Origin of the sequence: Streptomyces sp. NPDC001941 (assembly GCF_040296945.1) — a bacterium.
Taxonomy (GTDB): Bacteria; Actinomycetota; Actinomycetes; order Streptomycetales; family Streptomycetaceae; genus Streptomyces.
In genome coordinates this window covers 1-55,381 of sequence record NZ_JBEOYE010000059.1, presented here as the reverse complement: position 1 = coordinate 55,381, position 55,381 = coordinate 1, and the positions used below count along the sequence as shown (strand labels likewise).

58 protein-coding genes and 1 rRNA gene (1 of these 59 cut by a window edge) are annotated in these 55,381 nt (G+C 72.7%); 30 read left to right on the top strand and 29 right to left on the bottom strand.

Annotated features, from left to right (window positions below; genetic code table 11):
* Positions 1-1,104: the 3' portion of an MDR family MFS transporter gene (locus tag ABT160_RS31500; protein WP_351651335.1), read on the top strand. Its footprint begins 168 nt before the window's first position; 1,104 of the gene's 1,272 nt are visible here — the last part of the coding sequence; its start codon lies beyond the left edge, outside the window; the stop codon is at positions 1,102-1,104.
* An 18-nt stretch (positions 1,105-1,122) separates the two neighbouring features.
* Here ABT160_RS31500 and ABT160_RS31495 read toward each other — a convergent pair whose 3' ends face one another.
* Together ABT160_RS31495 and mshA are read right to left on the bottom strand one after the other, a co-directional pair.
* A complete protein-coding gene (locus ABT160_RS31495; protein ID WP_351651334.1) occupies positions 1,123-1,614 on the bottom strand; it encodes a type III secretion system chaperone family protein in 492 nt (163 codons plus the stop codon).
* Positions 1,607-2,950: a D-inositol-3-phosphate glycosyltransferase gene (mshA, locus tag ABT160_RS31490; RefSeq protein WP_351651333.1), complete on the bottom strand. Its 1,344-nt coding sequence runs from the start codon at positions 2,948-2,950 to the stop codon at positions 1,607-1,609. The genes ABT160_RS31495 and mshA overlap by 8 nt, the downstream gene beginning before the upstream one ends.
* Before the next feature lie 156 nt (positions 2,951-3,106).
* On the opposite strand from mshA, the gene ABT160_RS31485 reads away from it, so the two are divergent.
* From ABT160_RS31485 to ABT160_RS31475, 3 genes are all read left to right on the top strand, one after another.
* Entirely contained in the window at positions 3,107-3,910 is an 804-nt protein-coding gene (locus ABT160_RS31485) for a class I SAM-dependent methyltransferase (protein ID WP_351651332.1), read from the top strand.
* Between the two features lie 206 nt (positions 3,911-4,116).
* Positions 4,117-5,163, top strand: a complete 1,047-nt coding sequence (locus ABT160_RS31480) for a C40 family peptidase (RefSeq protein WP_351651331.1) — start codon at positions 4,117-4,119, stop codon at positions 5,161-5,163.
* Positions 5,164-5,371: 208 nt separating this feature from the next.
* Complete coding sequence (locus tag ABT160_RS31475) at positions 5,372-6,595, top strand: PP2C family protein-serine/threonine phosphatase (protein WP_351651330.1); 1,224 nt, start codon at positions 5,372-5,374, stop codon at positions 6,593-6,595.
* A 39-nt stretch (positions 6,596-6,634) separates the two neighbouring features.
* On the opposite strand, the gene ABT160_RS31470 is transcribed toward ABT160_RS31475, so the two are convergent.
* The 6 genes from ABT160_RS31470 to ABT160_RS31445 all read right to left on the bottom strand — a co-directional run bounded on the left by ABT160_RS31470 (position 6,635) and on the right by ABT160_RS31445 (position 11,532).
* Entirely contained in the window at positions 6,635-6,976 is a 342-nt protein-coding gene (locus tag ABT160_RS31470; protein ID WP_351651329.1) for a DUF2516 family protein, read from the bottom strand.
* Between the two features lie 105 nt (positions 6,977-7,081).
* A complete protein-coding gene (locus ABT160_RS31465; RefSeq protein WP_351651328.1) occupies positions 7,082-7,669 on the bottom strand; it encodes a hypothetical protein in 588 nt (195 codons plus the stop codon).
* Between the two features lie 25 nt (positions 7,670-7,694).
* The gene (locus ABT160_RS31460) at positions 7,695-8,129 is read right to left on the bottom strand and encodes a helix-turn-helix domain-containing protein (protein ID WP_351651327.1); all 435 of its coding nucleotides are present in this window, start codon (positions 8,127-8,129) and stop codon (positions 7,695-7,697) included.
* Between the two features lie 128 nt (positions 8,130-8,257).
* Entirely contained in the window at positions 8,258-10,228 is a 1,971-nt protein-coding gene (locus tag ABT160_RS31455; RefSeq protein ID WP_351651326.1) for a HelD family protein, read from the bottom strand.
* Between the two features lie 74 nt (positions 10,229-10,302).
* On the bottom strand, positions 10,303-10,914 hold the full coding sequence (locus tag ABT160_RS31450; RefSeq protein WP_351651325.1) for a TetR family transcriptional regulator: 612 nt from the start codon (positions 10,912-10,914) through the stop codon (positions 10,303-10,305).
* Positions 10,915-10,944: 30 nt separating this feature from the next.
* Positions 10,945-11,532, bottom strand: coding sequence for an RsiG family protein (locus ABT160_RS31445; RefSeq protein ID WP_351651324.1), 588 nt, complete (start codon positions 11,530-11,532; stop codon positions 10,945-10,947).
* Between the two features lie 115 nt (positions 11,533-11,647).
* Between ABT160_RS31445 and dtd the strand changes: the two genes are divergently transcribed.
* The gene (dtd, locus tag ABT160_RS31440) at positions 11,648-12,073 is read left to right on the top strand and encodes a D-aminoacyl-tRNA deacylase (protein WP_351651323.1); all 426 of its coding nucleotides are present in this window, start codon (positions 11,648-11,650) and stop codon (positions 12,071-12,073) included.
* 43 nt (positions 12,074-12,116) lie between these two features.
* Here dtd and ygfZ read toward each other — a convergent pair whose 3' ends face one another.
* The 3 genes from ygfZ to ABT160_RS31425 are packed head-to-tail and all read right to left on the bottom strand — an operon-like array spanning position 12,117 to position 14,146.
* A complete protein-coding gene (gene ygfZ / locus ABT160_RS31435; RefSeq protein WP_351651322.1) occupies positions 12,117-13,082 on the bottom strand; it encodes a CAF17-like 4Fe-4S cluster assembly/insertion protein YgfZ in 966 nt (321 codons plus the stop codon).
* A gap of 10 nt (positions 13,083-13,092) precedes the next feature.
* Entirely contained in the window at positions 13,093-13,530 is a 438-nt protein-coding gene (locus tag ABT160_RS31430; RefSeq protein WP_351651321.1) for a Fur family transcriptional regulator, read from the bottom strand.
* A 43-nt stretch (positions 13,531-13,573) separates the two neighbouring features.
* A complete protein-coding gene (locus tag ABT160_RS31425; RefSeq protein WP_351651320.1) occupies positions 13,574-14,146 on the bottom strand; it encodes a heme-binding beta-barrel domain-containing protein in 573 nt (190 codons plus the stop codon).
* Positions 14,147-14,393: 247 nt separating this feature from the next.
* Here ABT160_RS31425 and ABT160_RS31420 point away from each other — a divergent pair, with 247 nt between their 5' ends.
* Positions 14,394-14,756: a DsrE family protein gene (locus ABT160_RS31420; RefSeq protein WP_351651342.1), complete on the top strand. Its 363-nt coding sequence runs from the start codon at positions 14,394-14,396 to the stop codon at positions 14,754-14,756.
* Here ABT160_RS31420 and ABT160_RS31415 read toward each other — a convergent pair.
* The 8 genes from ABT160_RS31415 to ABT160_RS31380 all read right to left on the bottom strand — a co-directional run bounded on the left by ABT160_RS31415 (position 14,750) and on the right by ABT160_RS31380 (position 19,912).
* A complete protein-coding gene (locus tag ABT160_RS31415; protein ID WP_351651319.1) occupies positions 14,750-15,004 on the bottom strand; it encodes a DUF3099 domain-containing protein in 255 nt (84 codons plus the stop codon). The genes ABT160_RS31420 and ABT160_RS31415 overlap by 7 nt on opposite strands.
* Positions 15,005-15,096: 92 nt before the next feature.
* Positions 15,097-15,384, bottom strand: coding sequence for a DUF1416 domain-containing protein (locus ABT160_RS31410; RefSeq protein ID WP_004986406.1), 288 nt, complete (start codon positions 15,382-15,384; stop codon positions 15,097-15,099).
* A 32-nt stretch (positions 15,385-15,416) separates the two neighbouring features.
* On the bottom strand, positions 15,417-16,262 hold the full coding sequence (locus ABT160_RS31405; protein ID WP_351651318.1) for a sulfurtransferase: 846 nt from the start codon (positions 16,260-16,262) through the stop codon (positions 15,417-15,419).
* 146 nt (positions 16,263-16,408) lie between these two features.
* Positions 16,409-16,489 (bottom strand): putative leader peptide, encoded by an 81-nt coding sequence (locus ABT160_RS31400; RefSeq protein WP_350203226.1) that lies wholly within the window; start codon positions 16,487-16,489, stop codon positions 16,409-16,411.
* 236 nt (positions 16,490-16,725) lie between these two features.
* Positions 16,726-17,415, bottom strand: a complete 690-nt coding sequence (locus ABT160_RS31395; protein ID WP_351651317.1) for an LmeA family phospholipid-binding protein — start codon at positions 17,413-17,415, stop codon at positions 16,726-16,728.
* Between the two features lie 165 nt (positions 17,416-17,580).
* Positions 17,581-18,795, bottom strand: coding sequence for a hypothetical protein (locus ABT160_RS31390; protein WP_351651316.1), 1,215 nt, complete (start codon positions 18,793-18,795; stop codon positions 17,581-17,583).
* A gap of 10 nt (positions 18,796-18,805) precedes the next feature.
* Positions 18,806-19,060: a MoaD/ThiS family protein gene (locus tag ABT160_RS31385; protein ID WP_351651315.1), complete on the bottom strand. Its 255-nt coding sequence runs from the start codon at positions 19,058-19,060 to the stop codon at positions 18,806-18,808.
* 45 nt (positions 19,061-19,105) lie between these two features.
* A complete protein-coding gene (locus ABT160_RS31380; protein ID WP_351651314.1) occupies positions 19,106-19,912 on the bottom strand; it encodes an alpha/beta hydrolase in 807 nt (268 codons plus the stop codon).
* Between the two features lie 235 nt (positions 19,913-20,147).
* Here ABT160_RS31380 and ABT160_RS31375 point away from each other — a divergent pair, with 235 nt between their 5' ends.
* The 5 genes from ABT160_RS31375 to ABT160_RS31355 all read left to right on the top strand — a co-directional run bounded on the left by ABT160_RS31375 (position 20,148) and on the right by ABT160_RS31355 (position 25,413).
* Complete coding sequence (locus ABT160_RS31375) at positions 20,148-20,918, top strand: response regulator transcription factor (protein WP_351651313.1); 771 nt, start codon at positions 20,148-20,150, stop codon at positions 20,916-20,918.
* 24 nt (positions 20,919-20,942) lie between these two features.
* Positions 20,943-21,965, top strand: coding sequence for a LacI family DNA-binding transcriptional regulator (locus ABT160_RS31370; protein WP_351651312.1), 1,023 nt, complete (start codon positions 20,943-20,945; stop codon positions 21,963-21,965).
* Positions 21,966-22,065: 100 nt separating this feature from the next.
* Positions 22,066-23,232 carry a S1C family serine protease gene (locus ABT160_RS31365; protein WP_351651311.1) on the top strand — a complete coding sequence of 389 codons (1,167 nt, stop codon included), beginning with the start codon at positions 22,066-22,068 and terminating at the stop codon, positions 23,230-23,232.
* Positions 23,233-23,278: 46 nt separating this feature from the next.
* Complete coding sequence (locus ABT160_RS31360; RefSeq protein ID WP_351651310.1) at positions 23,279-23,992, top strand: response regulator transcription factor; 714 nt, start codon at positions 23,279-23,281, stop codon at positions 23,990-23,992.
* Positions 23,989-25,413: a sensor histidine kinase gene (locus ABT160_RS31355; protein ID WP_351651309.1), complete on the top strand. Its 1,425-nt coding sequence runs from the start codon at positions 23,989-23,991 to the stop codon at positions 25,411-25,413. The genes ABT160_RS31360 and ABT160_RS31355 overlap by 4 nt, the downstream gene beginning before the upstream one ends.
* On the opposite strand, the gene ABT160_RS31350 is transcribed toward ABT160_RS31355, so the two are convergent.
* Together ABT160_RS31350 and ABT160_RS31345 are read right to left on the bottom strand one after the other, a co-directional pair.
* Complete coding sequence (locus ABT160_RS31350) at positions 25,378-26,235, bottom strand: phosphatidylinositol-specific phospholipase C (RefSeq protein WP_351651308.1); 858 nt, start codon at positions 26,233-26,235, stop codon at positions 25,378-25,380. The two genes, ABT160_RS31355 and ABT160_RS31350, sit on opposite strands and share 36 nt — an antisense overlap.
* A 134-nt stretch (positions 26,236-26,369) precedes the next feature.
* Positions 26,370-28,193, bottom strand: coding sequence for a bifunctional metallophosphatase/5'-nucleotidase (locus ABT160_RS31345; protein ID WP_351651307.1), 1,824 nt, complete (start codon positions 28,191-28,193; stop codon positions 26,370-26,372).
* A 212-nt stretch (positions 28,194-28,405) separates the two neighbouring features.
* Here ABT160_RS31345 and mshD point away from each other — a divergent pair, with 212 nt between their 5' ends.
* From mshD to pstB, 8 genes are all read left to right on the top strand, one after another.
* Positions 28,406-29,326, top strand: a complete 921-nt coding sequence (mshD, locus tag ABT160_RS31340; RefSeq protein WP_351651306.1) for a mycothiol synthase — start codon at positions 28,406-28,408, stop codon at positions 29,324-29,326.
* A 194-nt stretch (positions 29,327-29,520) separates the two neighbouring features.
* Complete coding sequence (locus ABT160_RS31335) at positions 29,521-31,746, top strand: RNA degradosome polyphosphate kinase (protein ID WP_351651305.1); 2,226 nt, start codon at positions 29,521-29,523, stop codon at positions 31,744-31,746.
* Positions 31,733-32,665, top strand: coding sequence for a CHAD domain-containing protein (locus ABT160_RS31330; RefSeq protein WP_351651304.1), 933 nt, complete (start codon positions 31,733-31,735; stop codon positions 32,663-32,665). The genes ABT160_RS31335 and ABT160_RS31330 overlap by 14 nt, the downstream gene beginning before the upstream one ends.
* Complete coding sequence (locus ABT160_RS31325; RefSeq protein ID WP_351651303.1) at positions 32,662-33,072, top strand: NUDIX hydrolase; 411 nt, start codon at positions 32,662-32,664, stop codon at positions 33,070-33,072. The genes ABT160_RS31330 and ABT160_RS31325 overlap by 4 nt, the downstream gene beginning before the upstream one ends.
* Positions 33,073-33,361: 289 nt before the next feature.
* On the top strand, positions 33,362-34,495 hold the full coding sequence (gene pstS / locus ABT160_RS31320; protein WP_351651302.1) for a phosphate ABC transporter substrate-binding protein PstS: 1,134 nt from the start codon (positions 33,362-33,364) through the stop codon (positions 34,493-34,495).
* A 111-nt stretch (positions 34,496-34,606) separates the two neighbouring features.
* Complete coding sequence (pstC, locus tag ABT160_RS31315) at positions 34,607-35,590, top strand: phosphate ABC transporter permease subunit PstC (RefSeq protein WP_351651301.1); 984 nt, start codon at positions 34,607-34,609, stop codon at positions 35,588-35,590.
* Positions 35,590-36,663 (top strand): phosphate ABC transporter permease PstA, encoded by a 1,074-nt coding sequence (pstA, locus tag ABT160_RS31310; RefSeq protein ID WP_351651300.1) that lies wholly within the window; start codon positions 35,590-35,592, stop codon positions 36,661-36,663. Before pstC ends, pstA begins: the two co-directional genes overlap by 1 nt.
* 24 nt (positions 36,664-36,687) lie before the next feature.
* Positions 36,688-37,464: a phosphate ABC transporter ATP-binding protein PstB gene (gene pstB, locus ABT160_RS31305; RefSeq protein ID WP_351651299.1), complete on the top strand. Its 777-nt coding sequence runs from the start codon at positions 36,688-36,690 to the stop codon at positions 37,462-37,464.
* A gap of 130 nt (positions 37,465-37,594) precedes the next feature.
* On the opposite strand, the gene ABT160_RS31300 is transcribed toward pstB, so the two are convergent.
* Positions 37,595-38,593 carry an inorganic phosphate transporter gene (locus tag ABT160_RS31300; protein WP_351651298.1) on the bottom strand — a complete coding sequence of 333 codons (999 nt, stop codon included), beginning with the start codon at positions 38,591-38,593 and terminating at the stop codon, positions 37,595-37,597.
* A 4-nt stretch (positions 38,594-38,597) separates the two neighbouring features.
* Positions 38,598-39,218 (bottom strand): DUF47 domain-containing protein, encoded by a 621-nt coding sequence (locus tag ABT160_RS31295; protein ID WP_351651297.1) that lies wholly within the window; start codon positions 39,216-39,218, stop codon positions 38,598-38,600.
* A gap of 193 nt (positions 39,219-39,411) precedes the next feature.
* Here ABT160_RS31295 and ABT160_RS31290 point away from each other — a divergent pair, with 193 nt between their 5' ends.
* Complete coding sequence (locus tag ABT160_RS31290) at positions 39,412-39,756, top strand: metal-sensitive transcriptional regulator (protein ID WP_351651296.1); 345 nt, start codon at positions 39,412-39,414, stop codon at positions 39,754-39,756.
* 57 nt (positions 39,757-39,813) lie between these two features.
* Here ABT160_RS31290 and ABT160_RS31285 read toward each other — a convergent pair whose 3' ends face one another.
* From ABT160_RS31285 to ABT160_RS31270, 4 genes are all read right to left on the bottom strand, one after another.
* On the bottom strand, positions 39,814-39,990 hold the full coding sequence (locus ABT160_RS31285; RefSeq protein WP_351651295.1) for a hypothetical protein: 177 nt from the start codon (positions 39,988-39,990) through the stop codon (positions 39,814-39,816).
* A 118-nt stretch (positions 39,991-40,108) separates the two neighbouring features.
* Positions 40,109-40,927: an SCO4651 family lipoprotein gene (locus ABT160_RS31280; RefSeq protein WP_351651294.1), complete on the bottom strand. Its 819-nt coding sequence runs from the start codon at positions 40,925-40,927 to the stop codon at positions 40,109-40,111.
* A gap of 356 nt (positions 40,928-41,283) precedes the next feature.
* Entirely contained in the window at positions 41,284-41,994 is a 711-nt protein-coding gene (locus ABT160_RS31275; RefSeq protein ID WP_351651293.1) for a phosphatase PAP2 family protein, read from the bottom strand.
* 192 nt (positions 41,995-42,186) lie between these two features.
* Positions 42,187-43,203, bottom strand: a complete 1,017-nt coding sequence (locus tag ABT160_RS31270; protein WP_351651292.1) for a C40 family peptidase — start codon at positions 43,201-43,203, stop codon at positions 42,187-42,189.
* Between the two features lie 322 nt (positions 43,204-43,525).
* On the opposite strand from ABT160_RS31270, the gene ABT160_RS31265 reads away from it, so the two are divergent.
* The 6 genes from ABT160_RS31265 (at position 43,526) to ABT160_RS31240 (ending at position 50,682) form a co-directional block, all read left to right on the top strand.
* Positions 43,526-43,834 carry a DUF8827 family protein gene (locus tag ABT160_RS31265; RefSeq protein WP_003985768.1) on the top strand — a complete coding sequence of 103 codons (309 nt, stop codon included), beginning with the start codon at positions 43,526-43,528 and terminating at the stop codon, positions 43,832-43,834.
* 198 nt (positions 43,835-44,032) lie between these two features.
* A complete protein-coding gene (locus tag ABT160_RS31260; RefSeq protein WP_351651291.1) occupies positions 44,033-44,869 on the top strand; it encodes a hypothetical protein in 837 nt (278 codons plus the stop codon).
* Entirely contained in the window at positions 44,859-46,226 is a 1,368-nt protein-coding gene (locus tag ABT160_RS31255) for a hypothetical protein (RefSeq protein WP_351651290.1), read from the top strand. Before ABT160_RS31260 ends, ABT160_RS31255 begins: the two co-directional genes overlap by 11 nt.
* On the top strand, positions 46,223-47,776 hold the full coding sequence (locus tag ABT160_RS31250) for an SCO6880 family protein (RefSeq protein ID WP_351651289.1): 1,554 nt from the start codon (positions 46,223-46,225) through the stop codon (positions 47,774-47,776). Before ABT160_RS31255 ends, ABT160_RS31250 begins: the two co-directional genes overlap by 4 nt.
* A 15-nt stretch (positions 47,777-47,791) precedes the next feature.
* The gene (locus ABT160_RS31245) at positions 47,792-49,189 is read left to right on the top strand and encodes an ATP-binding protein (RefSeq protein WP_351651288.1); all 1,398 of its coding nucleotides are present in this window, start codon (positions 47,792-47,794) and stop codon (positions 49,187-49,189) included.
* A gap of 2 nt (positions 49,190-49,191) precedes the next feature.
* Positions 49,192-50,682 (top strand): type IV secretory system conjugative DNA transfer family protein, encoded by a 1,491-nt coding sequence (locus ABT160_RS31240; RefSeq protein ID WP_351651287.1) that lies wholly within the window; start codon positions 49,192-49,194, stop codon positions 50,680-50,682.
* Positions 50,683-50,721: 39 nt separating this feature from the next.
* On the opposite strand, the gene ABT160_RS31235 is transcribed toward ABT160_RS31240, so the two are convergent.
* Positions 50,722-51,282: a GNAT family N-acetyltransferase gene (locus tag ABT160_RS31235; RefSeq protein WP_351651286.1), complete on the bottom strand. Its 561-nt coding sequence runs from the start codon at positions 51,280-51,282 to the stop codon at positions 50,722-50,724.
* A gap of 201 nt (positions 51,283-51,483) precedes the next feature.
* Here ABT160_RS31235 and ABT160_RS31230 point away from each other — a divergent pair, with 201 nt between their 5' ends.
* The 4 genes from ABT160_RS31230 to ABT160_RS31215 all read left to right on the top strand — a co-directional run bounded on the left by ABT160_RS31230 (position 51,484) and on the right by ABT160_RS31215 (position 55,221).
* Positions 51,484-52,410 carry an ABC transporter ATP-binding protein gene (locus ABT160_RS31230; RefSeq protein ID WP_351651285.1) on the top strand — a complete coding sequence of 309 codons (927 nt, stop codon included), beginning with the start codon at positions 51,484-51,486 and terminating at the stop codon, positions 52,408-52,410.
* Positions 52,407-53,204: an ABC transporter permease gene (locus ABT160_RS31225; RefSeq protein WP_351651284.1), complete on the top strand. Its 798-nt coding sequence runs from the start codon at positions 52,407-52,409 to the stop codon at positions 53,202-53,204. Before ABT160_RS31230 ends, ABT160_RS31225 begins: the two co-directional genes overlap by 4 nt.
* 80 nt (positions 53,205-53,284) lie before the next feature.
* The gene (locus ABT160_RS31220) at positions 53,285-54,559 is read left to right on the top strand and encodes a sensor histidine kinase (RefSeq protein WP_502984333.1); all 1,275 of its coding nucleotides are present in this window, start codon (positions 53,285-53,287) and stop codon (positions 54,557-54,559) included.
* Entirely contained in the window at positions 54,556-55,221 is a 666-nt protein-coding gene (locus tag ABT160_RS31215) for a response regulator (RefSeq protein ID WP_351651283.1), read from the top strand. Before ABT160_RS31220 ends, ABT160_RS31215 begins: the two co-directional genes overlap by 4 nt.
* Positions 55,222-55,311: 90 nt before the next feature.
* Here the strand turns inward: ABT160_RS31215 and rrf are convergent.
* A 5S ribosomal RNA gene (rrf, locus tag ABT160_RS47150) occupies positions 55,312-55,381 on the bottom strand; the annotation flags it as partial.

The window sequence follows — 55,381 nt, the reverse complement described above, 5'->3', positions numbered from 1 at the left end:
GGACTGGTCGTCGCCCTGCACGGCCTGGGCGGGGTGATCTCCTCGATCGGCGCGGGCGTGATGACCGACCGGCTCGGCCGCCGCCCCACGCTGCTGATCGCCCAGACCTCCACCGCGGCGACGGTCGCGCTGCTCGGCTTCATGCGCGACCCGGCCGCGATCGCGGGAGTGGCCTTCCTGGTCGGCATGGCCTCCAACGCCTCGCGCCCGGCGGTGCAGGCGATGATGGCGGACATCGTGCGGCCCGAGGACCGGGTGCGGGCGTTCTCCCTCAACTACTGGGCGATCAACCTGGGGTTCGCGGTCTCCTCCGCGCTCGCCGGCTTCGTCGCCGAGTACAGCTACCTGGCCGGGTTCCTCGGCGAGGCCGCGATGACGCTGCTCTGCGCGGTGCTGGTCTTCGTGAAGATCCCGGAGTCCCGGCCGGAGCGGGCCGCCGCCGTCCCGGGCGGCCCGAAGGAGCCGGAGGTCGGTCTGGGGACCGTGCTCGCGGACCGGCGCTTCATGAGCGTCGTCGGGCTGTCCTTCCTGATCGCGCTGATCTTCCAGCAGGGCTTCATGGGGCTGCCCGCCGCGATGGCCACGAGCGGCTTCTCCAGCTCGGACTACGGCACCGTCGTCGCCGTCAACGGCGTGCTGATCGTGGCCCTGCAGATCCCGGTCACCCGGGTCATCGAGCGCCGCGACCCGCGCAGCCTGCTGATCGTCTCGGCGCTGCTCGCGGGGTACGGCTTCGGGCTCACCGCGTTCGCCGGGTCGCTGGCCGTGTACGCGCTGACGGTCACCGTCTGGACGCTCGCCGAGATCGTCAACGCCCCCACCCAGACGGGCCTGGTGGTCCGCCTCTCCCCCGTCCACGGCCGGGGCCGCTACCAGGGCGTCTACTCGACGTCCTGGTCGGTGGCGGCGCTGGTCGCCCCGCTGATGTCGGGCACGATCATCGACCGCTGGGGCGCCGCCTGGCTCTGGGCGGCCTGCGCCGTGCTGGGCACGGTGACGGCGCTGGGCTACTGGCTGCTGATGCGGGGGCTGCCCCGCGAGGACCCGGCCGTGCGGGCGCCGGCGGCGGGGGCCCCGAAGCGGGAGACCGCCGTCACGGGGTGAGCCGCCCCCGGGGGCGCGTCAGTCCGAGGCCGGCCTGGTCAGGTGGCTGAACGCGTCCAGGTTGCGGGTGGACTCGCCGCGCGCGACCCGCCAGGCGTACTCCTTGCGGATCGCGCTCGCGAAGCCCAGTTCGAGCAGGGTGTTGAAGGCGCCGTCGGCGGCCTCGAGGACCGAGCCGAGCAGCCGGTCGAGCTCGTCGGGGGTGACCGAGGCCAGCGGGAGCTTCGCCGTCACGTAGACGTCGCCCAGCGGGTCGATCGCGTAACCCACGCCGTACAGCCGGAGGTTGCGCTCCAGGAGCCAGCGGTGGACCCCGGCCTCGTTCTCGTCGGGGTGGCGGATCACGAAGGCGTTCAGCGACAGCGAGTGCCGGCCCAGCCGCAGCGAGAGGGTCGTGGACAGCTTGCGGGTGCCCGGCAGCTTCACCACGTACGAGCCCCGCTCGGGCGACTCCCACTCCAGCTCCGCGTCGGCGAGGTACTCCTCGATCGTCCCGTGCACGTCAGCCATGCGCCGAGCGTACGCGACGGCGGTGCTCGTGCAGCGCGGCGGAGTAGACGTCCGCCGTCGCCGAGGCGGCCGCGTCCCAGCCGAAGGAGCCCGCGTGCCGCGCCGCCGCCGCGCCCATCCGGGCCACCAGCGACGGGTCGTCGGCGAACCGGCCGAGCGCGCGGGCGTAGTCCGCCGGGTCGTGGCCCGCGACCAGGAAGCCGGTCACCCCGTCCCGCACCGCCACCGGCAGGCCGCCCACGGACGCGGCGACCACCGGGGTCCCGGCCGCCTGGGCCTCGATGGCGACCAGGCCGAAGGACTCGCTGTACGAGGGCATGACCAGCACCGATGCGGCCCGGAACCAGTCGGCGAGCTGCTCCTGGCCCACCGGGGGCCTGAAGCGCACCACGTCGGCGATGCCGAGCCGGGCGGCCAGCTTCTGCAGGCCCTCGGGCTTGGCCAGACCGCTGCCGGAGGGGCCGCCGACCACCGGCACGACCATGCGGGTGCGCAGCGAGGGGTCGCGCTCCAGGAGCACGGCGACGGCCCGCAGCAGCACGTCGGGGGCCTTCAGCGGCTGTATGCGCCCCGCGAAGAGCGGGATGAAGGCGTCGCGCGGCAGCCCGAGCCTGGCCCGGGCGGCCGCGCGGCCGTCGCCGGGGCGGAAGCGGTCCAGGTTCACGCCGGGGTGGACCACGGCGACCTTGCCGGGCTCGGCGTCGTAGAACCGGACCAGCTCGGCGGCCTCCTCGTCGGTGTTGGCGATGAGGCGGTCGGCGGCGCTGACGATCTGGGTCTCGCCGATGACGCGGGCGGCCGGCTCGGGGGTGTCGCCCTCGGCCAGCGCGGCGTTCTTGACCTTGGCCATGGTGTGCATGGCGTGCACCAGGGGGACGCCCCAGCGCTGGGCGGCCAGCCAGCCGACGTGGCCGGAGAGCCAGTAGTGGGAGTGGACCAGGTCGTAGTAGCCGGGGCGGTGGCCCGCCCAGGCCTGCATCACGCCGTGGGTGAAGGCGCACAGCTGGGCCGGGAGGTCCTCCTTGGCCAGGCCCTCGTAGGGCCCGGCGTCCACGTGCCGCACGAGCACGCCGGGCGCCAGCTGCACCGCGGGCGGCAGCCCGCCGGTGGTGGCCCGGGTGAAGACCTCGACCTCGACGCCCTGGGCGGCCAGCCGCTGGGCGAGCTCCACGATGTAGACGTTCATGCCGCCCGCGTCGCCGGTGCCCGGCTGGTGCAGCGGCGAGGTGTGCACGCTGAGCATGGCGACCCGGCGGGGCCTGCGGGGCTGGCCGGGCAGCCGGAGCCTGGGGGTCGCCGCCAGGGTGCCGGCGAACCGGGACACGTACTGGCTCACGTGGACGGTCCTTCCGCTCGGGGCATGACGAACAGAGGGTCGGGCCCTCCGGAGGCAGAACAGCCGGACGGACCCCATTCATTTCCGCTTTGCCAATTCATTACGTTGCGTCCCGGCGCGCCTCACCGCACCCACGGCACCCTCTAGCCTTGTCCCATGGCCCCGCGCACGACTCCCAGCCGCCCCGTCGGCACCCCGACCCGCGGGACCACCAACCCGAACCGGCTGCGCCGCATGGACCGCTGGATCGCCGCCGCGCACGGGCCCGCGCTGCGCCGCGGCGAGGCCCCGCCGGTGGCCGTGGACCTCGGCTACGGGGCCGCGCCCTGGACCGCCGTGGAGCTGCTGGCCCGGCTGCGCGCCGCCGACCCGCGCACCGAGGTGGTGGGCGTCGAGATCGACCCGGCCCGGGTGGCGGCGGCCGAGCCGTACGAGCGCGAGGGCCTGAGCTTCCGGCACGGCGGGTTCGAGGTGCCGGTGCCCGGCGAGGCCGCCCTGATCCGGGCGGCGAACGTGCTGCGCCAGTACGACGAGGACCAGGTGGCGGCGGTCTGGGCGCGGCTGTGCGGCCGGCTCGCCCCGGGCGGGCTGCTGGTGGAGGGCACCTGCGACGAGATCGGCCGGCGGCACGTGTGGGTGGCGCTGGACCGGGGCGGGCCGCGCACGGTGACGTTCGCGACCCGGCTCGGCTCGCTGGAGCGCCCCTCGGACCTGGCCGAGCGGCTGCCGAAGGCGCTGATCCACCGGAACGTGCCGGGCGAGCCGGTGCACGCGTTCCTGCGGGACTTCGACCGGGCCTGGGCGGCGGCGGCCCCGTTCGCCTCGCTGGGGGCGCGGCAGCGCTGGATCAGGGCGGTGCGCGACCTGGCGGCGGACTGGCCGCTGGCGGACGGGCCGCGCAGGTGGCGGCAGGGCGAAGTGACGGTGAACTGGGCGGCGCTGGCACCCCGTTCCGGCTGATCCCGGGGCAACTCGTCCCCCACAGGGGCGACATCGGGAACGCGGACCGGCGATCGTTCGTCAGACACGGGGGGAACGAGGGGTTCCCGGGGTTCGTCGCATCCCTGTCGCTTTGCCGGGGGACGTGGCACGATCACGGGACCATGAAAAGTTACTGACGGTAAGTCACATGCCTTGAGGGTGCGTGTGACCGGAGGGGGAAGCAAGTGAACCGACGCCGCCGTGCCGCTGCCGCGATCACCGTGGTCTGCGCCCTGACCCTGCTGGCGTCACCGGCCGGTTCGGCCTTCGCCGCGCCCGTACCACCGGCGCCCCCGAAGAAGAGCCTCGAAGAGGTCCGCAAGGAGATAGACACCCTCTACCGCCAGGCCGGCGCGGCCACGGACGCGTACAACCTCGCCGAGGACCAGGCGGAGAAGCAGTCCGCCGAGATCGTCCGGCTCGCCAAGGTCATCGCCGCCGGGCAGACCCGGATCGAGGACCTGAAGAAGCGCGCCGGGGCCACCGCCCGCGCCCAGTACCGGGGCGGCGGCCTGCCCCCCGAGGCCCAGCTCGTGCTCACCGACGACCCGCAGCTCTTCCTCGACGGCGCCCTGCGCGTCCAGGAGGCCCAGAAAGCGACCAAGGACCTGCTCGGCCAGCTCAACGGCACCCAGGCCGACCTGAAGGTCTACGCGGCGGACGCCAGCGCCCAGTGGAAGAAGCTGGAGGCGAACCGGGTCAAGAAGGAGAAGGCCAAGAAGGAGGTCGAGACCCGGATCTCGGCCGCCGAGAAGCTGGAGGCGGAGCTGGAGGCCGAGGAGCGCGAGCGGCTGCTGGCCCTGGAGCAGCAGGAGCAGTACCGGGCGCAGTCGGCCTGGCTGGACTCGGGCGCCATGAAGGACGTCAAGGGCAGCGCCAGCGAACAGGGCGTGCGGGCCGTCAAGTTCGCCACCGCCCAGATCGGCAAGCCGTACGTGTGGGGGGCCGAGGGCCCCGGCTCGTACGACTGCTCGGGGCTGACCTCGCAGGCCTGGCTGGCCGCCGGGCACGGCATCCCGCGCACCTCCCAGGAGCAGTCGCGGCTGCTGCCCGCGGTGGAGATCAAGGACATGCGGCCCGGCGACCTGATCATCTACTTCGCCGACGCGAGCCACGTCGGGATGTACATCGGGGACGGCGCCATCGTGCACGCCCCGCGCCCGGGGCGGAACGTGACGATCGCGGGCGCGGGCTCGATGCCGATCCTGAAGGTGGTCCGCCCGGACAAGTAGGACCTGTCCGGGCGGGAGGGCAGGTCCTGGCGGGAGGGCCGGTCCGCCCCGCCGGGACGTGAGCTTCGTCATGGCGGGGTGGCCGACAACCTCCCCTTGAGGGGCATATGCCGGGGACTCCTCGCCGGTCGCCATTCCGCTGGGCGGGGCGCGACCGCTATGGTCCTCGTGCCGTGCCCTCGGGGGGAGGGAAGGAATCCACAGACCGATGCCCGCATACGTACCCGTGCCGCGTCAGCGCGACGCGGAGACCGCCGCCCCCGGCGGCGGCGACCTCACCCTCCTCGTCATCGAGGACGATCCGGCGGGCACCTTCACCGTCCCCGAGCTCCTCGACGCCGCCGGGACCCGGGTCCGCATCCGCACCGCCCGCAACCTCACCGAGGCCGAGCGGCTGCTCACCGACGACGTGCACTGCGTCCTGGTCGACCTGGGCCTGCGGGTGACCGGCGACGACGCCCTGGCCCCGCTGCGCCACGTGCTGCGGCTGGCGCCGAAGCACGCGGTCCTGGCGCTCGCCGCGTCCGGCGACGCCGAACTGGCCGCGGAGGCGGTACGGGTCGGCGCCCAGGACCACCTCTTCCGCGAGGAGCTGGACGGCCGGGTGCTCAGCCGGGCCATCCGCTACGCCGTGGAGCGCAAGCGCGCCGACGCCACCCAGGTCAAGCTCGCCGAGTCCCGGCTGCGCGCCCAGGAGAACGCCCGCCTGGAGCGCGGCCTGCTGCCCACCCCGCTGCTCCAGGGCTCGGACCTGCGCTTCGCCTCCCGCTACCGGCCGGGGCGCTCGCGCGCACTGCTCGGCGGCGACTTCTACGACACCGTGCGCACCCCGGACGGCACCGTCCACGCGATGATCGGCGACGTCTGCGGCCACGGCCCGGACGAGGCCGCCCTCGGCGTGGAGCTGCGGATCGCCTGGCGGGCGCTGACCTTCGCCGGGCTGTGCGGCGACGACCTGCTCTCCACGCTCCAGCAGGTCCTGGAGCACGAGCGGGAGAGCGAGGAGATCTTCGCGACCCTGTGCACCGTGGACATCGCCCCGGACGGGCGGCGGGCGGGCCTGTGCCTGGCCGGGCACCCCGCGCCGCTGATCGCGCGCGCCGGATCGCCCGCGCGCCTGCTGCCGTACGAGGACGGGGGCCCGGCGCTCGGCCTGCTGCCGCGCGCCCGCTGGCCGCGCCGCCAGGTGGAGCTGGGCGGCGCCTGGAGCCTGCTGATGTACACCGACGGGCTGATCGAGGGCCGCTCGGCGGGACCGGGCTCGCCCCGGCTCGGCCAGGACGGGATGGTCCGGATGGTCAACGAGCAGCTGGCGGCGGGGCAGCGCGGCGAGGAGCTGCTGGAGTCGGCGGTGTCCCGGGTGCGCGAGCTGAACGGCGGCGAGCTGACGGACGACGTGGCGGTGCTGCTGCTCGACCGGGACCGGGCCTAGGGCGTGTTGCGAAAATAGCGCCGTCCGCCCGGAGGCCGGTCAGCGGCCGCCGTTGTACGGGCCGTAGGGGCCGTCGCTGCTGGAGCCGCGGCGGCCGCCGCCGGTCACCCGGCGCAGCGCGGGGCGCACGTCGACCGTGAAGACGATGGTCGCGACGAGTCCGGCGATCTGCAGGAAGAGCAGCGAGGGCAGCACCCAGGTCAGCACGTTCACCAGGAGCGTGATCCCGAGCAGGACCGTCCAGAACTTCTTGCTCTGCTTGTCGGCCGCGCGGTACGCGTCGCCGCGCGCCAGGACCGCCTGGGCCAGCGCCACGGCGGCGAAGACCAGCATGGCCAGGTTGAGCAGGAGCATGAACCAGCTGAATCCCGCGATCAGCATCGCGATGAACACCGCCTCGTCTGGGGTTGGAGCGCCTCGCGGCCAAGGTACCGGTAACAACGCCCCGGGCACGGTGATCGTGCCCGGGGCGCTGTCGCGTACGCCTTACTCGGCGGCCGGCTCGGTCTTCTTCGCGGCCGTCTTGCGCGGGGTGCTCGTCTTCTTCGCCGGGGCGGCCTTCTTGGCGGCCGGGTCCTCGGCGGACGCGGTGGCGGGCTCGGTGGCCGGGGCCGGCTCGGCCTTCGGCTCCGGGTCGGGCTCGACGGCGACGGCGATCTCGGCGATCTCCTCGGCCGCCTCGCCGCGCCAGGCCTTCACGGTCTGCTCGCCCTGCTCGGCGACGCGCTCGTAGGTCTCCTGGGCCTTCACCGCGTACTCGGCGGCGATGCCGACGCCGCGCAGGGCGGCGTTCTGCACGGTCTCGCCGAGCTTGTCGAGGTTGCCCAGGACCTCGGTGGCCCGGGCCTGGACGGTGGCCTGGGCCTCCTTGGCGCGGGTGACGACCTTGTCCTGGACGGCCTTGGGGTCGGTCTTGCGCACGGCCTCGATGCGGCCGGGGGCCTCGGCGGCGATCTGCTCGACGATGCCCGGGACCTTCCTGGCCTGCTCGACCGCGGCCTCGCCCGCGCCGACGAGGAAGTACAGGGGGGTCGGGTCGGTGACTGCCTTGCGGATGTCCTCGGTGATGGCCATGACTGTGGTCCTCCCGGATCGCAGGTCAGAGTTGGGGGTTGGCGGCACCACTGCCGTCGGCCGTGCGGGGGCCGTCCTCGGCGGTGTCGGGGTCCGTTCCCGGTGCGGCGTCGTCGTGGCCGTTCTCCTTGCGGAACGACGCGTAGATCTGGAGCAGCACCTGCTTCTGCCGCTCGTTGATCGACGGGTCGGCGAGGATGACGGCTCGCGTCTCCAGCTCCTCGCGTTCCCGCTCGTCCAGGATCCCGGCGCGCACGTACAGCGTCTCGGCCGAGATCCGCAGGGCCTTGGCGACCTGCTGGAGGACCTCGGCGCTCGGCTTGCGCAGCCCGCGCTCGATCTGGCTCAGGTACGGGTTGGACACCCCGGCGGCGTCGGCGAGCTGACGCAGGGACAGCTGCGCGGTGCGCCGCTGCTCGCGCAGGTACTCGCCGAGGTTGCCGACGTTGAGTGATGCCATGCCCCGATGGTGCGCCATCCCTGCTAACAATTGCAAGCGACTGCTTGCAAAAGTGCTACGCGCAACACTCGCGCCGCCCGCTCAACCCCCGGGCCCCGCCCCGGCGTCCGCCGCCCCGCCGGCGTCCCCTACCCCGCCAGCGCCGCGGGAAGCGGCCGGGCGTGGACCACGTCCAGGCGGGAGACCGCGCGGGTCAGGACCACGTACAACCGCCGCAGGCCGCCCGGTTCGGCGTCCACGATGTCGGCCGGCTCCACGGCCACCACGTGGTCGTACTCCAGGCCCTTGGCCAGTGTCGCGGGCTGCACCGTGACCCTCGGGTCCGCGCCGACCGCCTCCGCCAGCGGCCCGACCAGCGGCTGCGGGGCCAGCACGCCCACCGAGCCCTCGTGCGCGAGCGCGGCGCGGACCGCCTCGGCCGCCCCCGCGACCACGTCCGGCACCCGGCGCAGCGCCACCTCGCCGTCCGGGCGCATCGAGCGGCCCGGCGGCACGTCCACGCCGAGCGCGGGGAGCAGCCGGTTGGCCAGCTCCACGATCGCCGCCGGGACCCGGAAACCGGTGGTCAGCGGGGTCAGCGCGGCATCGGGCTTGCCCAGGTGCGCCAGCTGCTCGGGCCAGCTGCGGGCGGCCCAGGGGGTGGTGCCCTGGGCCAGGTCGCCGAGGACGGTGAGCGAGCCGAAGCCGGCGCGGCGGGCGATGGCCCGGCACTGCATCGGGGAGAGGTCCTGGGCCTCGTCGACGACGATGTGGCCGTAGCCCTGGGGGCGTTCGACCAGTCCGGCCAGCTCGTCCAGCAGGACCAGGTCGTGCACCGACCACGTGGCGGACCTGGGGGAGCGCGGCGGCTTCGCCCAGCGGAGCGCGGCGCGCTCGTCCGCCGTCAGCTCCTCGTCGCCGGGGTCGGTGAGGAACGCGGCGAGCACCTCCTCGGGCGTCACCTTCGGCCAGCAGGCGTCGACGAACGCGGACAGCGGCCTGGCCCGGGAGATCTTCTGCACCCAGGCGCCGCCCACCGGCCCGGCCCGCCGCTCGGCCTGGAGCTGGAGGGCGCGCACGGCCCGCGAGCGCACCCGCTCGCGCCCGACCGCGTACGCCGGCTCCTCCTCGCGCACACCCCGGACGATCTCCTCCAGCTCCTCGCGCGAGAGCCGCCAGCGGTACGAGCCGTCGGGCACCGCGAGCCCGTCGCCGGGCACGCCCACCCGCGCGTACAGCGCCCGGCGCAGCACGTCCGCCATCCGCGCGTCGTTCTTGACCAGCGCGGCGGCCGGTCCGTCCTCGGCCCGCACCTCGTGCCGGGCGACCTCGTCCTCGACGGTGGTCTGCCGGACGTCGATCTCGCCGAGCGCGGGGAGCACCTCGGAGATGTAGGACAGGAAGGTGCGGTTGGGCCCGAGGATCAGCAGGCCGCCGCGCTGGATCCGGCGCGGGTGGGTGTAGAGCAGGTACGCCGCGCGGTGCAGGCCCACGGCGGTCTTCCCGGTGCCGGGGGCGCCCTGGACGCAGACGGAGGTGGCGAGGCCGGCCCGTACGAGGTCGTCCTGCTCGGGCTGGATGGTGGCCGCGATGTCGCGCATGGGGCCGACCCGGGGCCGCTCGATCTCGCCGGCGACGATCGCGCTGGGGCCGCTCTCGCCGTCGGCCAGGCGCTCGTCCTCCATGCCGGTCAGGTCGCCCCAGTCGCCCTTGGAGAAGGGCGCCCAGCCGAACCGGCGGCGCACCAGGACGCCCTGCGGGTCACGGGCGGTGGCCTGGTAGAAGGTCCGCGAGACGGGCGCCCGCCAGTCGATGACCAGGGGCGGGGCGGCCGGGTGCTCGCTGACCCGGCGGCGGCCGATGTGGTGCTCCTGGCCGTCGGCGAGGTCGAGGCGGCCGAAGAAGAGCGGGCTCTCTGGCTCTTCGCGCAGCTCCTTGGCCCGGGTGCGCAGGAAGTAGCCGAGCGCCTCGGCGTCGGCCCCGGAGGCGGCGACGTCCTCGCCGGAGACGACCTGTTCGTCGGCCCCCTCGACCATGGCGGCCAGGGCGTCGCGGCAGCGGTCGTGGTAGGCGCGTTCCTCGGTGAGCTGGTGGGTGAGGTCCCTGAGGTTCGTCGTCATGGGGACAGGGTAGCTTTACTCGGTAAGAAATGTTACTGAGTAACAACAAGAATCAGCCGCGCTCCACCGAAGCCCTAGCCCGCCTCCACCCCTCGGGCCAGCTGCCGGAAGGCCAGGCCCGCCGCCGCGCGGGCGTCCGGCTCCACCACCGCCAGGGCCTCCCCCGCGTCGATGCGCCGGTAGTTCTCCAGGGCCAGCACCCGCAGCACCGCCACGACCTGCGCCGCCGCGAGCCGTCCGGCGAGCCCGTCGCCCAGCTCCCGGGCCAGCGCCTCCTCGGAGCGCTGCTGGTAGGTCTGCATCCGGGCGACCAGGCTCGGCGTCCCGTACAGCAGCCGCATGAAGGACAGCACGCCCGGCTCGTCGCTCAGCCCGGTCACCGGGTCACGCCGGTCCAGGCCGTCCAGGTGGTGGCGGTGCAGGGCGTCCAGCGGGGAGGCGTCGCCGCGTCCCGCGACCACCCGCGCGAACTCGTCCTCGTGGTCGGCGAACCGGTGGACGACCAGGTCCTCCTTGGCCGGGAAGTAGCGGAACAGGGTCGGCTTGGACACCTCGGCCGCCGCCGCGACCTCCGCCACGGAGACGGCGTCGAAGCCCTTGTCGAGGAACAGGGCGATCGCGGCCTCGGAGATCGCCCGGTACGTCTGCCGCTTCTTGCGCTCGCGCAGCCCCAGCTCAGCACTCATGGGGCCGAAGCCTACGCACCGGCGCGGCGCTCAGGTCAGCAGGTCGTCGACCTGGGCCTCGCCCTCGCGGTAGCGGCGGGCGATCTCCGCGCTGCAGTCGTCGGCGGTGCGCTGGAGCTCCTGGCGGCGGCGCGAGACCTGCTGCTCGTAGCGGGCCAGCCGGCCCATCGCGTCGTGCAGCTCCTCGTCGGTGAGGGAGTCCAGGTCCGACAGCTCCACCTCGGAGAGCATCTCGGCGGCCAGCCGCCGGTACTCCTCCCCGCGCGGCGTCGACAGCGTCACGTGCCGGGCCGAACTGCGGTGCCGCGAGGGCGAGTCGGCGAGGATCTCGGAGAGCCGGTCCACCACCGGCACCTGCGGCCCCGCACGCCGCGCCAGCTCGGCCCGCAGGATGTCGATCCGGCCCTGCAACAGCCTCCGTACGTAACTGAGATCGGCCTCGTCGCCCTGTGACACCCGCCGCAGCGCGCGCAGTTCGGGCAGCCGCAGCGCCCCGAGGTCGAGGACGGCGCCCGGGGGCGCCTCGGCGGACCGCTGCGCGGGCGGGCGGCGGGCCGCCGCGTCCACGGCGGACATGGGTGCGGAGCCGGCCGATTGTCCGGCGCCAGGTGTGCTCATCGTCTTCCGTCCCCTCGACCGGTGCGCGACGCACCGCCTGACAGGCATGGTGCCACTTGCGGGGGTCCCGGTGCAGGCGGTCTGCACCCGTTCAGCCCCAGATAGGTTGGTCTGTATGCGTGCAGTGGTGCAGAGAGTCGACGGCGCGAGCGTCGTGGTGGCCGGGGAGACCGTCGGTGAGATCACCGGAGAGGGGTTGTGCGTGCTGGTGGGGGTGACCCACGAGGACACCAAGGAGAAGGCGGCGCAGCTGGCCCGCAAGCTGTGGTCCGTACGGATGCTCGACGGCGAGAAGTCCTGCTCGGACGCGAACGCCCCGTTGCTGGTGATCTCGCAGTTCACCCTCTACGGGGACGCCCGCAAGGGCCGCAGGCCCACCTGGAACGCGGCGGCCCCCGGCGAGGTCGCCGAGCCGCTGGTCGACGAGGTGGTGGCGCAGCTGCGGGCGCTGGGGGCGACCGTGGAGACGGGCCGCTTCGGGGCGAGCATGCGGGTCTCGCTCACGAACGACGGCCCGTTCACGGTGCTGATCGAGATGTAGGAGCGGCACGCGTGCGCGTACGAGCGCGCGTACGGGGCGCGGCTCAGGGTTCGACGACGACCTCCTGGGCCGCCGCCGTGTTCCCCGCCAGCAGCGGGGCGTCCAGCGGGACGTTCCGCTTCACCAGGGCCAGCGCGATCGGGCCCAGCTCGTGGTGGCGGGCCGAACTGGTGACGAAGCCCAGCTGGCGGCCCTCCTCGCCGTCCGCGGCCAGCCGCACCGGGGTGCCGGGCCCCGGCAGCAGCACCTCGCTGCCGTCCAGGTGCAGGAAGACCAGGCGGCGCGGCGGCTTCCCCAGGTTGTGGACGCGCGCGACGGTCTCCTGGCCCCGGTAGCAGCCCTTCTGCAGGTGCACGGCGCCACCGATCCAGCCCAGCTCGTGCGGGATGGTCCGGTGGTCGGTCTCCAGGCCCAGGCGCGGGCGGTGCGCCTCCACGCGCAGCGCCTCGTACGCCAGGATCCCGGCGACTGGGCCGTGCGCGGAGGCGTACTCCTCCAGGTCCTCGCGCGGCAGGAACAGGTCGCGGCCGTGCGCGGTCTCCCGCGCCACCGCGCCGTCGGGCACCGGGGCGATCGAGCCGGCCGGCAGGTGCACCACCGCGAACGCGTCGGTGCGGTCGGCGACCTCGACCCGGTAGAAGAACTTCATCGACTCCAGGTAGGCGATCAGCGCCTCCTGGGTGCCCGGCTCCACGTGCGCCCACACCGTCGCGCCGTCGTCCACCAGGTACAGGGCGTGCTCGATGTGGCCGTTGGCCGACAGGATCAGCGCCTCGGTCGCCGTGTGCGCGGGCAGCTCGCTGACGTGCTGGGTCAGCAGCAGGTGCAGCCAGCTCAGGCGGTCGTCGCCGGAGACGGTGACGACGCCGCGGTGGGAGAGGTCGACGAGGCCGGTGCCGTCGGCGAGGGCGCGCTGCTCGCGGAACAGGTCGCCGTAGTGCGCGGCGACGCCTTCGTCACGGCCTTCGGCGGGGACGGCGCCGGGCAGGGACAGCAAAGGGCTCTTCATGAGCCCCAGCCTACGACTCGGCGTCCCCGTCCCGACCGGCGCATTTCCCGCACCGGCCGAAGATCGCGAAGTGCTTGAGGTCGGTGTCGAAGCCGAAGGCCTCGCGCAGCTTGCCGGTGAACTCCGCGGCCACCTCCACGTCCGCCTCGATCACGTCCGTGCAGTCCCGGCACACCAGGTGCAGGTGGTGGTGCCGGTCGGCCAGGTGGTAGGTCGGGGCGCCGTGCCCGAGGTGGGCGTGGCTGACCAGGCCCAGCTCCTCCAGGAGCTCCAGGGTCCGGTAGACGGTGGAGATGTTCACGCCGGAGGCGGTCCTGCGCACTTCGCTCAGGATGTCGTCGGGCGTCGCGTGTTCGAGGGTGTCCACGGCCTCCAGCACGAGCTGTCGCTGGGGCGTCAGCCGGTAGCCGCGCTGCCGCAGATCGCTCTTCCAGTCGGTGCTCACCACACCGCCCAGTGTAGGGCGGCGCGGCGGGCACGGACCGGGCGTCCTACTTGAAGAAGGCGATGCCGTCGTCGGGGAGGTCGCCCAGGCTCTTGGCCATGGCCTCGACCTCCTCGGGCGTGACGACCTTCTTCAGGTGCGCCGACATGTAGGGGCGCAGCTCGACGTCCGGCGTGGACTTCTCGCCCACCCACATCAGGTCGCTGTTCACGTACCCGTACAGGCGCTTGCCGCCGCTGTACGGGCCGGAGGCCGCGGTGCGCGCCACGGCGTCGGTGACCAGGTCGATCTGCGGCTTCTGGGCGGCCAGCTCGCCGTACCAGACCTCCACGACGCCCTGGTCGCGGACCATGACGACCTCGACCTTGCGGTCCTTGTCGACGCGCCAGTAGCCGCTCTCGCTCTCCAGCGGCTTCACCTTGTTGCCCTCGGCGTCGAGGACCCAGGAGTGCGAGTGGTACTCGAGGAAGTCCCGGCCGTCGTGGCTGAAGGTGACGGACTGGCCGAAGTTGCACTTCTCGGCGCCCGGGAAGTCGGAGACGCCCGCGCCCTCCCAGGTGCCGAGGAGGAACGCGAGGGGGACGAGGTCCGGGTTCAGGTCGGACGGGATCTGGATCATGAGCAGCTCTGGCGATCTCTCGTGGAAGTGTTAGCGCTGACCCTGGTACAGCTTCTTCACGGTCAGGACGGAGAAGGCGGCGACGCCGACGCAGACCAGGACCAGCAGGGAAGTGAAGACTGCCTCAAGCACGGCGTGCTCCTCGGATGAGCGGGTGGGCTGATGGCCGGTCCCCAGCCTAATGGGTGGTCCGCCACCCCACTCCGTGAGGTTCCGCCAGGCGGCTACTGTTCGGGCCATGCCGACCATGTCGAAGAAGCTCGTGATCAAGGTGACCGCCGGAGCCGACGCCCCGGAGCGCTGCTCCCAGGCCTTCACGGTCGCCGCCGTGGCCGTGGCCAGCGGCGTGGAGGTCTCCCTCTGGCTGACGGGCGAGGCCACCTGGTTCGCGCTGCCGGGACGGGCGGCGGAGTTCGAGCTGCCGCACGCGGCGCCGCTGCCGGAGCTGATCGACTCGGTGCTGGCCGGCGGGACGCTGACCGTGTGCACGCAGTGCGCCGCGCGCCGGGGCGTGACGGAGGGCGACCTGGTCGGGGGCGCCCGGATCGCGGGCGCCCAGGTGTTCGTCAGCGAGGTCATGGCCGAGGGCGTCCAGGCCCTGGTCTACTGACCGCGCCGCCGCTCGTTCCCGTTCCGCTTCCCGCCGCCGGGGCCGTCCGGGGGATCGTCCCACCAGCGGTCCTCCGGCCCCTTGCGGTTGGCCACCATCGCGGCGAGCGGCGGGATGACCATGGCCACCACGCACATGCCCACGGCGACGGGCACCGACCACAGGCGCACGAAGGCCCAGGCGGAGACGAAGAGCGCCAGGCACGTCCCCATCAGCAGGAAGTAGGCGTGACGTCGTCGCGCGTACATGCCTCCAGCGTACGACCGGAGGGCCGCACCCCGATCCAGTGGCGTCCAACCCCTGGGGTGCGGCCCTCCGGCCCGTTCGCGTGCGCGGTCGCTCAGACCGCGATGGCCACCTCGGCGAGGCCGCCCTGCTGCGCCACGACCGTGCGGTCGGCGGTGCCGCCCGGCACCAGCGCGCGGACGGTCCAGGTGCCCTCGGCCGCGTAGAAGCGGAACTGGCCGGTGGCCGAGGTCGGGACCTCGGCGGTGAACTCACCGGTCGAGTCGAGCAGGCGCACGTAACCGGTGACGGGCTCGCCGTCGCGGGTCACCTGGCCCTGGATGGTGGTCTCACCGGGCTTGATCGTCGAGGCGTCGGGGCCGCCGGCCTTCGCTCCGCACATGTCGTACTCCTTGGGTGTCAGAGGTGAAGGGGTTACTTGTTGGCGCCGAGCTCGATCGGCACGCCGACCAGGGAGCCGTACTCGGTCCACGAGCCGTCGTAGTTCTTGACGTTCTCCACGCCCAGCAGCTCGTGCAGCACGAACCAGGTCAGCGCGGAGCGCTCGCCGATGCGGCAGTACGCGATGGTGTCCTTCGCCAGGTCGACCTGCTCGTCGGCGTAGAGGGCGCGCAGCTCGTCGTCCGACTTGAAGGTGCCGTCGTCGTTGGCGTTCTTCGACCACGGGATGTTGCGGGCGCTGGGCACGTGGCCGGGGCGCTGCGACTGCTCCTGCGGCAGGTGCGCCGGGGCGAGCAGCTTGCCGCTGAACTCGTCGGGCGAGCGCACGTCGACCAGGTTCTGGGTGCCGATCGCGTTCACGACGTCGTCGCGGAAGGCGCGGATGGAGCTGTCCTGCGGCTGGGCCTTGTAGTCCGTGGCCGCGCGCTCGGGCACCTGGGAGCCGTCGACCAGGTCGCGGGAGTCCAGCTCCCACTTCTTGCGGCCGCCGTCGAGGAGCTTGACGTCCTGGTGGCCGTAGAGCTTGAAGTACCAGAAGGCGTAGGAGGCGAACCAGTTGTTGTTGCCGCCGTAGAGCACGACCGTGGTGTCGTTGGCGATGCCCTTGGCGGAGAGGAGCTTCTCGAAGCCCTCCTGGTCGATGAAGTCGCGGCGCACCGGGTCCTGGAGGTCCTTGGTCCAGTCGATGCGGATCGCGTTCTTGATGTGGTTCTTGTCGTACGCCGAGGTGTCCTCGTCCACCTCGACGACGGCGACCTTGGGGTCCTCGAGGTGCGCCTCGACCCAGTCGGCGTCTACCAGGACGTCGCTGCGGCTCATGCTGATTCTCCTCCGGGGCAGTGCGGGGCTTGTGGTGCGGATACGCCTGCGGCACGGCACGGCGTACGTACACGGGAGCGGCCCTTGGGATGCCGGGCGTGGCTAGGGGTCCGGGGCCTTGAGAACGCGGGTCGCGAAGGGCCCGCTCAGACGGTGCGACAGAGCATGGCGGCGACGCGGCACAGGTCCACTGCCCGCCGCTTCGTGAGATCCGCCTGTCGCTTCATGCGTCCGATCGTAGGGACGGACGGGCGGCCATGTCACCGGTGTGTCGCATCATGAGACGCGATCGTCCGACATGCGGGACGCACAAGGGCCCCGGGGGTCGCCCCGGGGCCCCGCTGACGCCCGGTGGACGCCGCCCATCTACGGAGCGGACGCCTCCGGGCCACATGCTGAGACGGGCCGCTTCCCCGCGCCCGCCGCCTCCGGACCGGCCCAGGTCGGCCCGGGTCAGTCCTGGTCAGCCCGCCAGTACGACGTTCGATCCGGTGACCGTGATCTCCACCCCGTCCGGCTTGGGCTCCACCTTGGTGAGCTTGAGGCCGGAGGGCAGCCCGCCGATGCGGCGGTCGAAGTCGGTGCGCTTGCGGACCAGGTCCTCCAGGCCGGGAATGCCCTCGCCGGGCACCTCGTCGGCATGGACCCGGATGGTGCTGCCGTCCACCAGGGAGACCGAGGAGACGACGCTGCGGGTCAGCGAGCGGCCCAGGACGGTCACCGAGCCGGTGACCTTCACCTTGTTGCTGCCGCCGTAGGCCACCGTGATGTTCTCCTCGGCGGCGCGGGAGAGGTCGGCGTAGGAGATCCGGGCGGTGCCGGTGGCGGTGGCGGCCACGGCGCTGGAGAAGTTGCCGCCGATCTTCACGTCGCGCAGGGCCGCGTTCATCTCGGTGATGCGCACCGGGCGGTTCCCGGCGGTGGCCTGGAGGTCGGTGAGCTTCACGTCGACCTCGTCCAGCTCCTTGCCCAGCACCTGGGTCAGGAACGGGAAGCCCCCGATGGAGACCTCCTTGGAGCCCACGGTGCCCTGGGACAGCCGGATCCGGTCGGCCGCCTCGGACTCCGCGTAGTTCACGGCGAGCCGGTCGACCAGGACGAATATGCCGCCCAGGACGACCGCGAGGATCAGAAGAGTTCGAAGTGCGCGCATTGCCCGGTGTCCCCCAGCCCTTTCGTGCGCCGGCCGTACGCCGGTCGTACGCCAGTACGTCTACCCCCGACTCCACTGATCGACGTGCGGGGGGAGCCGATGGTTCCACCACGGCCCGGGCGCGGGCGCGGCGGGGTGCCCCGGAAGGGCACCCCGGCGCACCTCTCAGACGAGCGCGCGGCCCAGCAGGTAGGCCGCCGGGGCCGCCGCCGCCAGCGGCAGCGCGACGCCCGCGGTCATGTGCACGAACTTCGACGGGTAGTCGTAGGCGGCCACCCGCAGCCCGATCAGCGCGCAGCCGCCGGCCGCCGCGCCGAGCAGCGCCCCCGAGGCGCCCAGGCCGGTCGCCCCGCCCGCGGCGATGCCCGCGCCGGCGCCCGCCAGCAGCGCGACGGCCACGGAGGCGACGCCCGGCAGCGGCAGGGCGCGGGCCACGGTCGCCGCGGCGACGCCCAGCGCGCCCACCACGACCGCGTCCGGGTCGGCGGCGAGCCAGCCGGTGGCCACCACGGCCAGCGCGGCCGAGGTGACCGTCGCCATCAGCCCGTACATCCGCTCGTCCGGCTCGGCGTGCGAGCGCATCTGGAGCACCAGCGACAGCAGCACCCACACGCCGAGGGTGCCCAGGATCGCGGCGGGCGCGTTCGCCCGCCCGGCCGCGAGCAGCGCGATGTCGGCGGTCAGGCCGCCCGCGAAGGCCAGCGCGATGCCCTGACGGGCCGGCCACATACCGTTGAGCCGGAACCAGCCGGCCGCGGTGACCGCCTGGAGCAGCACCAGCGGCACCAGCAGCGCGTACTGCCCGAGTGCCGCGCCGCCCGCGAGCAGCAGCCCGAGGACCGCGGTGAGCGCGGCGGGCCTGAGGCCGGGGTCGATGATCGGCGAGCGGCCCTCGGCGCGGGCGCGCTGGGCGTCGGTGACCCGGGCGTGGCCGGTGGTCACGGGGGCGCCGTAGGGCGCGGCGTCGGCGGCGGCCTGGGCGTACGGGGTCGGCTCGGCGGGCGCGTACGCCTCGGGGGCCGGGGCCGCGTACGGGTCCTGGTGGTAGGGCTCGGCGTAGCCGGCGGCCTGCTGCCCGTACCCGTACGAACCGTCCGTCCCCGGCTGCGCGCCCCCGTAGGAGGGCTGCTGCCCGCCGTAGGACCCGTAGGGCTGCTCACCGGTGGCCTGCTGCCCGTAGGACCGGCCGTCCTGGGCCGCGTACGGGTCGTGGGGCTGCTCGGGCGGCAGCGGCTGGGCGCCGGAGTTCTGCGGCGGCAGGTAGGCCGTCCGCTCGGCGTCGGCCTCGGGCACCGGGGGCTGGTACTGGGTGTCCCAGGTCTGCCCCTGCCAGGTCTGCGTGGCGTACGGGTCGTACGGGTACTGCTGGTCGTCGCTCATGCTGTGCGGGTCACCCTCCTGCGAACGGCGGGAGCACCTCGACCGTGCCGCCCTCGGCCAGCCGTACCGTCTCATGCGCCCGGGTACCCACGGGGTTGCCGTCCACCAGGAAGGAGCACCGCAGCAGTACCCGCACCAGCTCGCCCGGGTGCGCGGCCCGGGCCGCCTCCAGGGCGTCGGCCAGCGTGTCCGCCGCGTACGGTTCCTCGGCGGTCCCGGCGGCGGCCTTGGCCGCGGCCCAGTAGCGGATGGTCCCCGCTGCCATAGCGGCACTCCTCTCGTTCGTGTGCGCGCCGCCCTCCATGATGGGCTATCCGGGCACCAGCCAGGCCGTCAGCCGGGCCAGCAGTGCGTCGTCCGCGGCGTTCTCCGCGTGCCCCATGCCCGCCTCCAGCCACAGCTCGCACGGACCGGCGGCGGCGAGCGAGCGCGGGTGGTCCAGCGGGAAGTACGGGTCGCGGTCGCCGTGCACCACGAGCAGCGGCGTCGGCGCGATCAGCGGCACCGACTCCACCGGCGACAGCGGCACCGGGTCCCAGTCGCGGTCGTGGATGCGGGTGCCGAAGCCGTAGCGGCCCACCAGGCGCCCCACCGGTCGGGTCACCACCCAGTGCAGCCGCCGCATCGGGGCGGTCCCCCGGTAGTACCAGCGGGCGGGCGCGCTGACCGCGGCCACCGCGTCGGTGCGCGCTTCCGTGCGCCCCTCGTGCGACGCCGCGTGCCGCAGCACCACCGAGCCGCCCATCGAGAAGCCGACGGTCACCACCCGGGGGTGGCCCAGCTCGCGCGCCCAGGCGACGGCGGCGGCCAGGTCGAGCACCTCGCGGTCGCCGACCGTGGAGCGCCCGCCGGAGCGCCCGTGGCCCCGGAAGGAGAACGTGACGACCGCCGCACGCTGGGCGAACGCCCTGGCGGCGCGGCGCACGGCGGGGCGGTCGAGGGAGCCGGTGAAGCCGTGCGCGACGACGACCGCCGTCTCCGCGGGCCCCTGCTCGCAGGGCTCGTAGCGGGCCTCCACGGGGATGCCGTCGGACGTGCGCAGGGTGGCTCGCCGAGGACCGGAAGTGATCCAGGAAACATCCGCAGTGTGAAATCGGCCCTCTGACGCGGAACTCATGTGGGCTATTCTGGCGGGCGAAGGATCCGGGCGAAGCAGCCCCCGGGTCCTTTTGTGTTTCCCGGCCGTTGTTACGACCGGGTTACCGAACGCTCTCAAGGGCGCGAGAGAGCGAGAAGTACGACAGCAGTACGAAGCAGTGCCGCAAACGTCCTCGCAGGGACCGAGGAGGAACCGACGTTATGGGCGAGCGAACCGTGCACGAGATCCGTACGACCGAGGCGGGTGGTCGGGGATGAGCTCCCTGCTGCTCCTGACCAACGCCCTCCAGCCGTCCACGGAGGTGCTCCCCGCCCTCGGACTGCTGCTCCACAGCGTGCGGGTGGCACCCGCCGAGGGCCCCGCCCTGGTGGACACCCCGGGCGCCGACGTGATCCTGGTCGACGGGCGCCGCGACCTGCCGCAGGTGCGCAGCCTGTGCCAGCTGCTGCGCTCCACCGGCCCCGGCTGTCCGCTGGTGCTCGTGGTCACCGAGGGCGGCCTGGCGGCCGTCACCGCCGACTGGGGCATCGACGACGTGCTCCTGGACACCGCGGGACCGGCCGAGGTCGAGGCGCGGCTGCGGCTCGCGCTGGGCCGCCAGCAGCTGGGCGCCGACGACTCCCCCATGGAGATCCGCAACGGCGACCTGTCGGTGGACGAGGCGACGTACAGCGCCAAGCTGAAGGGCCGGGTCCTGGACCTGACCTTCAAGGAGTTCGAGCTGCTCAAGTACCTCGCGCAGCACCCGGGCCGGGTCTTCACCCGCGCCCAGCTGCTGCAGGAGGTCTGGGGCTACGACTACTTCGGCGGCACCCGCACCGTCGACGTGCACGTACGGCGGCTGCGGGCCAAGCTCGGCCCCGAGCACGAGTCTCTGATCGGGACCGTCCGCAACGTCGGCTACCGCTTCGTGGTGCCGGAGAAGGCCGAGCGGGCGGCCGAGGCCGCGGCCACCCGGACGGAGGACGCCGCCGGGCCCCCCGAGCAGCCGGAAGAAGCCGCGGTACGACCTGCCACCCGGTAGGTCACCCCGCGTAGACTGCCGCGCGTGGCCAAGGTGACGCGGGATGACGTGGCGCGACTTGCGGGTACTTCCACCGCCGTCGTGAGCTACGTCATCAACAACGGACCCCGGCCGGTCGCCCCGGCCACGCGCGAGCGTGTCCTCGCCGCGATCAAGGAGCTCGGCTACCGGCCGGACCGGGTCGCCCAGGCCATGGCCTCGCGGCGCACGGACCTCATAGGCATGATCGTCCCCGACGCCCGCCAGCCCTTCTTCGCCGAGATGGCGCACGCCGTCGAACAGGCCGCCGCCGAGCGCGGGAAGATGGTCCTGGTCGGCAACTCCGACTACCGCACCGAGCGCGAGGTCCACTACCTGCGGGCCTTCCTCGGGATGCGGGTCTCCGGCCTGATCCTGGTCAGCCAGGGCATGAGCGAGCAGGCCGCGAGCGAGATCGAGGCCTGGGACGCCCGGGTGGTGCTGCTGCACGAGCGGCCCGAGGCGATGGACGACGTCGCGGTCGTCACCGACGACATCGGCGGCGCCCAGCTCGCCACCCGCCACCTCCTGGAGCACGGGCACGCGTACGTGGCGTGCATCGGCGGGGTGGAGAACACCCCGTCCGTCGGCGACCCGGTCGCCGACCACGTCGAGGGCTGGCGCCGGGCCATGCTGGAGTCCGGGCGCTCGGTGGAGGGCCGGCTCATCGAGGCCCCGTACAACCGCTACGACGCCTACCGGGTCGCCCTGGAGCTGCTGGCCGGGCCCGACCGGCCGCCGGCCATCTTCTGCGCCACCGACGACCAGGCCATCGGCGTGCTGCGGGCCGCCCGCGAGCTGCGCATCGACGTGCCGGGCGAGCTGGCCGTGGCCGGCTTCGACGACGTGAAGGAGGCGGCGCTGACCGACCCGCCGCTCACCACGATCGCCTCCGACCGCCCGGCGATGGCCCGCGCGGCCGTGGACCTGGTGCTCGACGACGGGCTGCGGGTGGCCGGGTCGCGCCGCGAGCGGGTGCGGCTCTTCCCCTCGGCGCTGATCGTGCGCCGCTCCTGCGGCTGCGGCTGACCCTCCCCGCGGGCGCCCTTACATCGGGCATACGCGGTTCTGCCGGGCTTCTCACCACGTACTCAGACGGCTCTCATGTACGGCGCACAGAGTCGTACCCATGACGGACTACTACCGCGGCGGCGGCGACAACCAGGGTCAGGGCCAGGGACACGGCGGCCAGGGGTACGGCAACGGCCAGGACGGCCACGGGGAGCACGGCGCCCCCGCCACGGCCCCCGGCGGCAGCTACCCGCCGCCGCCCCCCTACGAGCCCGCGCAGCCCTACGCGGCGGGCCCCGGCACCACCGTCTGGCCCTCCGGGCACCAGGTCCCCGCGACGGCCACCCTGCCCGCGGCCCCCGCCCCGGCCCCCGACCGGCGGCGCGCCAAGCGCCCGGTCGCCCTGCTCGCGGCGGTCGCGATCGCGGCCGCGGTCGTCGGCGGCGGCGCCTCCGCGCTCGTCACCGAGCTGACCGGCAAGAACGACGGCTCCTCGGCGGGCGGCGTGAGCGGCACCGGCATCTCCCAGTCCGACAAGGGCACGGTCACCGGGATCGCGCGGGGCGTCTCCCCCTCGATCGTCGAGATCAACGCCACCTCCGGCTCCGGCAAGTCCACCGGCTCCGGCGTGATCATCACCGGCGACGGCGAGATCATCACCAACAACCACGTCGTCTCCGGCGCCTCCCAGATCAAGGTGCGCACCAGCGACGGCAAGACCTACGACGCCAAGGTGGTCGGCACCGACCCCGACAAGGACCTGGCGCTGATCAAGCTCCAGGGCGCCAGCGGCCTCAAGGCGGCCTCGCTCGGCGACTCCGACAAGGTCCAGGTGGGCGACCAGGTGGTGGCCATCGGCTCCCCCGAGGGCCTGACCGGCACCGTCACCAGCGGCATCATCTCCGCCAAGGACCGCGACGTGACCGTCGCCAAGGACCAGGGCGGCAGCGGCGACGGCCAGCAGCAGGACCCGCGCGGGCGCCAGGAGTGGCCGTTCGAGTTCGGCGGCCAGCAGTTCAACGGCGACACCGGCGACTCCAAGACCACCTACAAGGCGCTGCAGACCGACGCCTCGCTCAACCCGGGCAACTCCGGCGGCGCGCTCATCGACATGAACGGCAACATCGTCGGCATCAACTCCGCGATGTACTCGCCCAGCTCGGGCGCGGGCAGCGGCTCCGGCGCGGGCAGCGTCGGCCTCGGCTTCGCCATCCCGATCAACACGGTCAAGGCCGACCTGGACAGCCTGCGCTCGGGCGGCAGCGGTGGCGGCGGCAACTCCTGAGGAGCGGGGACCGGGGGACCCGGGGACGGCGTGCGAGGCTGAGGGCATGAACGCAGGCGAACGCATCCTCATCGTGGACGACGAGCCCGCCGTGCGCGAGGCGCTCCAGCGCAGCCTCGCCTTCGAGGGGTACGGCACCGAGGTGGCCGTGGACGGACTCGACGCCCTGGCCAAGGCCGAGGCGTACGCGCCCGACCTGATCGTCCTCGACATCCAGATGCCGCGGATGGACGGGCTGACCGCGGCCCGCCGGGTGCGGGCCGCCGGCTCGACCGTGCCGATCCTGATGCTCACCGCCCGCGACACCGTGGGCGACCGGGTCACCGGGCTCGACGCGGGCGCCGACGACTACCTGGTCAAGCCGTTCGAGCTGGACGAGCTGTTCGCCCGGGTCCGGGCCCTGCTGCGGCGCAGCGCGTACGCGAGCGGCCCGCAGGAGGCCGAGGAGGGCGACGTGCTCTCCTTCGAGGACCTGCGGATGGACCTGGCGACCCGCGAGGTGACCCGGGACGGGCGCCGGGTGGAGCTGACCCGCACCGAGTTCACGCTCCTGGAGATGTTCCTGTCGCACCCGCGCCAGGTACTCACCCGCGAGCAGATCCTGAAGTCCGTCTGGGGCTTCGACTTCGAGCCCTCCTCTAACTCCCTGGACGTGTACGTGATGTACCTGCGGCGCAAGACCGAGGGCGGTGGCGAGCCGCGCCTGGTGCACACCGTGCGCGGCGTCGGGTACGTCCTGCGCCCCGGCGGTGAGGGGTGATCCGCCGCTTCCACGCCCTGCCGCTGCGCTCGCGCCTGGCGCTGCTGACGGCGGTGGCGGTGGCGGTGGCCGTGGCGGCCGTGGCCGTGACGTGCTGGTTCGTCACCAGGGCGCAGCTGAAGGACGAGCTGGACAACTCGCTGAAGAACTCGATGGTCTCGACGGCGGCCCTGAACGACATGGCGCGGCAGTGCAACCCCTCCCCGCCGCCCCCGCCGCGGGCCGGCTTCGCCTACTCCCAGCTCGTCGTGGGCGACGGGCAGCGCTGCGTCGCCCAGGACTCCTTCGGCGTCCGGGTCGAGCCCGAGGACGTCCAGGTCCTCAACGGCGAGCTCGACGACAGCCTGCACGACAGCGTCACCGACACCGGTGCCCCCGTCCGCGTGCACACCGTGCTCCAGCGCACGCCCCAGGGCCAGCTCGTCGCGGTGAGCCTGTCCCGTCCGCTGACCGAGATCGACGCCACGATGAACCGGCTGGCCCTGCTGCTCACCGTGCTCGCGGGCGTCGGCGTGCTCGGTGCCGGCGCGGCCGGGCTCTGGGTGGCGCGGGCCGGGCTGAAGCCGGTGGACCGGCTGGCCGGGGCCGTGGAGCACGTGGCCCGCACCGAGGACCTCACCGTGCGCATCCCGGTCGAGGGCGAGGACGAGATCGCCCGGCTCTCCCGCTCGTTCAACGCCATGACCGCCGCGCTGGCCTCCTCGCGCGACCGGCAGGCGCAGCTGATCGCGGACGCGGGGCACGAGCTGCGCACCCCGCTGACCTCGCTGCGCACGAACATCGAGCTGCTCGCCCGCAGCGAGGAGACCGGGCGCGCGATCCCGCCCGACGACCGCAGGGCGCTGATGGCGTCGGTGAAGGCGCAGATGACGGAGCTGGCCTCGCTGATCGGCGACCTCCAGGAGCTGTCCCGCCCGGAGGCGGTGGCGCCGGGCCCGCTGGAGGTGGTGGGCCTGCACGACATCACCCGGGCCGCCCTGGAGCGGGCCAGGCTGCGCGGCCCCGAGCTGACGATCACGGCGGACCTGGCGCCCTGGTACGTACGGGGCGAGCAGGCGGCGCTGGAGCGGGCGGTGGTGAACGTGCTGGACAACGCGGTGAAGTTCTCCCCGCCGCGCGGCACCGTCGAAGTCGCGCTCTCCCTGGGCCGGTTGACCGTACGGGACCACGGGCCCGGGATCGCGCCGGAGGAGCTGCCGCACGTCTTCGACCGGTTCTGGCGCTCTCCGTCGGCCCGCTCGCTGCCCGGCTCGGGCCTGGGCCTGTCGATCGTGGCGCGCACGGTGCGCCAGGCGGGCGGCGAGGTGGCGCTCACCGCGGCGGAGGGCGGCGGCACCCGGGCCGTGATCCGGCTGCCGGGTGCGCCGACGCCGCCGCCGGAGCTGTCAGTTGTGCCGGATGAGCGACTCCACCAGGCCTGAGCGGGTGTTCGGGAAGTCCAGCGGGACGATGCCCAGGCCCCGGTAGCCGGACCCCGCGCCGTCGAGGAAGGCGTGCACCTTCGGGTTGAGGCGGTCGGAGTTCCAGCGCGGCGGCAGCAGCGCGGCGGTGGAGACGAAGTTGACGTACAGCTTGCCGCGCTGGGTGGCGGCCTTGCGGAACTGCGCCTCGACCTCGGGGTACTTGGCACCGGGCTCGGCCATGTAGTCGTCCTGGACGTCGAAGAGGCCGCCGTCGGCCCAGCGCACGCCTGGCAGGCCCGCGTTGTCGGCGAGCAGGACGACCCGGCCGCGCGCCTCGCCGAGGGCGGGCAGCCCGTCGCCGATGCGGAAGAGGGAGCGCCAGCCGCGTACGTCCAGGTAGTTGTCGAAGATCCGCCGGAAGACCGCGTCGGACTCCTCGGAGTACTCCTGCTTGACCCGCATCAGGACGGTCTCGGAGGGGTGGGCGGCGAGGAAGTCCCGGCAGGCGATGAGCACGTCCCCGAACATCATGTTCTGGTAGTACGCGCCGTGGTGGATGGCGAAGGACTCGCCGGTGACCCGGCAGCGGACGTCCAGGAAGCGGATGCCGGAGGCGAGTTGCGCGGCGATGGTGGTGTTCTGGCACTCGGTCCAGGGCCCGCCGAAGCGGGCGCCGGAGTCGTGGCTGCCGGGGATGGTGAGGTCGCGCAGGGCGGTGGCGTCGGGTCTGGCCGCCATCCAGTCCTGGGTGGTGAGGGTCCGCGCCCGGCTGGGGCTCGCGCCGAGCACGACCGCCCCGGAGGCCGCGAGGGCCCCGACGAGAAATCTGCGTCGCTCCATGCGCGCAGGTTATGGCGGGTGCATGCCAATGCGGAAGGGTGCGTACGGGCGACGCGCGAGGGGCGCCGGGCCCTTGGGCCCGGCGCCCCCGATGTCACCCGGGTCCTACGAAGAGGACCGCTGCGGGACGACCGCTACTGGACCACGGTGATGCGGTCCGCCGCCGGCGGGGCCAGCGGGGCGGTGGCCGAGGAGTTGGCCGCCAGGTAGGCGTTGAACACGTCCAGGTCGGAGGCGCCGACCAGCTTGTTCTTGCCCTGGCCCAGCGCCGCGAAGCCGTCGCCGCCGCCCGCGAGGAACTCGTTCATCGCGACCCGGTAGGTCCTGGCCGGGTCCAGCGCCTCGCCGTTGAGCTTCACCGAGGCCACGTCGATCCGGGCCGCGCCGGTCTTGGTCAGGTCCAGCGTGTAGGTCAGGCCCTTGGAGACCTGCAGGATCTTCGGCGAGGCCTGGTTGGACCCGCTCACCTGCTGCTTGAGCGCCTCGACGACCTGCGCGCCGGTCAGGTCGACCACGTTCATCATGTTGGTGAACGGCTGCACGGTGAACGCCTCGCCGTACGTCACGACGCCGTCGCCCTCACTGCCCGACGCCTTGTACGCCAGGTCCGAGCGGATGCCGCCCGGGTTCATGAACGCGATCTGCGCGCCGCCCTTGTCCGCCGGGGCGAGCCCCGCCAGCTGCGCGTCGGCGATCAGGTCGCCCAGCGGCTTCTCCGGGGCGTTGGAGCCGCGGCCGTTGATGTCCGCCGAGATGAAGCCCTGCGGGCGGCTCGCCACCGGGGCGGCCAGCGTGTTCCAGCGGTTGATCAGCGCCGTCATGTCCGCGGCCTTGGGCACGGTGCGGTCGACCACGTGGTTCATCGAGCGCACCGAGGTGCGGACGATGTCGTCGGTGCGGCGGTCGTAGGTCAGCGTGGTGTCCGTGAACAGCCGCCCGAAGGAGGCCGCCGAGGTCACCATGCGCGGCTTGCCCGCCGGGTCCGGGATGGTGCACGCGTACGCCTGGTGGGTGTGGCCCGTGACCAGCGCGTCGACCTGCGGGGACACCTTCTTGGCGATGTCCACGATCGGGCCGGAGATGCCGTCGCCGGGGCCCGGGCTGTCGCAGTCGTAGTTGTACGAGCCGGACGCCGGGGCGCCGCCCTCGTGCACCAGCGCCACGATCGACTTCACGCCCTGGCGCTCCAGCACCTTGGCGTACTTGTTGATCGTCTCGGCCTCGTCGCCGAACTTCAGGCCCTTGACGCCCTCGGCGGTCACCACGTTCGGGGTGCCCTTCAGGGTCACGCCGATGAAGCCGACCTTGACGCCCTTGTGCTTCCACACCCAGTACGGGGCGAGGACCGGCCGGCCGCTCTTCTCGTCCGTGACGTTCGCCGCCAGGTACGGGAAGTCGGCGCCCTTGAACTTCTTGGGCTTGCCGTTGTCCTTCTTCTCGAAGCAGCCGGCCGTCGGGTGGCAGCCGCCGTCCTGCATGCGCAGCAGCTCGGCGCGGCCCTCGTCGAACTCGTGGTTGCCCACGCTCGTGACGTCGAGGTCCAGCTTGTTGAGCGCCTCGATGGTGGGCTCGTCGTGGAACAGGCCGGACATCAGCGGGGAGGCGCCGATCATGTCGCCGGCCGCGGCGGTCACCGAGTACTCCTGCCCCTCGCGCGCCGCGCGCAGGTGGGTGGCCAGGTACTCGACGCCGCCCGCGGGCACCGTCTTGGTGGTGCCGTCGGGCTGCCGCTCGGTCACGGTGCCGGAGGAGCCCTGCGGGGCCTCCAGGTTGCCGTGCAGGTCGTTGAAGGAGAGCAGTTGCACGTCGACCGTGCGCCCGGGCTTGTGCCCGTGGCCGCGGTCGTGGGCGCCGGCCGCGGACGGCAACGCCGCCACGAGGGCGCCGACCGTGGTCAGTCCGGCGGCTGCGGCGAGTATGCGGCGGGCCGCACGGTTCCTGGGCGGTGTCGCTGACATCTGTCCCCTTTGTGCCTTCGATGAGTCCAGCGTGACCCTAGGGTCATTCGGTCTGCGCGCAGCCTAGGGTCAACGCGCGTAGCTCGACAGGGGGTTCGGGTTACGAGCTGGTTGCGGACGGGGGCTTTGGCCCCCTTCGGCGCCCTACGTACGCCCCCTATGCGCCCTTCACCCCGATCTGCTCCCCTTCCCGGCGCCGTACCCTCGGAGCCATGACTGACTCCGCCGCCCCCGAACCCGGCCGCCAGATCCGCACCCTCGACGAGCTCGGCCCCGAACAGGCCGCCGAGGTGCTCGCCCTGCTCGCCGCGGCCGCCCGCGCCGACGGCGTCCAGGCCGTCTCCGAGCAGGGCCGCCTGCAGCTGCGCGGCGGGCGCCGCGAGGGCGTGCGCCACCTGCTGCTCGACGTCTCCGGCGAACTCGTCGGCTACGCCCAGCTGGAGGACACCGACCCGGTGGAGGCCCCGGCCGCCGAGCTGGTCGTGCACCCCGACCACCGCGGCCGCGGCCACGGGCGCGCGCTGGGCACCGCCCTGCTCGACGGGAGCGGCAAGCGGCTGCGGGCCTGGGCCCACGGCGGCAAGCCCGCCGCCCGGCACCTGGCCCAGGTCCTCGGGCTCACCCTGTTCCGCGAACTGCGCCAGATGCGGCGCCCGTTGGCCCCGCTCGACGTGCCCGAGCCCACGCTCCCCGAGGGCGTCACCGTACGCACCTTCGTGCCCGGCCGGGACGACGCGGCCTGGCTCGCCGCCAACGCCGCCGCCTTCGCCCACCACCCCGAGCAGGGCTCGCTCACCCAGCGCGACCTGGACGACCGCAAGGCCGAGCCGTGGTTCGACCCCAAGGGCTTCTTCCTGGCCGAGCGCGACGGGCGCCTCGCGGGCTTCCACTGGACGAAGACGCACGCCGAGGAGCGGCTCGGCGAGGTGTACGTGGTCGGCGTCGACCCGGCCGCCCAGGGCGGCGGCCTCGGCAAGGCCCTCACCGCGATCGGCCTGCGCCACCTGGCCGCCCAGGGGCTGCCGACGGCGATGCTGTACGTGGACGCGGACAACGTGGCGGCGGTGAAGGTGTACGAACGCCTGGGCTTCCGCACCCACGAGGTCGACCTGATGTACCGCGCCGAGTCGTAGGACTCCCGCCGGGGGGCGTCGCGGGCGCAAAGAAACGGGGGGCCACGACCCCTCGGCTCCCCGTCCCGGTGTCCGGTACGTCATGTCGTCGTTACCGGCCATTCAGACGCGCTTGCGACGCTCGACGAATGCACCCCGACGTCCCGGCTCGCTCCGACGCGCCCGAGAACCCCCTCGCGCGGAAGAATGGGTCCATGAAGCAGCAGCCCGCCGAGGTCCCGGTCCAGCACGTCCAGCCGTCCGTCGGTTCCATAGCCGCGCACCGCCCGCACACCGTCGCCGCCACCGTGTCCGACCTGGAGCCCGACCTCGACGCCGACCTGGACGCGTACGACGAGGGTGCCGACGGCGGCGCCGAACTGCCGCAGGGCCGCTTCCTGGACCGCGAGCGCAGCTGGCTCGCCTTCAACGAGCGGGTGCTCGAACTCGCCGAGGACCCGGCCACCCCGCTCCTCGAACGGGCTAACTTCCTCGCCATCTTCGCCTCGAACCTGGACGAGTTCTTCATGGTGCGGGTGGCCGGCCTCAAGCGCCGCATCGCCACCGGCGTCGCCACCCGCTCCGCCTCCGGCCTGCAGCCCCGCGAGGTCCTGGAGCTGATCTGGACCCGTTCGCGCGAGCTGATGGCCCGGCACGCCGCCTGCTTCCAACAGGACGTCGCCCCGGCCCTGGCCGACGAGGGCGTCCACCTGATCCGCTGGCCCGAGCTCACCGAGAAGGAGCAGGCCCGCCTCTTCACCCTGTTCCGCCAGCAGATCTTCCCGGTCCTCACCCCGCTCGCCGTCGACCCGGCCCACCCCTTCCCGTACATCTCCGGCCTGTCCCTGAACCTGGCCGTGGTCGTACGCAATCCGGTCAGCGGCCACCGGCACTTCGCCCGCGTGAAGGTGCCCCCGCTGCTCTCCCGCTTCCTGGAGGCCTCCCCGCAGCGCTACGTCCCGCTGGAGGACGTCATCGCCGCGCACCTGGAGGAGCTGTTCCCGGGCATGGAGGTACTGGCCCACCACATGTTCCGGGTCACCCGCAACGAGGACCTGGAGGTCGAGGAGGACGACGCCGAGAACCTCCTCAAGGCCCTGGAGAAGGAGCTCACCCGGCGCCGCTTCGGCCCCCCGGTGCGCCTGGAGGTCGAGGAGTCCATCGACCCCTACGTCCTGGACCTGCTGGTGCGCGAGCTGAAGGTCTCCGACGCCGAGGTCTACCCGCTGCCGGGACCGCTCGACCTCACCGGCCTGTTCGGCATCGCCGCCCTGGACCGGCCCGAGCTGAAGTTCCCCAAGTTCGTCGCCGGCACCCACCGCGACCTGGCCGAGGTCGAGTCCGCCTCGGCGCCCGACATCTTCGCGGCGCTGCGCGAGCGGGACGTGCTGCTGCACCACCCGTACGACTCCTTCTCCACCTCCGTGCAGGCCTTCCTGGAGCAGGCCGCCGCCGACCCGGACGTGCTGGCCATCAAGCAGACGCTGTACCGCACCTCGGGCGACTCCCCGATAGTGGACGCGCTGATCGACGCCGCCGAGTCCGGCAAGCAGGTCCTGGTCCTCGTCGAGATCAAGGCCCGCTTCGACGAGCAGGCCAACATCAAGTGGGCCCGCAAGCTGGAGGAGTCCGGCTGCCACGTCGTCTACGGCCTGGTCGGCCTCAAGACGCACTGCAAGCTGTCGCTGGTGGTGCGCCAGGAGGGCGACACCCTGCGCCGCTACAGCCACGTCGGCACCGGCAACTACCACCCCAAGACGGCCCGGCTCTACGAGGACCTCGGCCTGCTCACCGCCGACCCGCAGGTCGGCGCGGACCTCTCCGACCTCTTCAACCGGCTCTCCGGCTACTCCCGCCGCGAGACCTACCGGCGCCTGCTCGTCGCCCCCAAGTCGCTGCGCGACGGCCTGGTCTCCCGGATCAACAAGGAGGTCGCCCACCACCGCGCCGGGCGGCCCGCCTACGTCCGGATCAAGGTCAACTCGATGGTCGACGAGGCCGTCATCGACGCCCTGTACCGGGCCTCGATGGCCGGCGTCCCGGTCGACGTCTGGGTGCGCGGCATCTGCGCGGTGCGCCCCGGCGTCACCGGACTGTCGGAGAACGTCCGGGTCCGCTCGGTGCTCGGCCGCTTCCTGGAGCACTCCCGGGTCTTCGCCTTCGGCAACGGCGGCGAGCCCGAGGTCTGGCTCGGCAGCGCCGACATGATGCACCGCAACCTCGACCGCCGCATCGAGGCCCTGGTCCGGGTCGCCGACCCGGCCCACCGCGCGGCCCTCACCCGGCTCCTGGAGACCGGCATGTCCGACTCCACCGCCTCCTGGCACCTCGGCCCGGACGGCGGCTGGACCCGGCACTCGGCCGACCCGGAGGGCCAGCCGCTGCGGCACGTACAGGAGATGCTCATCGACGCCCGGAGGCGCAGGCGTGCTCAACCCTGACAGCCAGGTCACGGACGGCCAGGTCCCGGTCCGGGACCCGCTCTCCCCCTATCTGCACGCCCGGGCCGGGGACTTCCTGCGCAGCCTGCGGGTGCACCGGGAGGCCGGCGCCGACACCGCGGGCGCCGAGCAGGCGGCCCGCGCGCTGCGCTCCTCCGCCCGGCGCATCAGCGCGGCCCTGCACACCTACCGGGCCCTGCTGGACACGGCCTGGGCCGACGGCCTGCGCACCGAGCTCGCCTGGCTCTCCGGCACCCTGGCCCTGGAGCACGCCTGTACGTCGCGGCTGGTCCGGCTGGTCGACGCGCTGGCCCGGCTCACCGGCGCCACCGTCCCGGCCCCGCGCTCGGAGGGCTCGCTCACCGTGGGCGCGGCCCGCGCGGGCGCCCTCCTGGAGCGGCAGCTGACCCTGGCCAGGACCCGGGCGCACTCGGCGGCCCTGCAGGCGCTGGGCTCCGCGCGCTTCCACGCGGTGGCCGACGCGGTCGCGCTGCTGGCCTCGGAGGTGCCGCTGGCGCCCGCGCCGGAGGCCGACGCGCTGCACACGGCCGCCGAAGGGGTGGAGCGGCGGCTGCTCGACGCGGTGGCGACGCTGCCGATGGCTCCCGCGGTGGGCGGCGAGGCGCAGGACGGGGCCTGGCACCAGGCCCGGCTGCTGCTGCGGCTGCACCGGTACGCCCGCGAGGTGCGCGGCGGCGGGACGGCCCCGGTGCTGTACGAGGCCGGGCTCGCCCTGGACCGGCACCGGGACGCGGCCGAGGCCGCGGCCGCGGCGGCCGCGGCGGCGCGCACGCCCCGGATCGCCCCGGCGACCGCGTACGCCCTGGGCATCCTGCACGCCGACCAGCGGCACGAGGTGGAGGCGGCGCGCCGGGCGTTCGTCGAGACGTGGTCGAGGACGGCGGTGGCGACGCGATGACACAGGTGGTGCTGGCGGCGGGGTGCGTGCTGTGGCGGCGCTCCCCGCTGGACGGCGGTCTTGAGGTCTGTCTGGTCCACCGCCCCAAGTACGACGACTGGTCGCTGCCCAAGGGCAAGCTCAAGCGCGCCGAGTCGCTGCCGGACTGCGCGCGCCGCGAGGTCCTGGAGGAGACCGGCCACACCTGCGACCTGGGGCCGCGGCTGCCCACCACGCGCTACGTGGCCCAGGGGCGCCCCAAGGAGGTCGCCTACTGGGCCGCGGAGGCGACCGGCGGCTCGTTCGCCGCCAACGCGGAGGTGGACCGGGTCCTGTGGCTGCCGCCGCACGCGGCCCGGCTGCGGCTGACCCAGCCCCGCGACCGCACCCTGATCGACGCCTTCCTGAACTCCGTACGCGTCTCCTGACCCCCGGGTGTCTCCCGGACGTCCCCCCGGCGACCGGATACCGTCACGCAGGGTGACCGCACACCGCGTTCGTGTGGTCGTCCGTACCCGCCGCCCGGGCCGCGCACCACGGCTTACGGCACGGTTCACCGGCCGTTCACCATCGCACGCCGACGGCTTCACCTGATCTGCCTAATTTCGGCCTTACACGGTGAACGGCACCCCGCCGCACCGCACACTCCGACGCTCGCCGCCGTATGAAGTCAGCTGTGAAACGGACTCGGGCGGCAACTGGAAGGAACACCCGAAAGTGAAGCTTCAGCGCAAGAACGGGCTTCGCGCCACCGCGCTCGGTGCCCTCGCCGTGTCCGGCGCCCTGGTCCTGACGGCGTGTGGTTCCGACAACAACAGCGGCGGGACCGGCAACGACACCAAGACGAACGCCGCGTCGAACATCAAGTGCGACGGGGCCAAGGGCCAGCTGCTCGCCTCGGGCTCCTCCGCCCAGAAGAACGCCATGGACGTCTGGGTCAAGAACTACCTGGCGGCCTGCAAGGAGACCCAGGTCAACTACAAGGCCTCCTCGTCCGGCGAGGGCATCGTGGCCTTCAACCAGGGCCGCGTCGGCTTCGCGGGCTCCGACTCCGCGCTGAAGCCGGAGGAGGTCGAGGCCTCGAAGAAGATCTGCAAGTCCGGCCAGGGCATCAACCTCCCGATGGTCGGCGGCCCGATCGCGATCGGCTACAACCTGGGCCCCGACGTCAAGGACCTGGTCCTGGACGCCCCCACGATCGCCAAGATCTTCAACGACAAGATCAAGAGCTGGGACGACCCGGCGATCGCCAAGCTGAACCCGAACGCCAAGCTCCCGAAGAAGGCCATCCAGGCCTTCCACCGCTCCGGTGAGTCCGGCACCACGCAGAACTTCGGCAAGTACCTCGGCAAGACCGCCAAGACCGAGTGGCCCTACGAGGCCGAGAAGAAGTGGCCGGCCCCCGGTGGCCAGTCCGCGGGCGGCTCGTCCGACCTCGCCGCCCAGGTGAAGCAGGTCGACGGCGCGATCGGCTACTTCGAGCTCTCGTACGCCACCTCGCAGTCCATCCCGACCGTCGCGATCAACACCGGTGCCTCCGCCCCGGTCGCGGCCAACTCGGAGAACGCCTCCAAGGCCATCGCCGCCGCCAAGATCAAGGGCACCGGCAAGGACCTGGCGCTGGACCTCGACTACGCGACGAAGGCCGAGGGCGCCTACCCGCTCCTCCTCGTCACGTACGAGATCGTCTGCGACACGGGCAACAAGGCCGAGACCCTGGGCGCGGTGAAGTCCTTCCTGGGCTACACCGCCTCCGACGAGGGCCAGAAGGCGCTCGCCGCGATCGGCTACGCCCCGATCCCGGCCGAGATCAACGCGAAGGTCCGCGAGACCGTCAACGGCCTCAACTAAGAGGCTCTCCCCAGGCCCGGGACACCCCTCCGGGCCTGGGGGCCTCCTCCGGTGCACCGCCGCCAGGGGAGCCGCGCGTACCGCGACTCCCCCACACAGACCGGAAAGATCATGGCTATATCCACCGAAACACCGCCGGCCCGGCCGGCGCCCGAGGGCGGCCGCTCGACCGGCCGCGCGGGTGACAAGGTCTTCGCCGGCCTCTCCCGGGGTTCCGGCATCCTCCTCCTCGTGGTCATGGCGTCCATCGCCGTGTTCCTCACCTACCGCGCCAGCCTCGCCCTGTCGAAGAACGAGGGGAACTTCCTCACCACCTTCGACTGGGACGCCTCGGCCACCCCGCCGGTCTTCGGCATCGCGGTCCTGCTCTTCGGCACCGTCGTCAGCTCGGTCATCGCGATGGTCATCGCGGTCCCGGTCGCCGTCGGCATCGCCCTCTTCATCTCGCACTACGCGCCGCGCAGGCTCGCCGCGCCGCTCGCCTACGTGGTCGACCTGCTGGCCGCCGTGCCCTCGATCATCTACGGCATCTGGGGCGCCCTCTTCCTGGTCCCGTACCTGGAGGGCCTCAACCTCTGGCTGGACGAGTACCTCGGCTGGACGTACGTCTTCGACAAGACCGAGGTCGGCGTCGCCCGCTCGCTGTTCACCGTGGGCATCCTGCTGGCGATCATGATCCTGCCGATCGTCACCAGCGTCAGCCGCGAGGTCTTCCTCCAGGTCCCGCGGATGAACGAGGAGGCCGCCCTGGCCCTCGGCGCCACCCGCTGGGAGGTCATCCGCCTCTCGGTGCTGCCCTTCGGCCGCTCCGGCGTCATCTCCGCCTCGATGCTGGGCCTGGGCCGCGCGCTCGGCGAGACGATGGCCGTCGCCACGGTGCTCTCCCCCAGCTACCTGATCTCGCTGCACGTGCTCGATCCGGGCGGCGGCACCTTCGCCCAGAACATCGCGGCGAAGTTCGACGAGGCCAACGAGTACGGGCGCGACGCCCTGATCGCCTCCGGCCTGGTGCTCTTCGTCCTCACCCTGCTGGTCAACGGCGCGGCCCGCCTCATCATCGCGCGCCGCAAGGAGTACTCGGGGGCGAACGCCTGATGAGCACCACGATCCAGGACCCGCGCGCCGCGGCCGCCGCGCCCCGCAAGAACTCCCTCAGCCGCCGCGGGCTCCCCCGCTGGGCCCCCTTCGGCTTCGCCGCCCTGGCCGTCGCCCTCGGCACCGGCACCGGCGCGGGCTTCGGCCTCGACAGCCGCATGCAGTGGGGCCTGATCTCGGCGGTCCTGTTCATCGTCATCTCGTACGTGGTCACCTCCGCGGTCGAGAACCGGCGCCAGGCCAAGGACCGCGTCGCCACCAGCCTCGTCTGGGTGAGCTTCATCCTCGCGGTCGTGCCGCTGCTCTCGCTGATCTGGATGACGGTCAGCAAGGGCGTCAAGGTCCTCGACTTCTACTTCCTGAGCCACTCGATGGCCGGCGTCACCGGCTTCGAGGCCGGCGGCGGCGCGTACCACGCGATCATCGGCACGCTGGAGCAGGTCGGCATCGCCACCCTGATCTCCGCGCCGATCGGCCTGCTGACCGCGGTCTACCTGGTCGAGTACGGCAAGGGCGCGCTGGCCAAGGCCGTGACGTTCTTCGTCGACGTGATGACCGGCATCCCCTCCATCGTGGCCGGCCTCTTCATCCTGTCGATCATGCTGCTCGCCGACCTCCAGCCGTCCGGCCTGATGGGCTCCCTGGCCCTGTCGATCCTGATGCTGCCGGTCGTCGTCCGCTCCACCGAGGAGATGCTGAAGCTCGTCCCCAACGAGCTGCGCGAGGCCGCCCTGGCCCTCGGCGTCCCCAAGTGGCGGGTGATCCTGAAGGTGGTCATCCCGACCGCCGTCGGCGGCATCACCACGGGCGTCATGCTCGCCATCGCCCGCATCGCCGGTGAGACCGCGCCGATCATGCTGCTGGTCTTCGGCAGCCAGCTGATCAACAACAACCCGTTCGAAGGCCCGCAGTCCTCGCTCCCCTTCTACATCTGGGAGCAGTACCGGGTGGGTACCGAGGCCTCCTACGACCGCGGCTGGGCCGCGGCGCTGGTCCTCATCGCCTTCGTCATGATCCTCAACCTGGTGGCCCGCGGCATCGCCCGCTGGAAGGCCCCGAAGACCGGCCGCTGACGCGGCTCATTGGAAGTGATTCAGATGGCCAAGCGAATCGACGTCAGCGGCCTCTCCGCGTACTACGGCGCCCACAAGGCGATCGACGACATCTCGATGACCGTCGAGCCCCGCTCGGTGACGGCCTTCATCGGCCCCTCCGGCTGCGGCAAGTCCACCTTCCTGCGCACCCTCAACCGGATGCACGAGGTCACCCCCGGCGGCCGCGTCGAGGGCAAGGTGCTGCTGGACGACGAGAACCTGTACGGCTCCGGGGTCGACCCGGTCGCGGTGCGCCGCACGGTCGGCATGGTGTTCCAGCGCCCCAACCCGTTCCCGACCATGTCGATCTTCGACAACGTCGCGGCGGGCCTGCGCCTGAACGGCAAGTACAAGAAGTCCGAGCTGAGCGACGTCGTCGAGAAGTCCCTCAAGGGCGCCAACCTCTGGAACGAGGTCAAGGACCGCCTGAACAAGCCCGGCTCCGGCCTCTCCGGCGGCCAGCAGCAGCGCCTGTGCATCGCCCGCGCCATCGCGGTCGAGCCGGACGTCCTGCTGATGGACGAGCCCTGCTCCGCCCTCGACCCGATCTCCACCCTCGCCATCGAGGACCTGATCGGCGAGCTGAAGGAGCGCTTCACGATCGTCATCGTGACGCACAACATGCAGCAGGCCGCGCGCGTCTCCGACCGCACCGCGTTCTTCAACCTGGCCGCGGTCGGCCAGCCCGGCAAGCTCATCGAGATCGACGAGACCTCGCGCATCTTCTCCAACCCGTCGGTCCAGGCCACCGAGGACTACATCTCGGGCCGCTTCGGCTAGGCCGACCCCAGCACGTCTCGCGGTGCTGCATGGCGGTGCCACCGCAAGACGATGGGCCCGCCCCCTCTCTCCCAGAGGGGGCGGGCCCGCTTTCGTACGTCGTACCCGCGCGTCCGCGGGCGTACCACCGCTACCCGAAGGCCAGCCGCACCACGAAGTAGCTCACCGCGGCGACCAGCGCCGCGGCCGGCATGGTGATGAACCAGCCCAGGATGATGTTCTTGGCGACGCCCCAGCGCACGGCCTTGACGCGCTTGGTGGCGCCGACGCCCATGATCGCCGAGGTGATGACGTGGGTGGTGGAGATCGGCGCGTGGAAGATGAACGCCGAGCCGAACATGATCGAGGCACCGGTCGTCTCGGCCGCGAAGCCCTGCGGCGGGTCCAGCTCGATGATCTTGCGGCCCAGGGTGCGCATGATGCGCCACCCGCCGGCGTAGGTGCCCAGCGACAGCATCACGGCGCAGGCGATCTTCACCCAGACCGGGATCGGGTCGCCCGGGCCCTCGACGTCCGCGATGACCAGGGCCATCACCACGATGCCCATCGTCTTCTGGGCGTCCTGCAGGCCGTGGCCCAGCGCCATGCCGGCCGCCGAGACGGTCTGCGCGATGCGGAAGCCGCGCTTGGCGCGGTGCGGGTTGGCCTTGCGGAACAGCCAGAGGATGGCGCACATCACCAGGTAGCCGACCACCAGGCCGATCACCGGCGAGATGAACATCGGGATGACGATCTTGTCGAGCACGCCCGACCAGTAGACGGTGGTGCCGCCCGCCAGCGCCGCGCCCACCATGCCGCCGAACAGGGCGTGCGAGGAGGAGGACGGCAGTCCGAAGTACCAGGTGACCAGGTTCCAGATGATCGCGCCCACCAGGGCCGCGAACAGGATCCCCATCCCCTTGTTGCCCTCGGGCGTGGAGATCAGGCCCTCGCTGACGGTCTTGGCCACGCCGCTGCCCAGGAAGGCGCCGGCGAGGTTCATCACGGCCGCCATCGCCAGTGCCGCGCGCGGGGTCAGCGCCCGCGTCGAGACGGAGGTCGCGATGGCGTTGGCCGAGTCGTGGAAGCCGTTGGTGTACGTGAATCCGAGCGCGACGCCGATGGTCACGATCAGCGCGAAGGTGTCCACGGACTCAGGACTCCTTGACGGCGATGGTCTCCACCGTGTTCGCCACGTGCTCGAACGCGTCCGCCGCCTCTTCGAGGACGTCCACGACCTGCTTCAGCTTCAGCACCTCGATGGCGTCGTACTTGCCGTTGAAGAGGTGGGCGAGCAGCTTGCGGTGGATCTGGTCGGCCTGGTTCTCAAGCCGGTTGACCTCGATCCAGTACTCCGTGAGGTTCTCCATGGTCCGCAGGTGCGGCATGGCCTCGGCGGTGAGCTCCGCGGCCCGGGAGAGGACCTCGATCTGCTGCTCGACGCCCTTGGGCAGTTCCTCGATGTTGTAGAGGACGACCAGGTCGACGGCCTCCTCCATGAAGTCCATGATGTCGTCGAGCGAGGACGCGAGGGTGTAGATGTCCTCGCGGTCGAACGGCGTGATGAACGAGGAGTTCAGCTGGTGGAAGATCGCGTGGGTGGCGTCGTCACCCGCGTGCTCCGCTGCCCGCATCCGCTCCGCGATCTCGGCCCGGGCGGACTGGTCCGCACCGAGGAGTTCCATCAGGAGCTTCGAGCCCGTGACGATGTTGTCCGCGGACGCGGCGAACATGTCATAGAAGCTCGTCTCCCTGGGGGTCAGACGAAATCGCACGTGGGGTCCTCGGGGTGCATGGGATTCGGTCAGGCTGATGCTAGGCGCATCATCCGGCCACGGCTAACCGGCGTTCTTCAGTGTCGCCCATCAGGCACAGTGATCCGAACGGGCCCCCGCCCCGACCCGCGGGGATCGGTACCATATACCCACGAGGGGTATACGGACCCGCTCACGACAACGGGAGGACGCGATGACGACCACCGAGGCGGCCGACCTTCCGGTCAGCGGCGAGCAGACGGACCACGACCGCGGGGTGCACGGCTACCACAAGCAGAAGGACGAGCACCTCAAGCGGCTGCGCCGGATCGAGGGCCAGATCCGCGGCCTGCAGCGGATGGTCGACGAGGACGTCTACTGCATCGACATACTCACCCAGGTCTCCGCCTCCACCAAGGCCCTGCAGTCCTTCGCGCTGCAGCTCCTGGAGGAGCACCTGCGGCACTGCGTCGCCGACGCGGCCCTCAAGGGCGGCGACGAGATCGACGCCAAGGTCGAGGAGGCCACCAAGGCGATCGCCCGCATGATGCGGACCTGACCGGGCCGGTACGGTCCCGGGGCGCGGCGGCCACGACGACCGCCCCGCGCCCCCGGGTCACCGCCCGAGCAGCGCGGCGGCCCGGTCCGCCGCCACCCTGAGCACCTCGTCGATGCGGTCCGGGCTCAGCCGCTCCTCGCCGGTGGCGGACGCCGCGATCATCAGCTCGCCGCACAGCTCGATCTCGGCGAGGGCGACGTGGTCCTGGACGGTCGTCGTACTGGGCGGAGCCACGTGCGTTCACCTCTTCCTGCCGGTGCCGGCTTCCTAGCGTAGGGAGCGGGGCACGCGCCGCGCATGGCACGTAGGGACCATTTACTCCCTGGGCCCTGCGGCGTGCCTCACACCGGCCTCAGGCCCTGATCCTGCCGGAGTAGATGTCCCGCCCCCGCGGCAGCGCCACCCGGACGGGCGCCCCGAAGTCGTACAGCAGCGTGGTCGAGACCACCGCCACCGCCCGCTCCCGGTTGCCGAAGCTGAACCGGTGGCGCACCTTCCGCAGCCTCCCCTGGTCGTCCAGGTAGGCGTCGAACGGCACCGCGTCCGTACTGAACCCCTTCGCCGCCGCCGCCAGCGTCGCGCGCGACCGGGCGTCCGCCGCCCGCGCCGCCGCGCCCAGGTCCGCCGTGCCCCGGTAGTGCCGCACCGCCACCCCGGCCAGCTCCTCCCGGCCCACCAGCGTCACGCCCCGCGCCCCGCGCAGCAGCTCGGCCGCCGCCCACGGGTCGGTCGCGCCGCCCGTCACCAGGTTGCCGTCCGCCAGCGTGGTGGTGTCCACCCGCACCCACTTGTCGGCGGGCACCCCCGCGCCCCGGTTCTTCATGTACAACGCGCCCGGCGCCAGGACCTCGGTGACCGGCCGGTGCTCGTCGGCGCCCGCCGCGTCCTTGGGCAGCACCACCCGCAACTGGCCGAGCCGCCGGGCGAAGTCGTACCCGCCCTCGCCCCGGATGGTCACCCGGGTGCCGCCGGAGGCCGTCTCCATCACCGTGCGCGCCCGGGCCGTGCCCGCCGCGCCCAGCACCCGGGCCGCCCCGCGGACCGCCTTCGCCGGGTCCTCGCCCGGCCTGGCGTCGGCCTCCTGCCCCGAACAGCCGGCCAGCGCCGCCACCGAGACCACGGCGGCCGCCACGGCCACCGCCCCGCGTCCGCGCCTGTGCTGCACCACCATCGACTGCCGACCCCCAAACGACCGGTAAGCCCCTTGTCCGACACCCCCGCCCGTCCCTCCTAACGACCACCTCGGCCACCCGTAACGCGCCGGGTCCCCAGTACGGTGGAGAGGTGCATCCGCGAGGCCCACACGAGACGACCACGACCGAGCGCGGCTCCTTCTGCTCCGCGCAGTGCTCCTGCGGCTGGCGGGGACCCGCCCGACGCTCCCGGGACCGCGCCCGCCAGGACGCCCACGAGCACGTCAGAGCGCAGACGTCCCTCAGCGCCCACTGAGCGTGCGGGGAGGGCCCGGAAGGCAGAGGGCCAGGAAGACACCCGCACCCGTGCGTCGCCGCGAGGGGGCGGGAGCGCTCAGGCGGCGAGGTCGTTCTGCTCGCTGCCGCCGAGGCGCGGCTCGGGGAGGTCCAGCGGCTCGGGCCGCTCCCAGGCCGGGGCCCGGCGCGAGCGCACCAGGACCGACAGCCGCCCCGCGCGGGACACGGCGGAGACCACCGGGGTCAGCAGCGCCAGGGCGAGGGGCGCGAGCAGCAGCGTGACGGCGGTGCCGAGCGCGAACCCGCCGACCACGTCGGTCGGGTAGTGCACGCCCATGAAGACCCGGCAGAAGCCCTCGGCGAGCGCGAGGCCGATGGCGGCGAGGCCGAAGCCCCGGTGGGCGACGAAGACGCCCACGCCGACGGCCATCGCCAGGGTGGCGTGGTCGCTGACGAAGGAGAAGTCGGTCTTGCCGGAGGCCAGCACCTCGAGGCCCTGGTGCTCCAGGAACGGGCGGGGCCGCTCGACGAAGCCCCGGATGGGGATGTTCACCAGCAGCGCGAGCCCGGCCGCGAGCGGCGCCCAGACCAGGCCGGTGACGGCGGCGACGGAGTCGTCCAGGGTGCCGCGCCGGCGCACGCTCCACCAGCAGCAGAGCACCAGCAGGACGAGCGCGAGCAGGATCCCGTACTCGCCGACGAACCCCATGGCGCGGTCGAACCACGACGGGGCGTCCTTGGCCAGCCCGTTGATGTCGTAGAGCAGGCCGACATCGGGGTTCGAACCGTCCGATGCGAGTCCAGCCATCTGCCCAGGCCCCTTGCCTTCCGTCACCGCGCGCGGTGGCGCGTCCACCGCGCCCAGTCCAGGGAACGACGGATGCGGAGCGGGCGTTCCACTCTCCACCGAACGATCACCAGGACGTTATCGAAGGGTGACACGTCATCGCAGCTCAGGGCCTTGGCCTCACGGAGAGTTCCAGCCACGGCCGAGCCGCGTTCAGGCCTGCGGCAGGTTCCTCGGCAGCGCTTTCGCGCCATCCTCGGTGACCCGGGTCGCCCCGAAGTAGTCCGGCGTGTCGATCTTGTCGAAGCGGATCACGGCGCCGGTGTACGGCGCGTTGATCATGTACCCGCCACCGACGTAGATCCCCACGTGGTGGATGGCCCGCGAGTTGGTGAGGTCGTCGGAGAAGAAGACCAGGTCGCCCGGGAGCAGCTCGTCGCGCCCCGGGTGCGGCCCGGCGTTGTACTGGTCGTTGGCCACCCGCGGCAGCTCGATCCCCACGGTGCGGTACGAGGCCTGGGTCAGCCCGGAGCAGTCGAACCGCCCGTTCTGCTCGGGCGTGCCGTTGCCGCCCCACAGGTACGGCGTCCCCAGCTTCTGCTGGGCGAAGTAGATGGCCGCCGCGGCCTGCTTGGAGGGCTCCACCCGGCCCACCGGCGCGGCGAAGCTCTTCTCCAGGGAGCGGATGATCCTGACGTAGTTCTGCGTCTCGCTGATCCTCGGGACGCCGCCGGACTTGATCACCCGGTAGGCCCCCGCGTTGTAGGCGGCGAGCATGTTGTCCGTCGGGTCGCCGGGCACCTTCTTGACGTATCCGGCCAACTCGCAGTCGTACGACGCGGCTGACGGAATCGCGTCGGCCGGGTCCCACACGTCGCGGTCGCCGTCCCCGTCGCCGTCGATGCCGTGGCCGGCCCAGGTGCCCGGGATGAACTGGGCGATGCCCATCGCGTTGGCGGGGCTGGTCACCCTGGGGTTGAAGCCGCTCTCCTGGTACAGCTGGGCCGCCAGCAGCGCGGGGTTGATGGCGGGGCACAGGTTGCCCCACTTCTGCACCAGCGGCTGGTACCGGGCGGGCACCGCACCCTTCGCGAGCGCCACGGCGCCCCCGGTCGCGCCGGCGCTCCCGAAGATGCCCGAGGCGGCCGCGTACGTACCGACGACGAGCAGGCCGACGAAGCTCAGGCAGAGGCCGATCACCCCGCCCGCGACCCACCACGCCTTACGCACCGTCAACCACCTTCCGCGCCAGGGCAGTCCACCGTCCGTCAGTGTAGGTGCGGAAGGCCGTGGCGGGGCCGAAGGTGTAACAACGACAGTCATTGCCCGCGGTCACGCCCCGTGATACACAGAGTGACCATACGCGTACGCGCATACAAACCGGTCCCGCCACCGCCGCAGGTCAGCGCAACGGGCTCGGTCATACGTGCGACGACACGAAAAGAGACCCGCCAAGACGGCATACGAGGCCGGTTTCATCAGCGAAGATAGTGCGACGACCCGTGCCCTGGGAGCCCGGGCGTCGAACTACCCAACAGGGGCGGTGAGTTACATGTACCTGGCGGCCGAAAAGGGCGACATCACCACCATCATCGGAGGAATCGCCCCGAACTGGGGGCCGTTCGGAACCCTGGGGAACGAAGCCCGGGTGATGATCGAGGTCGTGATGGCGGTGGCCATCCTGCTCTGCCTGGGCATCGCGATCTGGGGTGCGGCCAAACAGCGCATCGGCGCGACGGCCCTGCGCGACACCTTCAGCGCGGAACAGGGCAAGGGCCTGATCGTGGCGGGCCTGACCGGTGTCTTCATCATCGGCTCACTGGGGACACTGTTCACCATCGTGTACGGAATGGCGGTCTGACCCCCACTCAGCACGCCCGTCCCCCACCTCCCCGCCTCTCCCACCCCTCCCCTCCCCCTACTCCCCGTCCGCCCGTCGTGCCCCCCGGCAGAGGTTGCGTCTCCTGATGTCGAGTCACCACACCGCGCCCGCGCGGCAACCAGCAGGGCTACCTTCGTCGTACGCGCATTCGCACACGACGGAGGGGGCGTACGCGACATGAGCCTCGGCGAGGACAACACCGGCTACGGCGGCGTCGGCGGCACGGGCCAGACCCGCACCCGGCTCCCCGAGAGCCCCGGCGCGGACCCCTACGGCACCCCCCGCCGCCCGGCCCGCACCTCACGCTCGCTCATCATGGTCGTGGGCGTGGTGGTGCTCCTGATCGCGGCCATCGCCTTCGCGAACCGCAGCGGCGACGAGGGCCCCACCGCCAAGGACGGCACGAAGGGCGCCCCGGGCACGGCCCCGACGGCGGCGTCGGGGGAGCGCCCGGTGGAGGGCAAGAACGGGTCGATCCCGGTGGGCTACCCACGGACGGAGGAGGGCGCACAGAGCGCGGCGTCGAACTACGCCGTGCCGCTCGGCTCCGCCGACATGTTCGACCGCGACCGGCGGCACGCCATCGTGGACACCGTGTACGCGCCCGACGTCGCCAACGCCCGACAGGGCGACCTCGACAAGGTGTACTCCGACAAGGACTTCCTGTCCCGCATCGGCCTGCGCACGGACGGCACCGCCCCCGAGGGCATGACGTTCGTCTCGCGCATCATCCCGGTGGGCACGAAGATCGACGGCTACGCGGGCGACACCGCGACCATCGCCGTCTGGTACTCCTCCCTGTTCGGCCTGGCCGGCGACGGCTCGAAGAGCCCCGTCTCGGAGAGCTGGTACACGACGACCTACCAGCTCCGGTGGATCGACGGCGACTGGAAGGTCACCGACTTCACGCAGAAGCCCGGGCCCGTGCCCGTGGGGCGCGACCAGCGGGCCTCGGACGCCCAGGAGATGGCCGACGCCGTGAACCAGTTCGGAGGCTTCACGTATGCCCGGTAAGCGCATGCGCCGCTCCCTCACGCTCACCGGCGCGGTCACCGCTCTCCAGACCGCGGCGGTCCTGGGCGCCACCCGGGTGTTCGCCGCGCCCAGCCCCGGCCCCTCGCCCTCCCCCAGCCCGTCGAAGAGCAACAGCGCCTGCGACCTCATCCGGGGGCCCGCGCGGGACTACTGCGACAACGGGGAGCCCGGCTCCCGCCGGTCGGGCACCCTGGACGACCCGTCCAGCGCCCTCGACCCCCTCTCCTCCCTCGCCCGCGGCTGCGCCGACGCCGCCGCATGGGTCGTCGACACCCTCTCCAAGTCCGTCAAGACCACCGCCGAGGTCGACTTCACCAACACCACCTTCCTCGGCCAGTACGCCATCGTCTTCGCCGCCGCCACCGTCCTCACCCTCCTCCTGTGGCTGCTCGCCGTCGCCAAGCGCGCCATCCGCGGCGTCCCGCTGCCCACCGCGTTCTCCGAGGCCGTCGGGTTCCTCTGGCTCACCGTGCTGGCCTCCGCCTTCACCCCGCTGATCCTGTACACGGTCGTCTCCGCCACCGACGCCGTCACGGACGTCATCGCCTCCGGCACCGGCGGCCAGACCGACGCGTTCTTCGGGAGCTTCAAGGAGGCCCTGAAGAAGGGCGACGACATCGGCGGCGGCCCGATCATGCTGATCGTCGTCTCCCTCGTCACGATCCTCGCCGCCGGCGTGCTCTACCTGGAGCTCTTCCTGCGCGCCGTCCTGCTGTACGTCGGCGCGCTCCTCGGCGTCGTCGTCTACTCCGGGCTCGTCGACAAGAACATGTGGGGCCACGTCCGCCGCTGGGCCGGCATCATGATCGCCGTCATCCTGGTGAAGCCGGTCATCGTGATCGTCCTCGGCCTGGCCGGCGCCCTCTCCCAGGGTGACGGGCCCAACGCCTTCTCCGCCGTCGTCACCGGCCTCGCCATCATCCTGCTGGCCATCTTCGCCTCCGGCATGATCTACCGCTTCGTCCCCGGCTTCGGCGACGAGATCGTCGCCTCCCGCAACAACCGCCTGCACCGCGCCGGGGAGAACACGGCCGCCGCCGTCATCTCCTCCCCCGCCGCCCTCGTCTCCCAGGGCATCAAGACCCACAGCACCCGCCAGGGCGGCGACGGCAACTCCGGCGGTGGCGGCGGCGCCCGCCCCGCCAACCCGCTCTCCGGCGGCGTGGCCGCGCACAGTTCACGCACCGCCTCCTCGACCGGGGGCGGGGCGGGCGGCGGATCTGTCCCCTCCGCCGCACCCCCGCCCCGTAGCGGCTCCGGCCCGACCGCCGGAACCCCGCACAGCAGCCGCACCGGCAACAGCAGCCAAGGAACCACAGGAGGTGGAGGGCGTTGACGACCCAGTCCCAGCCGATCACGCCCCGCCGTACGTATCTCATCGGCCGCGCCCGGCCGAACGCGATCGTCGGCAAGAACCGCGAGACCGGCGAGATCGCCCTGATCATCGGCGGCGCGTTCCTCGGCATGATGAGCGGGCTGATCGTCCCCGTCCTGTCCCTGCGCATCGTCCTGCTCATGGGCTTCCCGATGCTCGCGCTCGCCGCGGTGTACGTCCCGTACAAGCACCGCACCTTCTACAAGTGGTTCGAGATCAACCGCAGCTACAAGCGCAGCCTCAAGCGCGGCACCGCCTACCGCTCCACCGCCGCCGAGTCCGGCACCCGCGCCGACGGCCGCGAGGTCGAGATCGGCCCGCCCCCCGGCATCGGCCGCATCAGCTGGCTCGCCGCCCCCTTCGGCCCGGACGAGATCGCCGTCCTGCTGCACGCCGACCGCCGCACCGTCACCGCCGCCATCGAGATCGAGGGCCCCGGCGTCGGCCTGCGCGACAGCGAGGACCAGGAAGCCCTGGTGGACCGTTTCGGCACCCTCCTCAAGCACGTCGCCAACGGCGACGGCTTCGTCACCCGGCTGCAGATGCTCGCCCGCACCCTGCCCGCCGACCCCGACGCCCACGCCAAGGACGTCGCCCAGCGCGGCGACGCCGGCGCCCCCGTCTGGCTGCGCGACTCCTACGACCAGCTCCAGTCCATGGTCTCCACCTCCAGCGAGCAGCACCGCGCCTACCTCGTCGCGTGCATGCACTTCACCCGCGAACTCGCCGCCGAGGCCCAGACCATGGCCCGCGCCGCCGCCCACACCGCCGGCCGCCGCAAGCTCGACCGCGACGCCGGCCTCGCCGTCGTCATGGCCCGCGAGCTCACCGACATCTGCGCCCGCCTCGCCGAGGCCGACATCCGGGTCCGCCAGCCGCTCGGCCAGGGCCGGCTCTCCTCCCTCGTGCACTCCATGTACGACCCGGACCACCCCATCGACCACATCCAGGCCATGACCAAGCGCAACGCCTGGCCCGCCGAACTGGACGCCGTCGAACCGACCTACCTCCAGGCCAAGACCCGCGAGTCCTCCACCCGCGCCCCCTGGTGCCACGCCACGGCCTGGGTCAAGGAGTGGCCGATGACGCCCGTCGGCGTCAACTTCCTCGCCCCGCTCCTCGTCCACACCCCCGACGTGATCCGCACGGTCGCCGTCACCATGGACCTGGAGCCCACCGAGGTCGCCATCGAGCGGATGCTCACCGAGAAGACCAACGACGAGGCGGAGGCCTCCCGGGCCGCCAAGATGAACCGCACCGTCGACCCGCGCGACATCGCCGCGCACGGCAGGCTCGACCAGCGGGGTGAAGATCTCGCGAGCGGCGCGGCAGGGGTGAACCTGGTCGGGTACATCACTGTGTCGTCACGCTCGCCCGAGGCCCTGGCCAGGGACAAGCGGACGATCAGGGCCTCCGCCGGCAAGTCGTACCTGAAGCTGGAGTGGTGCGACCGCGAGCACCACCGGGCCTTTGTGAACACCCTGCCGTTCGCGACCGGCATCCGCCGTTAAGGGGCCCTGATCCTCATGCGAGATCCGCTGTCCGTCCTCACCGACGCGTTCACCTCGTTCCTGTTCGGCAAGGTCGAGACGACCCGCCTCCCGGTGCGCACCTCCACCGGCCAGGCCCAGGCCGTCTACCTGCCGACCGCCGCGCCCGGACTCGGCGACTCGGGCGTGATCATCGGACGCGAGGTCTACAGCGGCAAGGGCTACATCTACGACCCCTTCCAGCTGTACGGACAGCAGCTCCCCGCCCCCCACTGGCTGGTCCTCGGCGAATCCGGCAACGGCAAGTCCGCGCTGGAGAAGACCTACGTCCTGCGGCAGTTGAGGTTCCGCGACCGCCAGGTCGTCGTCCTCGACGCCCAGGGCGAGGACGGCGTCGGCGAGTGGAACCTCATCGCCCAGCAGCTGGGAATAACGCCCATCCGGCTCGACCCGATGGTCGCCAACGACTCGGGCATCCGCCTCAACCCCCTCGACCCCGCCATCACCACGACCGGCCAGCTCGCCCTGCTGCGCACGATCATCGAGGTGGCGATGGGCCACGGCCTCGACGAGCGCTCCGGCTTCGCCCTCAAGGTCGCCCACGCGTACGTCAACGAGGCGATCACCGACCGCCAGCCGGTCCTGACCGACATCGTCGAGCAGCTGCGGCACCCCGAGTCCCAGTCGGCCGAGGCGATGAACGTCGACATAGACGACGTACGGGCCTGGGGCCTGGACGTCGCCCTGGTGCTCGACCGCCTGGTCGACGGCGACCTGCGGGGCATGTTCGACGGGCCGACCACGGTCGGCATCGACCTGGACGCCCCGCTGATCGTCTTCGACCTGTCCCACATCGACCGCAACAGCATCGCCATGCCCATCCTCATGGCGATCGTCGGCGTGTGGCTGGAGCACACCTGGATCAGGCCCGACCGCAAGAAGCGCATCTTCCTGGTGGAAGAGGCCTGGCACATCATCAACAGCCCCTTCGTCGCCCAGCTGTTCCAGCGCCTGCTCAAGTTCGGCCGGCGCCTCGGCCTGTCCTTCGTCGCCGTCGTCCACCACCTCTCCGACGTCGTGGACGGCGCTGCGGCCCGGGAGGCCGCGGCCATCCTCAAGATGGCCTCGACCCGCACGATCTACGCCCAGAAGGCCGACGAGGCACGCGCCACCGGGCGGGTCCTCGGCCTGCCCCGCTGGGCGGTCGAGATCATCCCGACCCTCACGCCGGGCATCGCCGTCTGGGACGTCAACGGCAACGTGCAGGTGGTCAAGCACCTGATCACCGAGGCGGAACGCCCGCTCGTCTACACCGACCGCGCGATGACGGAGTCCTCGGTCAGCGAGGACGACGAGCTGGAGTGGGAGACGGAGCAGCGGGCGGCGCTGATGGAGCGGCAGCTGGGCGAGTCCTCCGAGTCGACGGTGGCCTGAGCGTGGAGCGCGCACCCAAGGAACGGGGCATCCCGGACGCGCTCCTGGTCGGCGTCCTCGCGTTCGTCCTGGGCCTGACGGTCCTGGTGTGGACGGCCACGGGCCTGTCGGGCCTGTTCGCCCACGGGGCCTGGCCGGACCAGGTGACGTTCACCAACACCCCGCAGGCGATGCGCGCCCTGGCCGCCCGCCCCCACGACCTCCCCGGCGCCTGGCCGACCACCCCGGCCCCCCAGCTCTCGGGCTACGGCCTCTTCTGGGGCCTGCTGATCGGCCAACTGATGATCCTGATGGTCCTCACGATCTTCACCTTGGGCACATGGGCCAGATGGAGAACGGTCCGCAGGAACCGCGCCCGTGGTGGGCAGCTCCCTCCCCAGGCCCTTGGTGGGCAATCGTTCCGCGGGGCGAGTGGGGTCTCCCCTGTTCGAGCGGAGCCGAGAACTCGGGGAAGGGTGGGCACCACCCCGGAGGCCCCGCACCGTCCGGAGCCGGTGACCCCGGAGACCCCGCTCCCCGTGGAGCAGGAAGCCCCAACGCCCCCGCCCCCAGAAGTCCCCCTCCCCCCACAACGCACCCACCTCCTCTACGGCCCCGTCGAAACCCGCCGCCCCACCACCCTCCAGCACATCCACGACGCCGAAGGCCCCGCCCTCGTCGTCACCTCGGACCCCACCATCTGGTCCGAGACCAAGGACGCCCGCGCCAAGCTCGGCCCCGTCCTCGTCTACGACCCCGGCCACCTCTGCGACACCCCCGCCCGCCTGCACTGGTCCCCCACCGCGCACTGCGAGGACCCGGAGACGGCGCACCGGCGGGCCGTCGCGCTCCTCGCCCCCGTACGCCCGCACTCCCGCCTGGACTCGGCGGTCGCCGACACGGCGGAAACGCTCCTGCGGTGCTGGCTGCACGCCGCCGCCGTGGACGGGCTGCCGTTCAAGCAGGTGCACCGCTGGGCGCAGAACAACGGCGCCCACGAACCCGTACGGATCCTGCGTACGCACCCCAAGGCCACCAACAGCCAGGCGGGACTGCTGGAGTCCGCGCTCACCGCGTACCCCGAACGGCGCCAGATGGCCCAGGAGCTGACCGCGCGGGCGCTTTCCTCGCTGTCCTCGATCCACATCAGGGACGCGTGCACGCCCAACCGATCCGATGCGCTGGCCCTGGAATCTTTCGTCCACGAGGGGGGCACCCTCTATGTGGTGGGTGAACCGATCGAGGACCCCCGCACCCGCCCCGCAGCGATGCCCCTGCTCACCGCACTCGCATCAAGCGTGGTCGAGCACGGCCGCCGCATGGCCGCACGGTCATCCGACGGTCGGCTCGACCCACCACTGACGCTCGTCCTGGACGACGTCGCCGCCGTGGCGCCGCTGCCCGCCCTCCCCGAGCTGCTGGCCGACGGCCACGAGCGGGGCCTGCCCACCACGGTGCTGCTGCGCTCGCAGGAGCAGGCGCGCGCCCGCTGGCCCGAGCCCCTGCCCGGCTGACGACGGGAAGCCGCCCGACGGGAACCCCGGAGAGAACCCCTACACCCCCGCCGGACGCGGCAGTTCGTACTCCAGCTCCAGCTTCGTCTCGTCGCCCGGCATCGGCACCGTCGCCCCGCTGGGCGCGAAGCCGAAGCGGCGGTAGAAGGCCGCGGCGCGCGCGTTGTCCTCGTGGACGTACAGCCGCACGCGCCGCACGGTCTCCCCGCCCAGCGCCCAGGACCAGTCCACGGCCGCCCGGAACAGCGCCCCGGCCAGCCCGGAGCCGCGCGCCCGCTCCCGTACGAACACCCCCACCAGGTGCGTCTGCGGCGCCTCCGGCTCCCCGCCGAACGGGCCCGGGTCACCCGGCCGCTCGACCAGCACCGTCACCGTCCCGGCCCAGCCGCCGTCCGGCTCCTCGGCGACCAGCTGCAGCACCGCGCCGTCGCCGGTGGCCCCGGCCGCGCGCCCCTGCCAGAACGCGTCGGGCTCGCCGAGCGCCTTCTCGTACGACTCCAGGAAGGCGATCGGCGCGACGGGGTCCTGGAGCGCGACGAGCCTCAGCTCGCGGCACTTCTCCCACTCGTCGGCCCGGACGGGACGGATGCGGTATTCCATGCACCCATCCTGACCAGCACACACGCACGGAGGCAACGGAATTCGGCCACCGCGGCCACTGCTCGCCACCACGGCAACCACGGCCACCACAGCCACCGGGACGTCGCCGACGCCCGCGTCGTACCCCGGTACTACGCCCGCGCGCCCGCTCCCGCCCCCGGTCGGACGCCCCGCGCCCCACCGCTCCGTAGCGTCGTGGACATGATCGAAGCCCAGGAACTCACCAAGCGCTACGGCGACAAGACCGTCGTCGACCGGCTCGGATTCACCGTCAGGCCCGGCACCGTCACCGGCTTCCTCGGCCCCAACGGCGCCGGCAAGTCCACCACCCTGCGCATGCTGCTCGGCCTCGACGCCCCCACCCACGGCCGCGCCACCGTCAACGGCCGCCCCTACGCCGCCCACCGCGCGCCCCTCACCGAGGTCGGCGCCCTCCTGGAGGCCCGCGCCGTCCACCCCGGGCGCACCGCCCGCAACCACCTGCTCGCCCTCGCCCACACCCACGGCATCCCGCGCTCCCGCGTCGACGCCGTCCTGGACCTGGCCGGACTCACCGCCGTCGCCGACCGCCGGGTCAAGGGCTTCTCCCTCGGCATGGGCCAGCGCCTGGGCATCGCCGCCGCCCTGCTCGGCGACCCGGCCGCCGTCGTCCTCGACGAGCCGGTCAACGGACTCGACCCCGAGGGCGTGCTGTGGATCCGCACCCTCCTCAAGTCCCTTGCGGCGGAGGGCCGTACGGTCCTCGTCTCCTCGCACCTGATGAGCGAGATGGCCCTCACCGCCGACCACCTCGTCATCATCGGCCGCGGCAGGCTCCTCGCCGACACCACCGTGGAAGCCTTCGTACGCGACTCCGGCGCCCGGCACGTCAAGGTCGTCACCCCCGAAGCCGCCACCCTCGCCGCACTGCTCGCCGCCCCCGGCGTCGAGGTCGCCACCGCCGCCCCCGGCACCCTGGAGGTGCGCGGCACCGACGCCGAACACGTGGGGCGCACCGCCGCCGCCCACGGCGTCCCGCTCTTCGAACTCACCCCGCTCACCGGCTCGTTGGAGGAGGCGTTCATGGACCTCACCCGCGACTCGGTCGAGTACAAGACCACCCGCACGCCGATCGGAGCCGCCGCATGAGCACCGCCCACGGGACCACGGCCCTCCCCGCCCGCCGCCTCACCACCGCCCGCGTGCTGCGCTCCGAGTGGCACAAGCTGTGGACGCTGCGCTCCAGCTGGATCACCCTGCTCACCGCCTCCGTACTCACCCTGGGCATCGGCCTGTTCATGGGCGGCACCTACGAGAGCGACGGCAGCGACTCCGACGTGGACGTCGTCGTCATCGTCCTCATCGGCATGCAGTTCTCCCAGGTCGCCCTCGCCGTCCTCGGCATCCTGTGCACGGCGGGGGAGTACGCGAACGGCATGGTCCGCGCCTCCCTCACCGCCGTCCCCCGCCGCCTCCCCGTCCTGTGGTCCAAGGCCGCCGTCTTCGGCTCCGTCGTCCTGGTCCTCACCACCGCCACCCACCTGGTCACCTTCCTCGGCGCCCAGGCCTTCCTCCACGACACCGACCAGGCCGCGTCCCTCGGCGACCCCGGCGTGCTGCGCGCCGTCCTCGGCAGCGCCGCCGGCCTCACCCTGCTCGGGCTCACGGCCCTCGGCCTGGGCGCCCTGCTGCGCTCGGTGCCCGGCGCGATCGGCGCGTTCGTCGTCGCCGTACTCGCCCTGCCCGAGGTCATCGGCCTGCTCCCGTACGAGGCCGTGCGGGACGCCGTCGCCTACTTCCCCGCCCAGTGCCTGCGCGCCCTCGGCTCCGCCCACCCGGTCCCCGACGCCGCATCCCCCGCCACCGCCCTGCTCGCCCTCGCCCTGTGGGCCGCCGGCACGCTCGCCCTGGCCGGCACCCTGCTCAAGCGACGCGACGTGTGAGCACCGCGCCCCGCACCAGGCCCCGGCCTTCCGGCCGACCCCGCCCGTCAACTCCCGCACCGGTGTACGAGGATGGGCCCGTGGCAGACGAAACGCGCCCGGGCCCGCCCCGCCCGGCCGGGACCCACCCGCTGACCGGCGGCCTCACGGCCCTCGGCGCGCTGCTGCGCGGCTTCGACCGCCGCCACCCCGCCGTGTGGGACCTGCTGCTCACCTCCTTCTGGCTGGTCGCCGTGCTCATCGACGCGACCGGCGGCGGCTGGCGCAGCACCGCCTTCGACCAGGGCGCCCCCGGCTGGCTCGTCGTCCTCGTCGCCGCCGGGTTCGCCGCGCCGCTGCCCTGGCGCCGCACCCACCCCTACCGGGTCCTCGCCGCGATGCTGCCGTTCTCGCTCCTCAACGCCTGGAGCGGCGCCTACCTCCAGGCCGGCTACCTGGTCTGGATCGCCTTCTTCCACGTGGTCCTGCGCCGCCCCCCGCGCACCCTGCTCGCCGCCCTGCCCCTGATCGCGCTGCCGCTCCTGGTGGGCGTGGTCCGCTACCCGGCCGAGGCGTGGAGCCGCCAGATCCTTCCGGAGCTCGACGGACTGCTGCTCGTGGCCCTGCTCGCGCTGGGCGTCCGGATGCGCCGGGAGAGCACCGCGTCCCTGGAGGAGCGCGCCCACCGCCTGGAGGTCGAGCGCGACCAGCAGGCACAGCTGGCCGCAGCCGCCGAACGCGCCAGGATCGCCCGGGAGATGCACGACATCATCGGCCACAACCTCTCCGTCATCACCGGCCTGGCCGACGGCGGCAGGTACGCGGCCGCCAAGAGCCCCGAGCGCGCCGCCCAGGCCCTCGACGCCATCGGCACCACCAGCCGCCAGGCCCTGGCCGACCTGCGCCGCCTGCTGGGCGTGCTGCGCGAGGACGAGGAAGGGGCCGCCCGCGCCCCGCAGCCGACGCTGGACGACCTGGACGACCTCGTCGACGGCGTCCGCACCGCGGGCCTCCCGGTCCGCCTGGTCCGCCGCGGCCCGGCCTCACCGCTCTCCCCCGGCCGCCAGCTCACGGTCTACCGGGTGGTGCAGGAGGCCCTGACGAACACCCTCAAGCACGCGGGCACCGACGCACGGGCCGAGGTCACGCTCGCGTACGGGGAGAAGACCCTGACGGCCACGGTCACCGACACCGGGACACCGACGCACGGCACCGGCCCCGGCGGGATGGGCTCCCCCGGTCAGGGCCTGACCGGAATGCGCGAGCGCGCGGCGCTCTTCGACGGCACACTCGACGCGGGCCCGCGGCCGGACGCCGGCTGGCGGGTCGCCCTGCGCATCCCCTTGGAGGACAGTTTGGAGGACACCCCCTCGTGACGACCGTGCTCATCGCCGACGACCAGCCCATGCAGCGCTTCGGGTTCCGGATGCTCCTGGAGAGCCAGGACGACATGACGGTCGTCGCGGAGGCCGCCAACGGCTCCGAGGCCGTGCGCCACGTCGCCCAGCACTCCCCCGACGTCGCCCTGATGGACATCCGCATGCCGGGCCTGGACGGCATCGAGGCCACCCGCCGCATCCTCGCCGCGGGCGCCCGCACCCGGATCCTGATCGTGACGACCTTCGACCTCGACGCGTACGCGTACGAGGGGCTGCGGGCCGGCGCCAGCGGCTTCCTGGTGAAGGACGCCCAGCCCGAGGAACTGCTCTCCGGCGTACGGGCGGTGGCGGCCGGGGACGCGGTGGTGGCCCCGACCCTGACGCGCCGGCTCCTGGACGCGTACGTCCACCACCTGCCGCGGACCCCGGGCGCCCCTCCGGCACCGGACGCCCGGCTGGCCGCGCTCACCTCACGGGAGACGGAGATCCTGACGGCGATCGGCAAGGGCTGGTCGAACACGGAGATCTCCGAGCACTTCCACCTCGCGGAGTCGACGGTGAAGACGCACGTGGGCCGCATCCTGTCGAAGACGGGGGCGAGGGACCGGGTGCAGGCGGTCATCCTGGCGTACGACACGCAATTGGTGAGCCCGGCATAGGAAACAGCCCTGAAAAGGGCCTTGAAAAGGGTCGTGAACGCAAAAATGCCTCAACCCCCGGACACAGTCCGGGGGTTGAGGCTAAAAAAAGTTCGGCGGCGTCCTACTCTCCCACAGGGTCCCCCCTGCAGTACCATCGGCGCTGAAAGGCTTAGCTTCC

Coding starts and splice junctions, on each gene's coding strand:
- dtd (WP_351651323.1), top strand. CDS start 11,648: ATGCGTGCAGTGGTGCAGAGAGTCGACGGCGCGAGCGTCGTGGTGGCC.
- mshD (WP_351651306.1), top strand. CDS start 28,406: ATGACTGACTCCGCCGCCCCCGAACCCGGCCGCCAGATCCGCACCCTC.
- ABT160_RS31365 (WP_351651311.1), top strand. CDS start 22,066: ATGACGGACTACTACCGCGGCGGCGGCGACAACCAGGGTCAGGGCCAG.
- ABT160_RS31485 (WP_351651332.1), top strand. CDS start 3,107: ATGGCCCCGCGCACGACTCCCAGCCGCCCCGTCGGCACCCCGACCCGC.
- ABT160_RS31390 (WP_351651316.1), bottom strand. CDS start 18,795: ATGAGCGACGACCAGCAGTACCCGTACGACCCGTACGCCACGCAGACC.
- ABT160_RS31230 (WP_351651285.1), top strand. CDS start 51,484: ATGATCGAAGCCCAGGAACTCACCAAGCGCTACGGCGACAAGACCGTC.
- ABT160_RS31335 (WP_351651305.1), top strand. CDS start 29,521: ATGAAGCAGCAGCCCGCCGAGGTCCCGGTCCAGCACGTCCAGCCGTCC.
- ABT160_RS31325 (WP_351651303.1), top strand. CDS start 32,662: ATGACACAGGTGGTGCTGGCGGCGGGGTGCGTGCTGTGGCGGCGCTCC.
- ABT160_RS31470 (WP_351651329.1), bottom strand. CDS start 6,976: ATGCTGATCGCGGGATTCAGCTGGTTCATGCTCCTGCTCAACCTGGCC.
- ABT160_RS31400 (WP_350203226.1), bottom strand. CDS start 16,489: ATGAAGCGACAGGCGGATCTCACGAAGCGGCGGGCAGTGGACCTGTGC.
- ABT160_RS31225 (WP_351651284.1), top strand. CDS start 52,407: ATGAGCACCGCCCACGGGACCACGGCCCTCCCCGCCCGCCGCCTCACC.
- ABT160_RS31380 (WP_351651314.1), bottom strand. CDS start 19,912: ATGAGTTCCGCGTCAGAGGGCCGATTTCACACTGCGGATGTTTCCTGG.
- ABT160_RS31275 (WP_351651293.1), bottom strand. CDS start 41,994: ATGGCTGGACTCGCATCGGACGGTTCGAACCCCGATGTCGGCCTGCTC.
- ABT160_RS31460 (WP_351651327.1), bottom strand. CDS start 8,129: ATGGCATCACTCAACGTCGGCAACCTCGGCGAGTACCTGCGCGAGCAG.
- ABT160_RS31255 (WP_351651290.1), top strand. CDS start 44,859: ATGCCCGGTAAGCGCATGCGCCGCTCCCTCACGCTCACCGGCGCGGTC.
- ABT160_RS31235 (WP_351651286.1), bottom strand. CDS start 51,282: ATGGAATACCGCATCCGTCCCGTCCGGGCCGACGAGTGGGAGAAGTGC.
- pstC (WP_351651301.1), top strand. CDS start 34,607: ATGGCTATATCCACCGAAACACCGCCGGCCCGGCCGGCGCCCGAGGGC.
- pstB (WP_351651299.1), top strand. CDS start 36,688: ATGGCCAAGCGAATCGACGTCAGCGGCCTCTCCGCGTACTACGGCGCC.
- ABT160_RS31455 (WP_351651326.1), bottom strand. CDS start 10,228: ATGACGACGAACCTCAGGGACCTCACCCACCAGCTCACCGAGGAACGC.
- ABT160_RS31475 (WP_351651330.1), top strand. CDS start 5,372: ATGCCCGCATACGTACCCGTGCCGCGTCAGCGCGACGCGGAGACCGCC.
- ABT160_RS31280 (WP_351651294.1), bottom strand. CDS start 40,927: ATGGTGGTGCAGCACAGGCGCGGACGCGGGGCGGTGGCCGTGGCGGCC.
- ABT160_RS31345 (WP_351651307.1), bottom strand. CDS start 28,193: ATGTCAGCGACACCGCCCAGGAACCGTGCGGCCCGCCGCATACTCGCC.
- ABT160_RS31360 (WP_351651310.1), top strand. CDS start 23,279: ATGAACGCAGGCGAACGCATCCTCATCGTGGACGACGAGCCCGCCGTG.
- ABT160_RS31410 (WP_004986406.1), bottom strand. CDS start 15,384: ATGTGCGGAGCGAAGGCCGGCGGCCCCGACGCCTCGACGATCAAGCCC.
- ABT160_RS31350 (WP_351651308.1), bottom strand. CDS start 26,235: ATGGAGCGACGCAGATTTCTCGTCGGGGCCCTCGCGGCCTCCGGGGCG.
- ABT160_RS31450 (WP_351651325.1), bottom strand. CDS start 10,914: ATGAGTGCTGAGCTGGGGCTGCGCGAGCGCAAGAAGCGGCAGACGTAC.
- ABT160_RS31425 (WP_351651320.1), bottom strand. CDS start 14,146: ATGATCCAGATCCCGTCCGACCTGAACCCGGACCTCGTCCCCCTCGCG.
- ABT160_RS31495 (WP_351651334.1), bottom strand. CDS start 1,614: ATGGCTGACGTGCACGGGACGATCGAGGAGTACCTCGCCGACGCGGAG.
- ABT160_RS31445 (WP_351651324.1), bottom strand. CDS start 11,532: ATGAGCACACCTGGCGCCGGACAATCGGCCGGCTCCGCACCCATGTCC.
- ABT160_RS31385 (WP_351651315.1), bottom strand. CDS start 19,060: ATGGCAGCGGGGACCATCCGCTACTGGGCCGCGGCCAAGGCCGCCGCC.
- ABT160_RS31415 (WP_351651319.1), bottom strand. CDS start 15,004: ATGTACGCGCGACGACGTCACGCCTACTTCCTGCTGATGGGGACGTGC.
- ABT160_RS31395 (WP_351651317.1), bottom strand. CDS start 17,415: ATGCGCGCACTTCGAACTCTTCTGATCCTCGCGGTCGTCCTGGGCGGC.
- ABT160_RS31260 (WP_351651291.1), top strand. CDS start 44,033: ATGAGCCTCGGCGAGGACAACACCGGCTACGGCGGCGTCGGCGGCACG.
- ABT160_RS31265 (WP_003985768.1), top strand. CDS start 43,526: ATGTACCTGGCGGCCGAAAAGGGCGACATCACCACCATCATCGGAGGA.
- ABT160_RS31465 (WP_351651328.1), bottom strand. CDS start 7,669: ATGGCCATCACCGAGGACATCCGCAAGGCAGTCACCGACCCGACCCCC.
- ABT160_RS31420 (WP_351651342.1), top strand. CDS start 14,394: ATGTCGAAGAAGCTCGTGATCAAGGTGACCGCCGGAGCCGACGCCCCG.
- ygfZ (WP_351651322.1), bottom strand. CDS start 13,082: ATGAAGAGCCCTTTGCTGTCCCTGCCCGGCGCCGTCCCCGCCGAAGGC.
- ABT160_RS31245 (WP_351651288.1), top strand. CDS start 47,792: ATGCGAGATCCGCTGTCCGTCCTCACCGACGCGTTCACCTCGTTCCTG.
- ABT160_RS31405 (WP_351651318.1), bottom strand. CDS start 16,262: ATGAGCCGCAGCGACGTCCTGGTAGACGCCGACTGGGTCGAGGCGCAC.
- ABT160_RS31375 (WP_351651313.1), top strand. CDS start 20,148: ATGAGCTCCCTGCTGCTCCTGACCAACGCCCTCCAGCCGTCCACGGAG.
- ABT160_RS31290 (WP_351651296.1), top strand. CDS start 39,412: ATGACGACCACCGAGGCGGCCGACCTTCCGGTCAGCGGCGAGCAGACG.
- pstA (WP_351651300.1), top strand. CDS start 35,590: ATGAGCACCACGATCCAGGACCCGCGCGCCGCGGCCGCCGCGCCCCGC.